This window comes from Leptospira mtsangambouensis (assembly GCF_004770475.1).
Classification (GTDB): Bacteria; Spirochaetota; Leptospiria; order Leptospirales; family Leptospiraceae; genus Leptospira_A; species Leptospira_A mtsangambouensis.
Genome location: NZ_RQHK01000002.1, coordinates 465,344 through 523,014, shown reverse-complemented (window position 1 = coordinate 523,014; position 57,671 = coordinate 465,344). Strand labels below are relative to the sequence as shown.

Sequence of the window (57,671 nt, the reverse complement as noted above, 5' to 3'; positions counted from 1 at the left end):
GGAGCAGTAAAATTCGATAAAAAATTCTTTCGGATGTGTTAAGTGTTTCTTTCATTCTAGGGTACCAATTTGGATTAGGCATTGTCCAAATCCTTTACAGGAATTGGGTTCTTGGTCATAACATTGCAAAATATCGCTATTATGAGTGGTGCATCCGTCCATACATTGGATCCTACCTGTGCGTTTCACATCAGGAGCCAAAGTGAGTTTTAGTTCTTCTTCTGTACAAGAGATAAAAACTTCACAAGCCGCTTGGCATTTTTTTTCGACAATATCTTGGCAGTTTGTTACCAATAGGACCAACGCAAAAGTTAAAATCCAATTACCTTGTTTCACTTCTTATTCCTTTTAACGCTAACATTCCACAAGCGCCATTGATGTCCCGACCAGGACTTCTGCGGTTGAGGATGGGAGCTGTTGTTTTAGCTTTGAGATGGGTGACAAAGTCTTTGACTTCATCATCTGTGGGTCTACGCCATCCAGTAAAATCAGTATTGAGAGGGATGACATTGATTTTGCATTTGTTCACAGAACGAGAAATTTTGGCGAGTCGTTCTGCATTGTCACGGCCCATATTCACTTCCGGGATCATAACATATTCAAAGGTAATGGCCCGGTCAAGTTCCTTAGTGAATCGTTTTGCTGATTCTATTAGTTTCTCTAACGGATGTTTGTCGTTTACATCCATGACAGATGAACGTGAGTTAGGATTTGGATGGTTGAGAGAAATCGCAAAATTGAAAGGTTCTTTGTTTTCAATAAACCGATTGATCCCTGTGGTGACACCGGCTGTGGAAATGGTAATTCGAAGTGCTCCAAGGCCAAATCCCTCTTGGTCTCGGAGGATATGGGCAGCTTTCATCACAGAAAAATAATTGTGCATGGGTTCCCCCATTCCCATAAAAACGATATTGGTGGCACGGTCGCCAACAAGTCGTTCCACTTGCAAAACTTGATCTAGGATTTGCCAAGTATGGAGATTACCCTTGTATTCCAAAAGTCCTGTTGCACAGAATTTACAATTGAGTGTACAACCAATTTGGGAAGAGATGCAGATGGTCTTTCGTCCCCCATCACCGGAGGGAATCCAAACTGCTTCGATTTCTTTGTTTTCACCTACATAAAAAGTGAATTTCCGAGTCCCATCTTCTTTGGAAGCAAGGTCTCGACCCGGTTCAATTTCAGGAAAGGAAGTATGTTGTTTTAGTTTTTCACGGACATCTTTGGATAAGGTAGTAAACTGATCCAAATTCGTGTAACGATTCTTATAAATGCCTGTATAAATTTGGGCGGCACGATATTTTTCCAAACCCAAAGAAACACAGATCTCTTCTAGTTCTTTTTTGGTTTTGCCTTTGAGAACTGGTATTTCCTCTTTCATTTGTTTGGAACATCCACCTTTAGCCAATCTTTTCGTTGCCCCCCGACGGGACAAGGATTTCCGGCAATTCTTTTAGACTTACCTTAGTTTCTTTCCTGAAACAAGTCGAATTTGAAATTTAAAAGAAACCTGTTCGAAAAATGGTTCGGTCAAATGGACATTGACTTACACACACTGATTCAAAAGCCTAGTATCTAGTGAGGGAAATTTACGAATGAATAGCGACGCCTTTATGGAATATGCCTTTATCGTCATGGTCGCACTGATAGGAATCGAAATCTTTGTTTCCTACATCAAAGGCAAACAATACTACCGGTTAAACGTTCTCATTGCCGATGTGAGCACAGGTGTGATCTTCGCATTGATTGGAGTGGTCATCCTACTTGGAGCTCTCTATGTTTACGACAAAGTAGAGACCAATTTTTCGCTCTCTGCCTTAGGTTACCATTTTTTTCCTTTGGAAAGTCCGTTTCAATTCTCCCCTAGTTTTTCAGTCAACTGGCCGGCTCTTGGTGCTTGGGCTTTTGCTGTTGTTTTTGCTGATTTCGTATATTACTGGTTCCATAGACATTGCCACGAAATCAATTTGTTTTGGGCCACACATGTCACCCACCACTCCACACAAGAAATGAATTTATCTGTAGCGTTTCGTGGAAATGGATTACAAAGAATTTTCGAATATATTTATTTTCTATCAATGGCCCTTCTTGGAATTCCTTGGGAGATGTTTTTACTCAGCCATAGAATTCTAAAAGTGTATCAGTTTGTGGTTCATACTCGTTTTGTGGGCAAACTAGGATTTTTAGAAGAGTTTATGGTGACACCGTCCAACCATAGAGTCCACCACGGGGTGCAAAAAAAATACATCGACCGTAACCACGGTGGTATCTTTATCATTTGGGATCGGATGTTTAAATCCTTTGAATGGGAAACGGAAGAACCAATCTATGGTTTGACAAAACCAGTTAATTCCTTCAATCCCATCACGGTCAACTTACACGTGTTCAAGGATATGTTTTTTCAAATTCTGGAGTGTAAATCTTTTGGTGATGTTTTTAAAACCATCTTTGGACCTCCAGGTTGGAAACCGAATTATCTCATTACAAGTGGCGACGAAGCTCCAGAGCCAACAAAAATTCTAAAATATGATCCCAAACCTCCCATGGGTGTGATGATCTATGTAGCACTCCAAGCCGCAGTTCTTATGGCTGTGGGTCTTGTGATTTGGAAAGTTGCCAAAATCAATTTGGAAAAAGACATGGTGACTCTTGGAATTTTATCTGTTGTGATCATCTTTAGTTTGTTTTCGATTGATCGAACCATGGAGATGAAACGATGGTCAAGAAGAACGGAAGTGGTAAGGAACGTATTGTTTATCTTTGCTTTTGTGGCGGCTTTAGTTTATTCCAATATTCCTAATATTGAAATTTTTGCCATCCCACTCATTGGCCTCTCGTTTGTATCCCTTGTTTGGATTGTCATCAAACGAAAGACCTTCTTTGACTTGAGTAATATTTCTAATACTTGGTATTAGTTTTTTATCTCTTTTAAAACGGACTCCGAAGGGAACAATTTGTTCGACTTCAGGAGTTCGTCTCCTAAATTTAAAAACGCCTTTGTTTTATCCCCATGTTTTTTGCATAAGTTAATGTCCTTATAACAAAGTCCCAAATCCACAAACGGGGACTTGATGGTTTTGGTTTCCCCTTGTCCACCAGACACAGACTGGTAATACAAAAAATCATCTTCAATCCATCCAAAGATATTTCCATAAGCAAAATAGGCAGAGGATCCATTTACTTTTCTTAAATCACGACCCATCACACTAAAGTATACTTCTCTTTCCATAAACCCAAGGATGGTGGGAATCAAATCCAGTTGGGAAGTGATGTCTTCTCTTAGCTCTGGTTTGATTTTTCCCGGAGCATAAATGAGTAGAGGAACATTTCTATCTTCATAGTAGTTGAGAAACCTATGGTGGCTATGGTCAGAAACAAAAAAGAAAACCGTATCCTTAAAGTAAGGTGCTTTTTTTGCTTTTTCCATATATTCGTTCAAAGCAAAATCCGCATAATGCAAAACATTTAAGTATTCGCTGTCTTGTGTACTGGATTCAAACAATCGAAACTTTTCATCGGGAACCTTATATGGATAATGAGTGGTTCCTGTATGAATCACAGAAACGATAGGTTTTTCCGGTTTTACATTCAGGAGGCGTTTGTGCATGGCATCGAGAGATGCTTCATCCAAATAACTCCAAGGCCCCGTTTTGTATTCGGGATTTTTTTCTAACTCATTCTTTCCGACTAGAGTATCAAACCCCCAATGGTACATGATACTTCCTTTGTTATTAAAACTAAGGTCAGTTCCTGTTACAAATAAAGTTTCATACCCGATGGTTTTGGCAATATTCCCAAGGCCTGAAAACCTGTTGAGAATTTGTGGTGTGCGAACCGCTGTTAGCCCCGGCCGATCCGGAATTCCACCCATCAGAGCCATAAGACCGTTTGTGGTCCTTCCCCCACTGGCAAAAAAATTTTTAAAGAACATTCCTTGGCGGATCAGTTGGTTGAAGTAAGGAGTGACAACTTTTCCATCCACTTTTCCTGTTCCAATGATATCAATGAACTTTCCTGTCCAACCTTCGAGAACCACAACAACTATATGTGGCAAAGGTTTTGCAGAAGTAACTGTTGTTTTACGAAGGAGTGGGTATTCTTCACTCACAAAGTTTGCGCCGGGATAAGCCACTTCTTTTTGGACAATGGCACTTGCCTCAGTTAACTTCATAAAATGACGGTCATCCACTTTGGTCATCTTTAAGTCTGTGATGACAGTAAACCCAGGATTTAGAACCAAATCATTGATAATGGTTTCTTTGGTAATGATGGCATCACTGGTTCGCAGAGGACTTGTTTGAACACCTCCACGAATTCCAAGAACAAGAAGTGCGAGCACCACAAGAAACTGGAGCCCTGCCCATTTGTAATGTAAATTTACATGGGAATAAGGAAACTTGGATTGGATTTTATAAATTCCAAACCCAATGGCGGAAATCACGAGAATCCCTAGTAAAAATAGGAAAGGATTTTGGGAAAAAGCAGATCCAACGAGTGGCAACATCTCAAACCCAAGATAAGCAAAGGCTTCGTATCCCAAATGTTTGTTTCCGTTTTCATAATAGATCAAATCTGCGATGAGAAGAAAAAGAAGCAGGATGATAAAAATAACAGGTAAGGTTCGCCAAACTGCCCTGTATATTTTATTACGATTAAAAAAATGCAAACTCGAATAAAGCAAACTGACGCCGAGTAACACACACAAGACGGAAATATCAAAACGCGCGCCTTTTAGGAAGGCTTTTAATAGTATCCAAGTTGATTTATCATGAATCCTGTAGGAATACATGGTAAAAAAAGCGACACGGTAGATGGTAAGAAATACGATTCCAAGGCCCGCAAGGAGCAAATGGAACCGAATGTAAAACGGCAATTTAGAAAATAGTTTTTTCATAAATAAAACTTAAAGAAACTTCCATAAAACTAAAAAAGATAAATCGATTGAAACACTGTCTAATCCAATGATTACGGTTTTACCATTTTGTAAATGGTTCCTGACTGGTAATCTGCCACAAAAATTTCTCCCTCATTGTCCCGACCAAAGGTAGGAATGAGTAAGTTCCATTTTCCAAGAGCAATCGTTTCTGTGACCTTTGTATTTTCTCCAGGTTTTGGAACTGGAATGGCCCAAATTTTTCCTTGGATAAAATCTCCAAACACATACATTCCCTTTAAATCCGGAATGGCTGATCCAGTATAAACATACCCACCAGTGATGGATTGTCCTTCGTCTCTACCATATTCATAAAATGGTGGTTCATAGAGGGCAGTATTACAGCCGTCAGTAAAACAATGAAAACCTTCTGTTTGGTTCCATCCATAGTTTTTACCGGATAAAATGATATCCACTTCTTCATAAGCATCTTGTCCCACATCTGCAACAAGCAAACGCCCATCAGGCGAAAAACTCATCCGCCAAGGATTTCGAATCCCGTAAGCAAAAGTCTCTGGAGCATAACCCGTTTTTCCCACAAAAGGATTGTCCGTAGGAATGGAATATGGTTTTTTTGAAGTTACATCTGGCGTAGGACTAATTCTTAAAATGGAACCAAGGAGAGTGTTTGGATTTTGTCCGTTGTTTTTGGGATCGGCTCTCCAACCGCCATCCCCAAGCCCTATGTACAAATGTCCATCGAGGCCAAAGGCCAATTGTCCTCCATTGTGATTGGGGTAAGGTTGTTCCACTTGCAATAACACTCGTTCGTTTGTTAATTTCATGGAATCAAAATCGGCAGGGTTTTCGACTACCCATTCGGAAACAATGGTGACATCTTTTCCTGCGACCGACTTAACATAATTTGTATATAACTTTGGTTGTTTGGGAAATTTAGGATGGAAGGTGAGGCCAAGTAAACCCTCTTCGCTGTCTGTGATCACAGGAAATTTTGCAAGCACTCGGCTTGTCTTTTTTTCCCTGTGGAAAAGAATCATATTTCCCGCCTTTTCAAGGGCAAATAAAAACGGACTGTCCCCCGGTGGGAACTGGATGTCTGTTGGCTCTTTTACTTTTACCACTTCTTGTAAGGAAATGGTCACTTGTTTGCGCTTTGCATCGACACCGATAAAAAGAGGTTTGGATCCGAGCACCTGGCCATCGGTTTCATACTTTTTATTGTAATTTTTTAAGATACTACGACCTATATCATCACAAGAGACAGACATAGACAAAAAAGAAAATAAGACAAAGGTTTGGATTTTCATAAACTTAGGTTCCCACAATAAGATAATTGGCTTGGATTTCTCTCCGCAATCAAAAAACTTAAACGAAAAAACTATGAAACTCTTTCGAATCCTTTCTGTTCCCCTTTTCCTCTACTTTGCTTATTTACAATTGAACGACCCAGATCCGTACCTTTGGTTTCCCATTTATGCGTTTGTGGCCTTGATTGCCCTTGCCAGTTTGTTTCGTCCAGTTCCCAAGTTTGTGGGATGGATTCTGATTCCGATGTATCTCGTTTTGTCAGGGTATTATTTTTCGCAAACTCCCTACTTTGGTATGGAAGTGGAAGAGGTGAGAGAATTTTTGGGATTACTGATTGCTAGTGCCGCCGTAGCGCTTCTTATTTTTAAGAAATTAAAACCATAGAGAATCAAACTGCCACCGGTAGTTCAACCATTGTGGCAGAAATGAAAGGAAATGGAAACAGGGAACTAGGAGAATAAGAAAGACCGAAATTTATGTTTCGGCAATCACCTTTCCATCTTCCAAAATCATTTTGATGAGTTTTGTCATTTCCACAGAATATTCGACATCTAAGTGTTTGGTGACCCCTTCACAAAATCCATTGATGATGAGTAACTTTGCATCATCTTCATTCATACCTCGGGATTGGAGATAAAACAGTTGGTCGTCATCAATTTTAGAGACAGTGGCTTCGTAATTCAATGTGCCCTCTTCTCCTGATACATCATTGTAAGGATAGGCATGAGACTGTGACCTATTGTCCATCATCAGCCCATCACATTTGATATGGCTATAAGATCCTTTGCTAGATGGTTCAAATTTAACTAGTCCACGATAGGAATTGATTCCTCCATCGAGGGCCACACCTTTCGCTAAAATATTGGAACGAGTGTTTTTCCCGACATGGATGATCCGAGCCCCTGTATCTTGCACTTGCCCACTTCCGGCAAAGGCCAAAGACAAAACATCACCGGTAGAATGATCCCCTTTTAAAATGATCCCTGGGTATTTGATGGTATTGGCACCAATGTTACAATCGGTCCAAGTGATGTGAGCTGCTTCTTCGCAGATCCCACGTTTCACAGTCCAATTGTACATATTCTTTTTCCAATTTTGAATGGTGGTATAAAAGATTTTAGAATTCTTTTTGGCAACAAGCTCTACTACTGCCGTGTGGAAGTTAGTTCCTTTGTCTTGGACAGAAGTACAACCTTCGCTGTATTCCAAATGTGCTCCTTCATCAGCAATGAGAAGTGTGCGTTCATATTGTCCAGAACTAGCTGCTGTTACTTTAAAATATGCCTGAAGAGGCATGGGAGTTTTGACTCCCTTAGGAATGTATGCAAAGGATCCACCGCTAAACACAGCCGAGTTTAATGCAGAAAACTTGTTATCACCAATGGTGACTACAGTTCCCAAATATTCTCGAACCAGTTCTGGATATTCCCTGATGGCGGTATCGATGTCACAGAAAAGGATCCCCAAATCAGTGAGTTCTTTTTTGACATTGGCATAAATGGTTTCGGAATCATTCATGGTTTCGATTCCGGCAAGGTATTTCCTTTCGTGTTCGGGAATTCCTAATTTTTCAAAACTACGTAGGATTTCGGGATCCACTTCGTCCCAAGATTTTTTCTTTTTTTGGTTGGATCCTACGTAATGTACATAGTCATCAATATTGATATGAAATTGCGGAATGAATCCCCAAGTCGGCATGGGTTTCTGTTCATAAACTTCAAAAGCCTTTAAACGAAATTCAGATAACCAACTTGGTTCATTTTTAATATGAGAAATTGATTCAACAACCTTACGAGTGAGTCCCTTTGGAAAATTATCAGGTTTGTAAAATTCTAAGGTAACCTTGTCTAAGTCGGATGTTGATTCCATTGTTTCTCCCTTCTCTACTTGTAGAGAATACTAAATTAATTTACAGAAGCGAAGTAAGCTTTGGATCCAGTAGGATCAGCTTTCATCGTTTTCTTTCCTTCGTCCCAATTCGCAGGGCAAACTTCACCATGTTTTTCCACAAATTGGAAAGCTTTGATCAGGCGAAGTGCTTCTTCAATGTTACGTCCTACAGGAAGGTCGTTAACAGTTGCTTGGCGAATGATTCCCGCTGGATCGATGATAAAAGTTCCGCGTAACGCAACTCCTGCATCAGGACCAGACTCGATGAGAACTCCAAAAGACTTTGCAATTTCTTTTGTTTTGTCAGCGATGAGTGGGTATTTGATCTCTCCAATACCACCTTCTTTTCTGGCAGTTTTTTTCCAAGCTAAGTGTGAAAATTCGCTATCAACAGAAACTCCCAAAACTTCAGCTCCGATCTTTTTAAAATCTTCGAGTTTTGCATCGTATTCAATAATTTCTGTCGGACAAACAAATGTAAAATCGAGCGGATAGAAAAACAGTACCACCCATTTTCCTTTGTAATCAGACAATTTGATTTCTTTAAAACTGTCCCCGATCACTGCAGTTGCTTTAAAATCTGGGGCATGTGATGTCACTTGTGGCATAAAGTCACTCCTTAGAATTATTCTAAGTACAATCCTTAGATTCTGTCTAGATGTTTTTGAACGAGCGACAGGTTTTCCAAACACCATTCTTCCTTGGCCAAAGTTTCTACAAACCTCCGGTCATGACTGACCACCACAAGAGCAGAACGGACCTTAGTGAAAGAAGATTCTAAAGCTTCCAAAGATTTGAGATCCAAATGGTTGGTGGGTTCGTCTAATAAAAGTACCTCTGGACTCTCTTCCAGATGCAATGCGAGGAAAAGTTTTTTCCCTTCTCCAGGACTTAGAGATTCTGATTCAGAAAATCGTTTTGGGTCGCTCCCAAGCCTATGAATTCCCGAAAGTACTTTCGCTTTTTTCTCATCCGTTAAGTTTTGAAATTCCAAAAGTAAAACAGCCAATTCCTTTTTTGAAAATTCCTGAGGAAGATACAAATAAGAAATTCCTTTCTCTTGGAAGGTTTGGACCAAATGCCGAAGGAGAGTTGACTTTCCCGATCCATTTGCCCCTGTGATGGCGATCTTTGCATCCGGAAGTATTTCCAAACGATTCGACAAAGTGAAAGACAAATGATCCAAATGAAGTTTCCTATCATCAAACCAATATAAGGTGTTTCGTTTCGAAAGAGAGGCCTTCCAAACAATTCCTAAATTTTCTTTTTCCGGAAGTGTTTCCCAAAATTCTTTTTCTCTTTCTAACGAATGTTCTGTTCTTCTTTCGATTTGATTTTTCAATCGCCCTGCTTGGCCATCTTTACCTGTCACTCTCGCTAAGTTCTTTTTTTGACGTCCATCATGGTCATGAAGATCAAGTCCCTTCTTTGATCTATGTTTATGAGAGAGACTTGCTTCTTCCCTTCTTCGTTTCAGTTCGACATCCAGTTTTTTACGTTCCGTTTTTGCGATTTCCCAATTGTGAATTCTTTCTTCAGCTTCTCTTTCCATTTCTTTTTTGCCTTCGGAATAATTTCCTGGCCGCTGTGAGAAGAACTTTTTTTCTAAAAATACACAAGAGGTAACAATCTCATCTAACAAAGACCTGTCGTGGCTAATGAGTATCCCAATACCTTTGTAATACAAAATGGCATTTCGAATGATTTGGTGAGTTTTGGAATCGAGATGATTTGTGGGTTCATCTAAAATCAATACATCCGAATTTTTTGACAAAGCCATTGCCAAAAGAATCCTTCGTTTTTCACCAAAACTAAGATACTCATATTCTTCTACCGATTGGATCGTAATGACAAGAAGGTTCTTCCAAAATCCTGACTCTTTGGTATCATCGTAAAGAAAATTCGTAAGTTCTTCTTCTGAAAGTTCGGTTCCTTGTGAGATCGAACAAACATACTCGTTTCCTAAAACGATCCCATTGTCGGGAAGGATCTCTTTTGTTATGATTTTGGCTAGAGTGGATTTCCCACTTCCGTTTTTTCCGACAATCCCAGTCCAACCTTTTGTGAAATGCAGGTTCAGATTTTGGAACAGAGGTTCCAACTGAGATTCGTATTGGTATGTTACATTTTGAATGGTAATATGATCGGACATGCGACAAGCTCCTGTATTTTCCAAGGGGAAATAGGTAAGCATGTCTCGTCCTAAAGAGATTAGGAGAGGTGTGGATTTAGTATTTTATTTTGCTTACCTATTTGATTTAAGCCGCAATCTCATCGGAGTGTACCTCTGCTACGTTTGTTAGACTGTGAAAAATGGAAAAGTTGTCAAGAGTTAGTTACCTTTGGCCATTAAGAATTTTTCCATAAACTCCGTAATGTCTCTAATGTTCCGATTGATCATTTTCCTTAACTCTGGTGGAATATTTTGTGATTTAATGACTCGGTAGTAGTTCAAAGCATTTTTTAACATCTTACGGCGTGCAAACTCTTGTGCTTTCATTAACATCGGTTTGTATTTATAATATGAGTATTCCATAATCGAATAATTCTTCGACAAACGGAATGCATGTGGGATCTTTCCAAAGTCATAAGTAAGTGTTAAAAAAGGAGCATCATCTGCTTCAGGAGGTTTTAGTTCCAAAACCCCATGGATGATTTTTTCTGGTTCGTCTTCTGTGGCTTTTTCAGCCATCTCGTCCAGAGGGATGGGAGATTCTTCATCAGCAATTTCCCCCAAATTCCCATCAACGATTTCAATTTCAGGTGCTTCTGCATCCTCAAAGGAAGGCCCTTCTCCTGGGATACCAGCCTCTTCCTTTTGTTTTCGATCTCGAAAGACTTCATCTGCATCCGGAAGACCAATCTTTAAATCTTCGCTTGTCAGAGGTCGATTCGTTAGCTCTACTTGGATTGGTAAATCCGTTTCGATGATGGTTTCTGATTTATTGGAATCAGTTTGTTCCTTGGGCTCAGGTTTTGGTTTAATTAATTGATCAGTTTGGGGATCAACAGGGTCGGGAAGTTCTAATTCTTGACGCAACGCATCTGTTGTTGTCTCCAACCAATTGGGCTCTTCCTCTAACGAACGTTCCTGGGGATGAAGAGGTGGTTCTTTTTCATCCCTACGCAAATCGTTCGGATCCGGAAGGCCAATTGGTTCCAAATCAGAAAAATCGGGAAGTTTTGATCCAGGTTGGTCAGGGAAGTATGGTTTTAGTAAATCATTGAGAGAAGCTTCCTCTCCTTTTGCCTCGAGATCCTTTGCTTTTTTTTCAATCTTCTTTAAAGCTTGGTTCTTTAAAAAATCTTCTCGTTCTTGGAAACGATCTTTTTTCCTACGATCTTCTCCCGAACGTCTATCTTTTCTTCCTGCAATATTGGTTCGTCGATCAGGATTTTTTCTTCTTTCTTCCCCTGACCTACGATCAACAAGTGGAAGGTCCTTAAATTGTTTCCAATCGTTAGAGAAAAAAGTATCTTCGGGAAGATCTAACTCTGATACATCTTTTTTAGAAATTTGATCAGCAAGCGCTTGTAAGTCGAGAGGTTGGTTGGGACCACCAGGATATCCAGGACTTCCCGATCCACCAGGTATACCCGGTGTCCCTTGTTGGTCTGAAGGAACATAGAATGGACCCACAATTCCAGAGCCGGGAGGTGCCATTGGAAAACCAGGGGCAGCACCTGCAAGTCCTCCAGTCGTCAAACCTTGGTTTAACGATTGTAAAAGTTGGTCCTGGTTTTGTGTTGTCTTGGGATCAAATCCAGGGCCACCAGGCGTTGATTGTAAAAACTGATAGACAATGGGATGAACAAGTTGGTTACCACCGGCAACGGTTTGGTTCACTTGAGGAGTCGATAGTGAATTCTCTTGTCCGCGTTTATCTCCTGCACCTGGTTTTTCTAATGAACTTGGTGGGAGCGGAGGTGGTGGCAATTGTGATGTCGGTTGCGGTAAAGGTTGGTTCCCTTGAGGAAAATTCGGCGGGGGTGTACTTTGTGCAAACTGAATGGCACGAGCAATGGATTCCGCAAATAGTTCCGAAACTTCTTTTAAGGCACCGACAAGATCACCTAGGTCTTTGTCGGCCTTCGGCCATTGGCCAGGTTTAGGTTCTTTTTTCTTTTGTTGCTCTTTCCCTGAAGGATCTGATTTTTCATCACCCTTACCTGGCTCTCCTCCCTTTCCCTGTGAAGGATTGTCTTCTAAAAACTCTTCTAGATCCTGGATGTTTTTTTTGATTTTTTCTTTGATCTCTTGGTCAGGGATTCGGTTCCCTGTCCTTTCAAAGATCTCAATGGCTTCTTCCACCTGCTCGGCTTCCACAAGTGCTTCCGCATTGAGAAGTGGCCTTCGGTGAAAACTATACTTCGAGTTTTTTGAAATGATATCATCAGCAGAGAAACTGATATCTGGAGTATCTCGTCTTGGTCTCTCACCAGAAGAAGAGGATGGAGTATCATCACCCCCGTCTTCACCAAAGTCACCTAACGGGAGATCACCGATGTCTTTGGGAGCTTTTTGTTTCTCTCGGCGTTTCCTTCCTGGTTTTGTATCTTTCCCACCACTGCCACCGCCATCTCCCCCAAAATTTTCCTCATCATCTGATTCTAAATCTGATAACCTTTCGGAAAGTGGTTTGGGTTTGGACTTAGGTTCTTTGGGATCTGTTTGAAAATTTAATTCTTCACCACGCCCGCCACGAGATGTCCTTTCTTGTTTTGAGGATTTTGGTCTGGATTCTTTTTTTGGTTCTTCTTCTAACGAAGTTTCTCTCTGTTGTTTCCGCCTTTTTTGGCGTGGACTCAAATCTCCTGATGGCCTGGTTCCCCCCTCGCTTCCAGCGATATCATTGAGGTCGGCACCAGTGCCAGAGAGACCGAGTAACATCATGAGGGTGGTTAACATAAAAGGGTTCTACTCTATATTTTCGAGGTTTACTATGCTGTAACTTAAGGTAGACTCAAAGAATATTCAATTTCTCAGCATTTTACGCAAGTCTTTAGGCCAAAATGACCGCAAGTTCTTTTTCTGCTTGACACAAGAGAAATTCTTGCGTTCCATGGTGGCATGAAATCCGTTGCGAAAAAAAATCTCAGCTTTGCCTCCTCACCGGACAATGCAGACGGGTTGCAGCTAAAAATCACTTTCGACGAAGACACAAAAACTGCCTTCGGTGATTACACCTGCCCCGAAAAATACCAGGGTTTACCGGATCAAATCCACCCAGGTATTATTTCTACCATCTTAGACGAAATCATGGTCAAGATCAACGAAGCGATGAATTTCGAAACCACTACAGGTGAATTGACGATTCGATTCTTACAACCTGCAAAGGTAAACGAACCACTCCACTTACGTGGTTGGTTTGTGAAAAAGAATAAAAAAATCATAGAAAACCGTGCTGAAATAGAAAATGAGATCGGCAAAATAGTGGCCCGCGGAAAAGGTAAATATATCGAAGCTGAAGACTGATTATGCCGATGTGGTGGAATTGGTAGACGCAGTGGATTCAAAATCCACCGATGGTAACATCATGCCGGTTCGATTCCGGCCATCGGTACCAACAGTAATTTAGTTCGAATTCTTCTCGCAAGCCTTTAGATAAAAATCCTCTTCGATTCTGTCTATGGCTTGTAAGACAAGGAAAATCTCCTCTTCTTTCATCTCATCAAAGATCTCTCTTCCATCTTTTAAAATGGAAACACCTAGAGAAATTCCTTTTCTATCTTCTTCTGTGTAAAGACCACCCTTCGATTCCATCTTCACAAGAATATCTTCCATAATGAGAATGATCTTTCGAATGAGTTCAGCATTCGAAAACACTTTGAAAAGTGCACCAATGTCCTTTCGAAATGCATCTGCTTTTTCTTTTTCTACCTTTGCGATTAAAAATTCCATCGCAAACTCGGAACCTAGTAATCCAATTTGATTTTCATGACGGTCAAGCTCCATCACAAGTTCCTCTTCAAATTGATGCGCCGTCACATAAGAATGTAAGGCAGCAAGTCCCGCTTTGAGTGCCATAGGAAAGTGTTTTCCAAATCGGAAGATAGACATTGCTAAGTTTCCAAGAATGCCCCAAATTTTTGTGGGATGGTTAACAAAGCCGGATAACGCATCAAAGGCGGAGTCCAATTCTTTTCGTTTGGAATACTCAGGATAAAGATATTCTAAAAAAAAATGTAGTAATTGGTCAATTTTAGTGCGCGGAATGGAACTAAATTCTGGAAAAAGTTTCAAATTTTCAGGAGAGTATCTTTTCTCTAGAGAAGATTGGTACATTAGGATCAACTCTTGAAAAAGGGGATGACCTAGAACTTTAGAAGATTCTTTTTTTGGTTTCATGGGAAAAACTGTTACTTATAAAACTTCATCAAAATAGTTCTCATATCGTTCCCAGTTTACTTTTTTACCTTTAGGATTGTATGGGAGTGAAGGGATTTTTTTGACATCCAGACCAACAAACAGAGAATAGATACCCACTGCCAAAGAAATAGCAGTTTCTTTTTTGTTTTGGGTCAAGTATTTGACATCACGACTACGGTTTACATATCCAATTTCAATGAAGGCACAAAGGGCATTGGTGTACGTTGGCAAACTATATGTAGAAATGTAAGGTTTTTGGATGGGACCAAGTTCTGGATAAGGAGAGTCCTTTTCTTTTAATAAAACAGGGAGTCCATACTGGACAAAACGCATTAGTTCCTTTGTCACAAAATGATTGTCGCCACCAAACCCTTCTCTTCCACCTTCCCTTCTCCACTCTTCTTTTTTTCCTTTTTCTCTTTCCCAAAACTTTCCCGTTTCAGAAAAGGTTTCATGGTCTGTTGCGTAGGGCCCTGGTTTTCCAATTTGTTTTTCCCAATTAGGTTCATCAGCGTAATGCCAACTAACCATATTTTGGCGGTAACCTTCAAATTTTGTAAGATCTGTATCCTTTCCATTTTTTTTAGGCCAATACCCATGAAAATAAATCCAGGTGTCAGCTATGGCATTTTCCAGTTTCGTCCAACCTGACTGAAATATTAACCATTCCGACCATGGACCATTTGTAAATCCGTTCGGTGAGTTTTTTTTATCTGAAATTTTTCTTAATTTTGAGAATGTTTTATAACCGGGAGTGAGAACAGCACCCATTCCACCCGTTTGTCCTTTACTAGCAGGATTTAAATGTAAAGACAAAACAAGTTGAGGTTTTAGTTCATTGATTTTAGATAGTCTACCTTTTCGCCTTACGCCTGTTTTTTGGTCCGGAAAATCATACAACCGATAGGCAGAATTGGGATCATCAGAGTTTGGGTCATCATCAAACGACGACTCACGAGTGAGTTTACTTTCCAAAATCACTCGTTGGAAATCTGATTTTTTAGAGAACCGTTTGAGATATTCTTCAAATTCTTTCCAACCTGCTTCTGTCTCAGTTAGTTTTAAAACTCGGTGGACTTCTTTTGCTAAGTCAAGAACTACCTTTCTTTCCGTAACATTCCCATGTTCGGTCCCTTGTTTGTATGTTTCTAAATAAGTTTGGGTGACACTATCATATTTGTCTCCATGTTGTGCCTTGGGATCTTTGGCAACCCCTCCATGGCCAGGATCTACTACGATCCGAAAGACAGGAACAGCTTCCAAGGAAAAGGAAAAAAATACAAAATAGAGAATTGATAAAGATTTTTGTAAGTTATGAGAAGACAAAAAGACCACGATGGTCATTCTCCGCTCACCGGGGAACGGAGAAAAGAAAAAGTTTATAAACTATTTTGCGTTTTGCGATTGGCTAAAGATTTGGTTTCTATTATCACTTAAGTCTTTTCCGTATTTATCGGAAATGACTTTTTTATCCGCTTCTGCTTCTTTGAAGTCAGAAAGGATTTTGATTCCATAATCTTTTGCAATTCGGTAATGTACGATGGCATCGTAAAACCTGTCATCCCGCGACATATCTGTAGCCAAACCCATTTGTCCATAAGCAATTCTCAATTTCTGTTGTGCTTCTGCAATCTCTCTGTATGGGATGATTGCTTTTGATCCTTCTCCAGAAGTTTCCACAAGTTGGGATTGTTCCTGGTTTGTAATTAAATCTGCACATTCAGCAAGAAGGTTTTGAGTTTTGGTATCGTAATTTTTTGAAAATTTTCCAAGAAGTGAGGATATATCTTTTTCCAAAGCGACCATTGCTTTTCCAGAGGCTATATAAGCACGTCGATAATAATAACGCAGAACCACTTGGTAATCTTTTTTGATTTTTTCAAAAGCGGTTTTTGAATCAGGAACTTCATCTCCGAAGTTAGCAGTAACAATCGTTAGAAGTTTTATAGCATTAATGACTCTATCTTTGTTATTTTCCGAAATGTTTTTGTACTGTTTGCGTTCTAAATTATTACCTTGGTCCAGTTTATCGAGTTCCTCGAAGGACTCTTTTCCTTTTTCTGGAGACCCTGACTCTTGGGCAAAAACTGAGAAACTAAAGATACAAAACAAAAGGAAGATGAAACTATTTTTTAACACGAAACTTGCTCTCCTTAAACCAAGGAGCAGAATACACAGAAAAGAGGAGGTTTGACTACTATTTTTTATCCTTTTGAAAAAAGAGTAATCCATCACCAACAGGATACAAAGTATAACCTAAAACTTGGGATTTCACCTCATTCCAAAGTGCCATCACCGCTAAATCAGAAGGTTTCTTTGGATCGGGAGAAAGGACCCTTCCATGCCATAACATATTATCGAATAAAAAATAAGACCCTGGTTTTGCTTCCTTCCAGAGAATTCGAAAGATTTCAGGGTAGGTAATTTTATCACAATCCACAAAAAAAAGATCTGAACCTACCCACTCCGAATATTCCTTTTCTAAATAATCCATCACAGAGTCCGTCACTCGTTTAACATGGATTTGTTCTAAAATTCCCATTTTTTCGGCATATCCATCCATCAGATCAGCTTGTTCTTTATGGCGATCCACAGTCACAAACATTGTCTCCGGTGAACCCACGGCCATCCAAAGAGTAGAATAACCGAGCCCAGTTCCTAATTCCAAAATTTGTTTGGGCCTGACAAGAGATACCAAATGAGATAAAACAGCACCGGTGGCAGCAGTGACAATGGGGATATTTTTTTCTTTGGCGTACGTTTCCATTTCAGCAAACACAGGGTTTGGTTTGTACACCAAACTCGAATCAATATAAGATTCAAGTTCTGGAATGTAAATGCTCGGCCTTGGTTTCATGATTTGGGTGGTAAAAAAAGAGAAACTCTATCTTTTAAAATAGGAGGAGTCTTTTTGCGGACAAGATCGTTTAACTCACGATAACTATATCGTTTGGAAGGATGGATGAGAACAATGGCTTCGTTTTCAAATGCAGAAGCATTGGCCACAATTTCATCGAAATGAGTATGACCCCATTCCCGAGCTCGGTCCACGTCTCTTTTTTCACAATAGTAAGTACATTCCATAAAGAGAATTTTACTTTTGCGAACATCTTCATTTTCTAAAACGTATTCTATTTTTGTGTCCCCTGAAAATGAAACAAGCGGGACTGAAATTTCTTCTGTGGGATCTTCACCCAAATCTTTTTTATTACGAATTTCTTCGGAACTTAGGCTCGTCCATTCTTTCTTTAATTTTCGTTTGGTTTCATATACAGTATAACCTTGTGAAGGAACCCGATGAAAACTTTGCCAAGGTTTAAAAAAATAACCAGGTTTTAATTCAACCCTATCACCAAAATCCAAACCGATCAGTTCACATTCATAATCAAAATCTTCAATTTCAGAATATAGTTTTAGAATTTGAGACATTTTGGGTTCCAAAGATTTTGGAAGATAAATTTTAGGAACGGGGAGTTTTCTTAAACTTCTTTGGGATACGTAATAAGGAATCCCACAGGAATGATCCAGGTGGGCATGAGATAACAATATCTTTCCTATATGAATTTTATCAGGATTGATAAATCCAAAATCAAACATAAAGTCAAGGGAAGGACAAATGATGGATGTCCGAATTCCACCTTCGGACAATCCTTCAAATTTAATTCCCTTGTATTCAAAACTAGCTGTTAACATCAATCTTCCGGTTGTATCACCTTTACTGCTTCCCCAAAAGATGACTCTAAAACCTTAGGGCCAACAATGGTGATGATCAATTTGTCTGATTGGAAATACAATTTACCCACTCGTTTTAAATCAGAAAGTGTCAAACGATCAATTTCTTTCCTAAAATTTTGTAAGTATCCGTCTGGCATTTTATGATCACGCCTTCGCACTTCGCTTGCAAGAGTCCTTTTATCATCTTCAAACTGAAATACAAACTGATTGATGATGGCGTTCTTTGCTCGAACCAGTTCGTCTTCTGTCAATGAATCTATGAGTTTGGGTTGGATGAGTTCTTGCATAAGGGATAAAACTTCTTTGACTGACTCTGTTTTTGTCATCGCAAAGAATTGAATGGTTCCGTAATTTTCTTGGAAATCCGTATTACTTCCAGCAGAATAAGCAAGACCCCGATTGTTACGAATTTCTCTCATATAATAGGAGTTAAATCCTCCGGCGCCAATGATATAATTCAAAACTTGGATGGCATAAAAATCTGGATGATTGTGTTCAGGCAGGACTCCGACCATCGAAATAAAACTTTGACTGACATCCTTCTCAACAAGTCGAATTTTATTCCCTGTCTTTTTAATGTTCTCAGAAAGAAACAAAGGTGTGATGGACTCAGAATTATTTTTTTCATTACTTTCAGGTAAGTTGGGGAAAAAACGTTCCCAAGATTTTAAGTCATAATCACCAGTCACAAGGAATCTACGTTTTGGTTCTTTTAAAATCTCTGACTGAAACTCAATGAGTTCATCCATTTTTAAAGATTCCAGTGCAGCGATTTGCATAGAGGTTCCCGCTATTGTGCCCAAAAACAAAGCCTCTTTTGCTTTCCTTGAACCGAGGGCAGTTGGATTGTCATTTCTACGTTTGATCTCTTCCGTGAGTTTCCCTTTGGTTGTGGTTACCAATGACTCATCTAAGTTAGGAGAATCAAAAAATGACTGTATGATAGGAAGCACTTCCTTCTCAGTCGATGTTAAATAAGCAAAACTAAATATTGTTTTTTCATAATCGATTGAAACAGAAAAGGATGCTCCATAAAACTCCAAAGTTTCTAGGAACTTTTCTTTTGGGTAAGTTTTTGATCCTGACAATTCCCAACTATCTTCCAAAAGTTTAGTGATCTCTACCGGTCGTTTGCCTAAATTTTTCCTGCCATGATACACGTAAATATCTGCATACACGATGGGAAACTCTGCATTTTTTAATGAAAAAATTTCAACACCTGATGGTTGTTTAACTGATTTGATTTCAGGAACTTCAAACACTAATGGTTTAAATTTTAAATCCCGAACAAAATCCCCCATTTCACGAGCAGAAAGATTAAAAAAACTAAAAACAATTAAAATTAAATAAATACGTTTCATTCTGATTTTTTCCTTACATCTTCCAATACACCGATCACAACCTTGTCTTTGGTTAAGTATGTTGGAATCAGAGATTGAAGGTCATTGGATGAAGTTTTCATAATGGAAGAATATTGGCGAAATAACCCATTCCAATCACCATATAACAATTGATAGTAACTTAAAAGATCAGCAATTGCTGAATTATCATCCAAAGTTTTGATAAAATCAGAAACCATTTGATTTTTGACCTTATCCAATTCCTCTTTTGGAACTCCAGATTCCTTTATTTTCGAAAGTTCATCCCAGATGATATTTTCGATGACATCCAGTTTGGCTCCCTCATTCGGTTTGATAAAAAACACAAAGTAATTTTTATATCGTTCACCTGGATCACCATTCACCGCTCTCACACTCAATACCAACTTCTCTTCTAATACAAGTCGTTTGTATAACCTAGATCCCGTTCCTGAAGTGAGGATAGTTGATAATACATCAAAGGATGAATTATCTTTATGTGGATAAGGTGGTTTAAGAAAACCCATCATCATTTGGCTTCCGGATGGATGGTAAACTTTGAATCGTTTTTCACCTGGAAAAGATTTTTCTTCCTGCTTTTGGATCGGCCTTGGTTTCCCTGGTTTTAGGTCAGAAAAATACTTACGGATGATGGACTCCGTTTCTTCAAAATCAAACTGACCTACAACAGAAATCACCATTCGGTCTGGAGTATAATGTTTTTGGAAAAATGCTTTGGTTTCTTCTATTTTTAAAAAAGGAAGGCCTGTAGAATAACCGATGATGGACTTACGATAAGGATGGCTCTCAAATGCCATAGAATAAAATTTCTCTCGTAAAACAGAACCTCCAATGTCGTCGGTTCGCATCCGACGTTCTTCAATCACAACATCTCTCTCAGTATAATATTCACGTAAGATTGGATGTTTCAAACGATCGGATTCAATTTTTGCCCAAACTTCGATTCGGTTATTGGGAAGTTGGATTTGATAGTTGGTAACATCTTGCGAAGTGTATGCGTTGAATCCTATTTCCCCATTTTGTTCATAAATATAAGAATCTTCGTTTTTTACAATGAACTCATCTTGCAATTGAATGAGATTTTTTAATCGGCGTTCTAAGGTTTCTTTTTCCTCTTCTAATGAACGGGGAATGGTTTCGCCACGAGTTGTCAGATCACGAATTTTTAATTTCAGATCATCAAGTTCTGTTCCCCAAACTTCGATTTGTTTTTGGTATTTTTCTTCTTTTTCGTAGTTTGTAGTACCGACAGTTTTTGTTCCTTTGAAAAGCATATGTTCCAAAAGGTGGGCGGTACCTGCTTCCTCAGGGGTTTCATCCACAGCTCCGACGAGAAATTTAATGTACAAAGCAACAGTAGGAGAAGTTCCTCTCTTCATCATCACAACAGTCAGTCCATTGTCCAAACGAATGGTTTTTATCTTGTCTCGAAACTGTGACTCAGAGGTTCCAAAAAATTGGTCCTGGGAAAAAAGGGGCAAAAATTGTAGGAAAAAACAAAGGAAAAAGATTCGTAATTTCGACATCATCTACTAGTCTTGAAGTTGGAAATGGTTCGTAAACTTCTAATTTTAACTCTCTTTTGTTCGTGTCGCCTCTTTACCATCGCCGATCCCAGTTATGTGGAACGAGCTCTCCAAAATGAAAGTGACGAAGGTTTTATCTCTCGAGAATTTTTTCAAATCAAAGTGGAAATTCCGGTAACGTATAAAGAAGTCTCTGGGATTGCCCGTCGGAATGATTGCAAACAAAGAGCTTTTGTGGAAAGAGAACGACTGGCTCTACCCTTCCTGATCCAAATCCAAAGACAAAAACACCAATTCGGTGAAAGCATTGATGAATACTCCAAAACTTTGGAAGGAAAGGACAGGCAAGCTCGGCTCATCGCCAATGCCCCTCAAACAACCACTGCTCTTGGCACTCAGACGGCAGCCAGTCCCACCACTACGACAACAACAAACCCGCAAACATCGACCCAACAAGGGCAAACCGCTACAAATACTACCCAAACGCAAAAAGAGAACACAATCGAAAGCATTCATAACTTTGCTTGGTTCTTTGATGGTCTTGTTCTTTATAAAGAAGATTATTCTGATCGCACAAAATGTGCTTTCCTATTCCGAAATATCCAACCTAAATTAATGGAACGTGTGGAGAAAACTCCGCTTTTAGAACCTAGGAAACTGTAAATGAACAAAACTTTATCAAGGATGATTCTATCTTTCTCAATTCTTGTTTTTGTTTGGAATTGTAAATCCAAAGAAACAAAAGAAGTCCCACAAACCAAAGATACTGAAAACGAAGTAATTTTAGAATTTACGAAAGCAAAGGAAGGATTTCTTTCTGAATCTTTATTCCAAGTTGCAGTATCTAGTGTTCTTCCCTCCGAATCAGAACGAACCGAAGAAGCAAAAACAATTGCCGAACAAAAGTCTCTGAACTTATTAAAAACCTATACAATCCCCAATCTTTCTGAGAAGGGAAGAAAAGAACTCCGCGATATTTCCAAGGAAGGTAAAATTGTGGATAAAAACGTTTCTGTTGGAGGTAGGTATTTTTTCTTATACCAAATTCAAAAATCCAACTTGAAACGCCTTGTAACCAAAGACTTAGAATAAAGTCCTAATGTTTGTTAAATGGAAAATGATTTGTTTACCTTAGCGGGAATACAAATATTTTTCACAAAGTTACAATAAAACAACTTCGCATCCAACTGTAACTTCCCTTTTCCTTCCACTTGGAAGGTTAAGGGTTTAACAAATTCAAAATATTCAGGTTTTTTGTGATGGATTGGCCCTTTTAGTTTTAGGTCTGCATTCAAAACTTTTAGTCCATCTGTGCCAGACAAATAGATACGGTGTGGTGCTTCCATCTGGAACCCAAAATCTTTTGGTAAAAACAATTCCAACTCATACTTCCCAACGGATTTCTGTTTGATCGAAATTTCTATTGGATGTGAATCCAAAGGATCGGCACTGAGTCCAGATCCTAAATGATTACTACCAACGAAAAACAAAGTTACCAAAAAAGAAAAGAGAACCAAAAAACGAATTTGTTTCATACAATGATTAGACTTATAAAACCTTTCGTAAAACCACACAGCGATTGGAATTTGTTCCTTTTTCGTTGTTAGAAACCTGCCAACAATTGGATAGTTTCGTGAAACTTTGGGTATGGACATATGTTTTATTCCAGACAAGACCAGTCCCTTCCGCCATCCGAACTACGTCTTCATCCAAATATAGAATGGAATTTCCTTTTTTGACTTCACCTACTTCCATTACCATATAAGAACCTTTTTTAAGAACCCTTGCTGATTCCTTTAAAGTCGAACGAATGAATGCATTCCAATCACTAAGATTGCTGAAGATACTTAGTTTTCTATCTTTCGATTTTTGAATGTCAAGAAACCAGTGACGTAGCCAGTTGTCACCTTCATAGTCCACCTTATCAAGAAAAGGCGGAGAAGTCACAATCAAATCGACTGATTCTGATTCTACGTTGGGAACCGAGTTCGCTGAATTCAGTGAGTACAAATTGTTTTTTGAAAATTCATGGTAAAACGGAGGAATGGGAAGTGCCAAATCCCGTTTCATTTTTTGATAAATCCGAGGTTTGATTGGCCGGTATTCAGGACTTTGCCCACGTTTGACATTGTTTTTTGCCTGTGCTTCCGGTGGAATGGACACTTGTGGAAAAGTATATACAGAAAAAAATCCAGTGCTATGCCCATGCAAACGAGATAACGCAATCAGTGAAATAAACTTCATCTCTACTGACAAATCTTCTGCCATATATTTTTTGAGATTTTTAATTTCTTTTAATGTTCTTGGATGAAAAAAAGGAAGTAAGTTTATATCAAAAGGTTCATCTTCTACTTCCTTATCCAAATCCAAAGAATTTAATTTTTTTTCCAAGTCTTCTAGTTTAGGAACATATTGTCTCGCACTCGCAAGAAAAATAGATAACGGATGAATATCATTATGAACTGCCACATGGCCTTCAATATTAGCTTGAATGGCCGTAGTTCCCCTTCCACCAAACGGATCGTAGACGACTCTATTTTTCTTTTTTAAGAATTCCTTCATAAAAAAAGAAGGAAGTTCCGGCTTAAATGATGCTCTATAACTTACGGTATGATGAATTGGATGTCCTTGGCGTTGTTTTGCTGTCCAAAACTCACCAAATACAATTTTATCGGAATCCTTTAATAGTCTGCCTGCTCCTGCCATCCTTTGCAAAAGCCTCCTCTCTCTTTATAGAAAGATCGGAGGAAAGGCGAATCTTAAATTGGATTTTTTATTGAAAGCTATGGGACATAGTCTTCATAATTTGGGAAGAAGGTTCGAATTTCTTTTAAAGGATTTGATCGTACTTTTATCTTTTCACCTGTTCTATCATCCAGATAACTTATGCTATGTGCATGCAAAATTTGTCGTTCTGCACCAAGTTCTTCTAATAAAGAAGGAGAAAGTCCCGATTGGACAAAATCCAAAAACATAGTCTCTCGTGGACCATACAATTTATCCCCAAGAATCGGATAACCGAGGTAAAGGAAACTCACTCGAATTTGATGGATTCTACCTGTTACAGGTCGTACAAGCACCAAACTTACGTTTTGTGAATCAGAAAATTCCAAGGGAATCAATTCAGTAGAAACAAATTTTGAATCGGAAAACTCTTCCAGAGAAAACTTCATTTTTTTTCGGATTGCTGAATCTGTATTTTTCCCAAGAAAACCATCCAGATACATTGGTTTCGGAAATTTTCCCCGAACCACAGCCAGGTATTCTTTTTTCACTTCTCTCTTTTCAAATTTCTTTTGGAGCCAAGTGCGACTCTCTTCAGATTTGGCAAAAATCACAATCCCTGAGGTCTCACGGTCCAACCTATGCACAGGGATCACTAGAGGATAGATTTCTTCCAGAAGGTTCAATAGAGTTCTTGTACGGTATCTTCCCGCTGGGTGCATGGGTAGGTTTCCCGGTTTATCGATAAAAAGGAATTCTTCGGTTTCTTTTAAAACCGTATAACCAGTATCTACTTCTGGCTCCTGGATCCGACCAGGGATGGGTTCGTAAACAACACTGTCCCCTTCCTGGAGCACAAGTTCTGCACTTGCCACATTTCCTTTGACTTGGATGCGGCCCATATCCAATAAATATTGCCATTCATCCTGACTATGGTATGGGAATTTCGTGGTAAGAAAAACAAGGACCGTTTTTCCCGTATATGGATAACGGATCAATGATTGGTAAGAAGACACTTTAAGATTCTGGACTTGGTTCTTCGGAAGTGAGTTCAGAATCCATGGCACCACCAAAAGGATCATCCGGTTCATCCACAGTGCCAATCACTGAACTTGTATCCTCTTTGATATCTTCTCCAGGATCAGCATTGGACTCTTGTGCTTCCATTGGTGTTTCAACTGCTGAAGTTTCGTCCTTTCCTACATTTAGAAAGGCTTCCAAAACCTCTACGTCTTTTTCTGTTAGGTTGTAGAACTGGCAACCAACCCGAAAATTTGTTTCTTGGTTACGGATGTTTTTGATGATTCCGCGGATGGTAACTCTTTTTCCACTTTCCAAATTTAAATCAAAAAGTATGGTTCCGTTTAGAGTGACAGATCTAGAAAAAGATCTGGATGGTGCATGGATAAAACTAATACCACCCATACTTAAATCCATTACCTGACAAACATCACGTGATTCTTGGAAAACTCCCGTGCTTATGATATCGCGACTCACTGCATTTGCAAATGTTTGAATTTGTTTATAAATTTCGAAGTCGAGTGGTTTTTCTGATAAAACTTGTACATAACCAAGATGTACATAACCTTTGTATTTGATTGGGACACAAATTTCCGAAGTATATGTGTCAGGAATTTTAGAACTATCGAAAATTCTTAAGTATTCATCAAAAGGAAAAAAGTCCGCAGAAGCAGTAGATTTCTCCTTACGATCGATTATAAAAATATCCTTATCGTAGTGGTGCATGAGTCGCAGTCGATTGTCCATACGACCAGCAAAGAAGATAGAGGATAAAGGAAATGCTTTTGTGAGTTTGGCTCGGTATGCAAGAAGGATTGCGTCTACTTTTTTATCATCAAATCCAATTGCTTTGGACACATCATTGACGTTGATGATATTGGAAACCACCATCCCTGATTGGATTTGGCTTGTATCAACCCTTGAGCTCTGTCTCGAAGCAGGAGTAATTTGTATTTTAACAGGCGTTAAGATCTCAATTCCATTTCCGTCACCACCAGCAACTAAAAAATGAGCCAAAAACTTACTACCGTTATGAACAACAGTAAGGATACGATCCCTACTTGGAAATTTTAGATTGGTGTTGATGATGAGAGCTTTATTTTTTAAGGCAATGATCTTTACTGGAAATTCTTTATCTGAATTGATAATGTATGCAGGAAGTTTACCGAATAAAGCGGTAATTACCTTTAAAATACCTTCGGGATCTTTGATTTCCTTATCCATAATCAACCGTGAAGTTTATGAAGCAACATCGTTCGCTTGATGTCCACCAAAGTTTTGGCTCCGGTAACACTCATGGATTGTTTTAGTTCTTCCGAATATTTTTGTAAAAGAAAACGAATCCCAGCTTCCTCACCACCAACAAGCGAAATGGCAACAGGCCTTCCGAGAAGGACAACATCGGCCCCTAAAGCCAACATTTTAAAAACATCCATTCCCGATCGAATGCCTCCATCCACTAACAAAGGAATTTTTCCTTTAACTGCTTCTGCAATTTTAGGTAGAACCCTTGCTGTTCCAGGCATTCCATCCAAAACCCTTCCTCCATGATTCGAAACCACGATGGCGGAAAATCCACCTTCCAATGCTAGTTTCGCATCTTCCGGGTTCATAATGCCTTTGAGGATAAATGGTAATTTTGTTTTTTCTTTTAGTTTGATCAAACGTTCCAAAGGCCTTGTGATACTTGATAAGTTCTTTTGAACCATTGTTTTAAAATTTACGGCATCAATGTCCATTCCCAAAGCGAACACTCCGTCCGCTTCAGCTTCTAAAAACCGGTCAAGTAACATGGATTCATCTTCTCTCGGTTTACAGATTAAAATTCCTTTTCCAGATGCCTTTTTTAAAGCTTCCAACATGATTTTATATTTTTCTGGAGAAGCACCATCACCAAGCCAAGCGAGACTTCCATTTTGAACAAAGGAACGAACCACAAGATTGGCATAATCTGCGTCTGTCATCACAAAGTTCATGTTGGTTCCCACCCCAGTCATGGGAGCGGCCATAATCGGTGTTTTTAAATCATAACCTAAAAACTGAGTTTGGATTTCAGGAAATACATGATCCCGAATGTAACCAGGTACTATCGAATATTCGGAAAGAGCAATGCTATTGTCATGGAAGGTTTCCATACGGCCCACTCCACCCATACCCGGAATCCCAGAGGCACAATTGCTACCGTCACATTGTTTACAAACCCAACAAATATCTTTTCCAAAACGAATTCTTGCTTGGTCACCTATTTCTTTTTCGGTAATCGAAAATTGTTCATCCACTTCAAATCGAATTGTTTGTTTTACCTTTTCAAAAACAAGATTCGCTTCTTTCAAATTATCAGCTACAATGATTACATGTCCCGACTTATCAATGTTATTCGTAGGTTCTTTAATGATATCGCCAGGTTTGGATTGGATAAAAACCTCAGACACACCGTCGATTTTTTTAGTTTCTTCTACTCCACCAATCGAAACTAGTTTTCCAGGTTTCGAAAGTAACGAACGTTCGATGGACACTCTTGACAATACAGGATCCAAATTATCAGGAGTTTCACCTAATGAAATCAATAGTGCAGCTCGGTTTAAATTCACCCCAGTGGATAAAGGATAAGTAAACGCCGACATAAAGCCACCAGAAAGCCTTGCTGCGATTTCTCCAATTTTGACTCCCTCTTTTGTAACCTTAATGTCTCCCTTACCTGCCCCAAGATGGATACCCAGAGCTCGCATCCCACCAGCCATCACCCGTTCCACTTCATCCAAAACTTCTTTGGACATCGCAGAAGGCATGTTATGTCCTACCTCAATAAAATAAGGTTCCCGTTCGATGATCCTGTCGGCAATCCCTGTCATTCGAATTTGGCCTTGGAAAGCCAATGCATCCACAGAAAGTTCAGGGCCTTCCATATATTCTTCTAAAATCAATTCACCTGTAGGACAAAACCTTTTGGCATGACGAAATGCTGTTGGAAGGTCATCTTTGTGATTTACCTTGATGACCCCGCGAGCTCCCATATTGTCAGCCGGTTTCATCACAAGAGGAAATGTCAGTGAATCCAGTGCATCTTTAGCATCTTGCAAAGACCAAACAGCTGCAAAACGAGGAATTGGCATTCCAAACTCTTTTAATCTTTGACGCATTTTCACTTTGTTTGATGCTGCTTCTGCATCTACAAATCGGATACCCGGAAGTTGTAATGCGGAAGCCACTGCAGCAACCGTCATACTCGCATCAGTTCCAGCAGTGATCACCCCATGAATTTGGGAGTTTTGCGCAAATTTTTTAGATTCCCGAACCATTCCTTCAACGTCCTTTGTGGACATGACAATGGCTTCATCCGCAATTTGAAATCCAATCGAAGAGGGATTCATATCCGCAACTACTGTATGGAGTCGCATAGTTTTTGCAGTTTGGATGATGGGGACCTGTAACAATCCCCCACCGATAATGAGTATAGTTTTGCCTTCTACCGATTTCAAATGGTAACGCTCTCTGCCTCTAAAACAAAATTTGTTTTTACCTTTCTTGTGATGGAACCTTTTTGAATGATCCCTCCAGCAAGGAGGTAATCACCGTTGGCTTCATAAAAGGTGGCCGACTGGCCCGGAGTTACACTTTTTACATCTTCTAAAAATTCAACTTTCCAGGTATCACCAAGAGCAGTCACCTTACAGTGAACAGGTGCACTTCTGTATCGGATTTGAACTCTCATTTCTTTTGATTCACCCACTTCCATAGGAGATAAGGCTTGGTAAGTAATTTCTTCTAAAATAAAAGATTCGGAAACAGTTTCCTCTTCTTCCCCAAGTACAACTGTTCCATCATCTTCAATGGATAAAACATAAAGTGGGTTTTTCCATGCGATCCCAAGACCCTTTCTTTGACCGATGGTAAATCCTTCTTTTCCTTGGTGTTTGCCAATGATTTGTCCAGATGCTAATTTAAAAAAACCAGGAGTAAATTCCATTCCCTTCTTCTTTAAAAAAGTTCTATAATCATTTTCTGGAATAAAACAAATTTCTTGTGATTCCGGTTTTTCGGCCACAGGCAGGCCCATTCGTTTTGCTATTTCACGAACCTGGACTTTGTCCATTTCACCAAGTGGGAAAACTGTATTTTTAATATTTTCTTGGGACAAACCGTACAAATAGTACGCTTGATTTTTTTTCATGTCCACTGCATTTCGAATTGCATAACGTCCATCTACTTCTATAACACGAGCATAATGACCAGTAGCAATTTTTTCGATTCCCAATGTTTTGGCTTGTTCAAAAAGAGCGCCAAACTTCACAAAGGTGTTACATTCTACACAAGGGTTTGGTGTCCTTCCATCTTTATAATCATTAATAAAACGGTCGATGACTCGTTCCCCAAACACCTTTTCCATTTTGATTACATAAAACGGAATGTTTAAAGAAAGACCAACATCGCGGGCATCACGAATGTCTTCCGGAGAACAACAGGATTTTTTAGTGGTATCACAGGCAGGGGCTTCGTATTCCCAAGTGCGTAGGTTGACCCCGATCACGTCGTAACCCGCTTCCATCAGAAGCCCTGCGGCCACAGCGCTATCTACCCCACCACTCATCGCTACTATGATTTTTTCTTTTTCTTTCACCTTAGTTTTTGGAATGAACAATTCCTACACGCCCCCGAAAGAAGTCCCAAAACAAGGGACGAGTCCGGAGGATGTCGAGTCCGATCACCCAAACCTCTTCCCTATCCTTGTCCCCTGGCAAATGGAAATTCTCAAGTGAAATTCCTTTGAGATATTGGACTTGTTTGTATTCTTCCCGAATCCCCGATAAAGTCACTAAATAGAAAGAAGATGCCGATTCCATATGGTTTGCCGTTTTGATTCTATTTCCTGCAAGAAATACCTTCTTTTCTCCAAGAAACAGGTCATTCGGGCCTTCGGGTAAAAGATTTAAGGAAGCTGCTGTGTCTATCTCTGCGAAGGATCTGCGTCCTTCTGGATATTCAAATTCTAGATAAAGATCCTTCCCTTTCTTTTTTGTATTCAGAAATTTAAAATCAGTAGAAAGATAAGCATCCGGATGTTCACAGAATGGGGAATCCTTGGGAAACCGTTTCAACTCTTCTCCAAACCAGAAAATACAATTCTCCGAAAAAAAATCGATTCCAAGAAGACCCGGAATGGACTTGGGTAAAATTCCTTTTATATTCTTTAGCGTAAAACTTTGTCCACCGAGGGTGAAAGTGGAACTTTCTTCTGTTCCGCCTGATTCATAAAAACTCAATTCAGATCCGGTATCCCATAAAAAAGAGTCATTACCCTTGTCCGATTTGATTCCCGAAAGAAGAAGGTGTGTTCCTGTATCGATGATTTTGATACTGGTATGAGGAGGTAAAGTTTTGGACTTAGGAAACTGGTATGAAACTGGAGTTTGGCGGGAAGGAATGGGACCTGGGAGACAGGCCCCAAAATAAATTAAAAATTGAACTACACTAACTTTTTGATACAACGAGAGTTTGTACATCTTGTATAGTCTACGATACAATCCCTGTATTCAATCCCCGTATTTTCATCCTTTGTCTTGTATTCAATAAAACAAGAGTATGGTTGGAAATCATACGAAGAAAGACCCAAAGCACGATTGCGAATGGATTCATAGACATCAGAAGGAACCGATGGGGAAAGGTCATTGAGTAAGTATGCCGGCTCTGCCATACTCTACCCATCGGCAAATTTCCTAATCTTTATAACAAATTGTGCGGTTTCTACCAGAATGTTTTGCCTGGTAGAGTGCTTTGTCTGCCCTTTCGATCAAATCCTTATTGTTTCGATCGGTCGGTCGGAAACTAGAAACCCCCACAGACAAAGTCACTTTTAGGTCCGACCCATCATTTGGATTTTTGACCACCATGGATTCAACAGCTTTACGGATTTCTTCACCCTTGGCCATAGCTTCTTCTTCTGAAGCTCCAGGCATTACCAAACAAAATTCTTCCCCACCATACCTAGCTGGGATATGGTGCCTTTGGCCTGCATTGATCAGTTGTTTTGCGACTTCAATGAGAACCACATCACCTGCTTGGTGTCCGTAAGTATCATTAAAACTTTTGAAATGGTCTACGTCTGTAAATAATAGACAAAGTTTAGTTCCTTTTTTACGACAACGTTCCATTTCTTCTTTGAGTTTGGTCTGGAAGTAGTGATGGATTTTTAATCCTGTCATCATATCAACTGTTGCCAGTTCATACAACCGAGCGTTATCCACAGCAATCCCTGCAAGGTTTGCAAGAGTGGTCATAAATTCTTTTTCATCTTCCAAAAACTCTTCGGAAGTCATCTTGTCCCCAAGAACAAGAAGTCCATTGACTTTGCCCTTAGCATTGAGTGGAACAAGGATCTCTGCTCCCATCTTACGAAGGTATGTAATATCAGGAATAGATTTCAAAGAATCCATTTGTAGGATTTGGTCCATGGTAATGGCTTTGGGTTTTTCTTCAAAATAATGAATGAGAGGGCTATCGATTTTTACTTCGTAGTTTTGTTCCTCGGTACTTAATTCAAATCCCTTGATGGATTGGGGCTCCAACTTAAAAAGTCCTAAGTCAATTTCAGGCTCTAAGTACATTGCGGCATGTAAAGTTTGCAACTGCGCCAAACAGATGTTAAGGATTGCATCAATTAAGTATTTATAGTCTAACGTGGAATTCAGGGCACGAGAGATTTCCAGTAGTTGTTTTTGGTCGTAGATTTTTTTTTCGTAATGCTCAAAAACGATATCAGTGTTTTCTTTAAAAGACAAAACGCACCGCCAGAATTCTGTATAAGATAGGAATCATTCGTCTTTTTTGACTACTGTAAAGTAAGATTTTGGCGGAAATCGATAAATTTACAATCAATAGAAAATAGCAAAGTTTTCATAATGTTTACGTTGACAATTTACCAATCTTTAAAATAATGGTTTTATACCGCGCGGTGGAGCAGCTGGTAGCTCGTTGGGCTCATAACCCAAAGGCCACAGGTTCGAATCCTGTCCGCGCAACCGTTATCATCCTTTCCCTAATTCCTTACTTCTCTCCGTCGCTCTGTGTATTGCATCTCGAACGGCGGTTGAGAATCCACCCCTTTCCAAAGCATCCAAACCATGAATGGTTGTTCCCCCGGGAGATGTCACCCAATTTCTCACTTCCATGGGGTGAAGGTTTGCATTTGCCCTTCGCAAATTCCTAAAATACACAAGAGTGCCTTCAATGGTTTCCATAGCCAAAGACAAGGATTCTTCATAACTCAAACCCTCCTGCAATCCACCCTCTGCCATTGCCTGCAAAAATGTGAGTACATAGGCAGGACCTGATCCTGAAAGTCCTGTGACTGCATCCATCAGTGATTCTTTGGCAACACGGATTCCTGTACCCATTCCATCAAACAATCGTTCTACGTGAGAAACAGAAGTGTCTTCACAAAAATACGCAAAGGCTCCTCGTTCAGAAACTAGAGGAAGATTGGGCATCACTCGTACAGAATTCGATCCTTTCGGTGCCGCCTCCGCCATTTGCGAATGAGAAATACCAGCAGCAATCGAAACAAAGGTAGCTGGCTTTGAAAATTCTTTTAAGACGGGAACAACTAAATTGGGTTTTACAGCGATCACAATCACATCCGTAACTTCGGAAATAGCAGAAAGGGTTCCCAGAAGATTCACTCCAGCCACGGGAGATTCTTTTACGTTGGGATCAAACCCGTATACCTTGGTACCTTTTCCTACAAGGGCAGTTGCAATGGCTCCCCCCATCTTTCCCAGGCCCACAACTCCAACAGCTTCAAATGGTTTCTTTTGCATAATCTCTCTCTCCAAAAATCTTTGAACCAACCCTTAAATAGTCGGCTCCTAATTCACAGGCGATTTCATAATCCCCGCTCATTCCCATAGATAACTTTTTATCCGGAAAATATGTATCACGTAATTCTGCTAAATCGGAGAAAACTTTTTTTGTTACAATTAAATCTCCGCTTGAAGGTCCCATCCCCATAAACCCTTTCCAAATACAAAATTCATTTTGGTAACCGATCATTGTTTCTCTCATGGAACGAAGAGTTTCAATACTAAGCCCATGTTTGGAATCCTCTCCTGTGAGATTGACTTGGATCAAATAACGTATCTGCTTTTTTTCTTTTTCTGCACGTTTGAGAAGTTCCGTTAAGGAAGAAATGGATCCAACCCCATGGGTAAAAGAGAATATTCCAAATAACTTTCGTAAGGTTCCTGATTGGACGGGACCAATATGGTGTAAATTGACTGATGTGGCTGCTTCTGGAAACTCTTCTCTTAGTTTTGTAAATTTGGAAATGGCTTCTGGAATGTAATTTTCGCCAAATTCACGAATCCCTTGCAAATAGGCCTCTTTCACCACTTCGTAAGGTTTGGTTTTGGATACGGCAATGAGAATGGGAGATTTGTTAGGGAACAAATCTTTAAGAGAAGATTGGATGGAGCGATAAGAAGAACCGTAATCGGACACGATTACTTAGCTAAGGCTTTTTCCAAAGACTCAATCCGACGTTCAATTTCTACAAATCGTTTTTCGTTTCGGTCATTTTGGCTAGAAAGTTTCTGTTCCACTGTCCGCATCCGAACTTCCATAGAAGAAGATCCAGATTCATCCGATGTTCTTTTTGTGGATTTTTGTGAATCGACTAACTTTTGTGATTTGGAACTTTGTTTTTTAGAAGTCGCAGAACGATTCCTTTGGTTTCGAAGAGAAGCCACTTGTTTTTCTTTTTTGGAAACTTTGGACTTCGCCTGTTTTGTCGGTTTTACCGAATCCTCTATGTCCACTTTCGGCTGTTTGGTTGTGGAAGTCGATTCCATAGTATCTGAGAGTGATTCTTCTTTTTTGGAAGTTTTCTTTGATTTTTTTGTTTCTTCTTTCGGAGAAAAGGATTCTTCGACTTGGTCCAACTTCTCTTGCAAACGAGAAGATGGATCTGCTTTTTCTTTGGACTTTGTGGAAGCTGCTACGGAAACAGAACGAGGTCTATCGGTCTCTGGTTCCATATCATCTAAACTCGGAAGTTCCGGGAGTTTGGATCTGTCCTCAGGAGTATCTTTTGTTTCAGATTTTGCAAAATTTTCTTTGGGTGCAGGAATCCCCGGGTTTTCTCTTTCGATTTCCCGGTCCACCATCTCTACCTCACGGTTTTTTCCGATGGTTTGGAGTTTTTGGTAAATTTCGTTTCTATAGATAAATGCGAAAATGAACGATGAAAGAAGTAGGACCACTAGAATGGCAGTTGTGAGTATTTTCAAATTGTCGCGGCGGCCCATGACGTGCGGATTCCTTTCCTTTGATAAGAACAGAGTACACGTTTTTGGGTTTTCGAAAAGTGAGAAATCATGAACTTTGCAAAAAAAATCACAATCGGTTTGGGTTTCCTACTCATGATTTCCGGTCTTTTGTCTCTTCCGAGGCCTCATGATCCCGATGAATTGGGCCGAGTCCAAATTTTAAAATCCGCTCTCTCCATCGATACAAGTTACCTTCTCTTTCTTGTGGAAGACTTTGAAGGAGAAAGGCCTTGGGATTTTTATCGTGTGGATTCCTTTTTGACCTTCACACAGTTTACAGCTTCCATTCCAAAATCAGAGGCATTTTTCCTAGAGACAAACATTCTCAAAGAGTCGGGTTATCCCAACTTACAAAACCAAACCAGTTTTCTTGTGCAAAGTTATGTAGAAAATCCAAGGCTTGACCATTGGGAAATTCGACCCAAAGAACCAATTCTTATGCCACTAGGTATGCCCATCCAAGGAATTCTTTGGGTGTATTCAGAAGGCCACCATATCAATTTGAGTATGGGGCTTTCTCAAAAAAAATCCAAAGATTTGTATTTTGATTTAGGGACTTTGAATTTTGTGGGATGGAGAAGATTAGAATTTACCATCAATCTTCCCAAGGAAAACACTAGGCTCATCCAATCCATGTCCTTTCCTATTTCTTTTGCCTCCTTTCGACTCAAAAGTTTAGCTTCACAAAAGAAAGGAGAGTTTCATTTATACTTTGACAATTTGAGTTTTGTCATTGATAAAAGAACTTTCATCTACCCTGGATCGGAAGTCAACGATACCTGGGGTAACAAACGTTAAATGGTATATTTTTTTTACAACATCCTTGTTTTCAAAATTGATTGGATTTTAAAATTTTTATCCTTATTTGTGAAACAAATAAGAGAAGAATTAGAAAAAAGAAATCGTTCTCTTCACCAAATTTTCTCCAAATCGGCAGATGGAAAATTTGTGATTTGGCTCCATTCAGCCAGTGTGGGTGAACTCGATCAGGCCAAAGCTCTAACAGAAACCATCCGAAAAAAAAATAAAAATGTTTTTATCATCCAATCGGTATTTTCTTCTTCTGTAAAAGAAACTTCCTTTCAAGATCCATTGGCCGATGTGTATTTTTATCTTCCTTTGGATAGAGCCCATGCCTACGACCAAATATTTTCTCATTTCCAACCCAAAGTTCTCTTTGTGATGGCTTGGGATACTTGGCCCAATCTTTTAAAAAAGGCAAACCAGATGGGAACAAAGTCCTATCTAACCTGTGCTAGTTTGTCTTCTGGTTCGTCTCGAAAAAACCCACTCATTCGTTCTTTAACCAAAGCTTCCTTTCGTTATCTTACGGGAATCTACCCAAGCCATGAACTAATGGCAAAAGAATTCGAAGGTCTCGTAACTGAAACAACCGATTTCCAAGTATTAGGTGATACAAGATTTGAATCTGTTTTGAACAAATTAGAAAACAAATCTCCAAACCCTACTTTTACCAATTTTCTTTTAGAACAAAAAGACTTTTTATCCAAAAACAAACCCGTCATTCTTGGTTCCACTTATGGAATTTGCGAAGAACATTTTATTAACTATTTAAAAAAACACAAAGATGAGTCTTTTTATTGGATTTTTCCTCATAAATGGGAAGAAACTCGAATGAAGGATTTCATTTCGAATTTGGAAAAATACGGACCTGTGGGAGTGTTTTCGAAAAGAAATCCGGGCGATTCTTTGCCCAAATTCCTTCTTTTTGATCTTATGGGAATTTTGGCATTTGCTTACCACTATGGAAGTTTTGCTTATGTGGGTGGCGCTTGGTTACACCGAGTTCATAATACCATAGAACCTGCTGCTCTTGGCCTTCCTGTCATCACTGGGCCAAAAATCTATAATGCACCTGAAGCGATCGTCATGCGAGAGTTAGGTGGACTCTTCCAAACCGAGACAGAATCTGATTTTATTGAAAAATTTCACTTACTCACAACGGACCAAACCTTAAGAGAAAAGATGGGAAATGGGAATCGAAACTTTGTTGTAGAAAACAGAGGTGCGTCGGATAAGATTTATAACCGAGTTTTCTCCAATGCCCAAAATTAAAATTGCCGCCGTTACATTGAATACGACTCCCCTCGATTTTTTGGGGAACTATGAGGCCATTAAAAAGGCAATAGACAGTCCAGAAGCAAAGGATGCAGACTGCATTCTTTTTCCTGAGCTTTCCATTTCTGGATACGGATGCGAGGATGCTTTTTATAAACCTTATGTTTGGACTCGTTCCGAAGAAATCATTGAAAAACTAAAAACTGTTTCGAAAAACCAAATCATCCTTGTTGGACTTCCTGTATTTGTAGGTTCCTTTTTGTATAATTGTATGGCAGTGCTTTTTGGTGGAAAGGTAATTGCTTTGATTCCTAAACTCAATTTAGCAAATACAGGTGTACACTATGAACGAAGATGGTTCCATTCCGAGTCAGAATTTTTAAATCAATCTATTTCCTTTGCTTCTGACGAAGTTCCTTTTGGGCATTTTATTTTCCATACGGCGCAATGGAAGTTTGGTGTGGAGATTTGCGAAGACAGTTGGTCCGTCCAAAAACCTTCATCCTTCTATTCTCTTCAGGGAATCGATGTTTTATTTTCTCCAGGTGCTTCCCATTTTGCTATCGGGAAACAAAAGATACGCAGGCAAATTTTTACAGAATCCAGTAGAAACCAGTGTAACCTCCAAGTGTTCACAAACCTTACTGGAAATGAATCAGGAAGGATCATCTTTGAGGGAGGAGCCATTTTTGCTTCTGCAGGAAACATAGTCAAAGAAGGCCCAAGGCTTTCCTTCTCACCTTTCCAAATAACATCTTATGATTTTGATCCAATGGAACTTCGTGCAGCCAAAGCGAGGTCATTTCGAAGTCCAAAACCCAATGAAGGGAATCGAGAGATTCCATCCATTCATCTAGAATCTTTGTATGATGAAAAAAATCAAAAAACCCATGGATTTTCAATTTTAGATAAAAGAAAAGAGATTCTTTCAGAGGAAGAATTGCCCTCTCTCCATCTCAGTGAGTATGAAGAGTTTACAAAAGCAGTTTGTCTTGGCCTTTATGATTATTTGCGAAAATCAAAAACAAAAGGATTCACTCTTTCTTTATCGGGAGGAGCCGACAGTGCCACCTGTGCTCTACTCGTCCATACAATGAAAGAAATCGCCAAACGAGAAAATGGCGATTCTATCTTTAGTTCCCTTGGAATTGATGAAAAACAACTTCTTGTAACCATTTACCAAAAAACAGAAAACAATTCTATTCTCACAGAGGAAATTGCAAAAACTCTAAGTGAAGAACTTGGTTATCGTTTTTATTCCATAAAAATTGATTCTGCCGTATCGACTTCTGTCCAATTGATTGAATCTGTTCTCGGAAAAACATTAAATTGGAAAGAACATGATTTAGCTTTGCAAAACATCCAAGCAAGGGTCCGGTCTCCTCTTGTTTGGTTACTTGCCAACCTGGAAGGACATTTATTAATATCAACGGGAAACCGAAGTGAAGCTGCTGTTGGATATACAACCATGGATGGTGATTCTTCCGGTTCCATTGCTCCACTAGCAGGAGTTAGTAAAGAATTTTTATTAGACTTTTTGGATGATATCCAAAATGGAAACAACCGTTTGATTTCACCAAAAGAATCCATTCGAGTTTTAAGAAATACAAAACCAACGGCAGAACTAAAACCTCTCTCGGAACACCAAGAAGATGAAAAAGACTTAATGCCTTATCCCATCTTACAGTCAATTGAAGAGAAACTTGTGTATCAAAGTTTATGGGAAGAAAATTGTTTTGAATTGTTAAAACAAGAATTCCCTTGGGAATCTGGAGAAACCCTATTAAGTTATATTAAAAAATTTAAAAGATTATTTATGGCCTCACAATGGAAACGAGAGAGGCTCCCTCCCTCTTTCCATTTGGATGTGTATGGCCTGGATCCAAAATCCAGTTACCGATACCCCATCCTATCAGGAGAAACTTAACCCGGCGGAGGAAGGCCCGCTTTTTCGAAAGCACCTGCTGCCTCTTTTTCCACCTGTTCGTTTTGGTATTGGATGTTTTTCAAGATCTCTTGGAATTTTTTATCCATCTCGGGATCATCTCCACCTTGAGATTCAATTAGGTAGTTAATGATTTCCAATCGATCCTTTCCTTGTTTTCGAACATGGTTATAATATAAGGCAACATCCGTCGAATTCGCATTTCCGCCAAACACAGAGTTTGTGGCTCGTGATAGTTTTTGATTAAATTCAGCTGCCTTTTTTTTCTCTTCGGCAGTGGTTCGTTTCGGAATCAAATCGTTATCTGGAAATTGTTCTCGCAGTTCCTCAAAAGCCTGCATGGCCTCTGGAGGATAGGGTTTACCTGTTTGTGGATTGATCGGAACTTCGCCCGATTCTGAACCTGCAAGATTCCCATCTTCTTCATAACGCATCCCACCAGCATTGTAGTAGTCGGAATCGAAGATAGAACCTGCTTCTTCCCCACGTACCCCCAAACGATTGGTTCCTTTCGGGTTGCTGCTTCCACCCCCAAATAGGGCTAGGGCCTGAGACCCTCTTTCTTTTTTACGACGAGCCTCTTCTTCATCCTCTCCACCCATAACGAGTAAGATGAGAAAAAAAAGCCCAATCAGTGCGATAGAGACAAAGAGTAATTTTTTTTGGATTCCCATAGATTGAATTCCTGAAAACTTGGAAGGGAAACGAGAAATAGAATGCGTTTTCCTTCTTTACATCCAATTTACTTAGTCGGCATATCTTTTCTCTCTTTTTTTCACTGCGGGATCAATACAGATACGCCCGTTGCTCCCTTTGTGTTTTTGGTTCCACCCAATGTGCCACAGATCCTTTCGGTTGTGGCGGTCAATAGCAACATTACCAACGATTACCAAACTGATTTTTACAATTATAATGCAGACCCAAGACCTGAGTTTATCTTACGTTATTTTGTGACCAACAGAGAACCGCAATTTTTGGGTTACAATCTCTACGTGACAACAGCCTTCCCGGGAATCATTCAAACCATCCAAGGAGAATGGCTGGAAGATGGGGTCCAACCTAGTTTTCCTCACCTTCCTTATGAAGCCTCCACTTCCTCAAGTAAGGTAGTGACCAAAAGGATTCGGTTTGCGGTTCCACCACCTGGGGCCGAATTCTTTCAAAAATGCCAAATTTACAATTTTACCATGCGGTCGATGCTTACGGGAGGGCTTATCTCCAACCCTTCTACGGCCGTGAGCACCTGTGCCATCCCCAACCGAGTGAATGATATCCAAACACTCTGTGCCACGGGAGCAGGTTGTAATACCTCCACCTGCGCCAATCCAACTTGCGCGACACCGAGTGCCTGTGCTCTAGGAACTGCCTGTAATCCCTGCACCAAAGGAAATAATGAACTTGGGTGCACTTGTCCTGCCGGCCAATCTCCCCCAGGATGCCAATACGTTGGCCCATAAGCGGGAGGTTGGTTCTCTCTATGTTGTGGCCACGCCCATCGGAAACTTGGGTGATATCACGCTACGAGCCTTGGAAATCTTTAAAGAAGTGGACCTAGTCCTTTGCGAATCAGCCAAAGAAACTCGTTCTCTATTTTCTAAATTAGAAATCACAACACCGGTCCTTGCCCTTTATAAAGATAGTTCGGAAACCCCATTTGCCAACGTCCTAGACCAACTCAAAGTCGGGAAATCAATGGCCCTGGTTTCGGATGCCGGAACTCCGGGGGTTTCGGATCCTGGTAGCCAGATGGTGCGCATTGCTCGGGAAAAGGGAATTCGGATTGTCCCGGTTCCAGGAGCTTCTGCCCTAACCGCTTTACTCTCTGTTTCTGGATTTCAGGTCAATCCCACATATTTTTTGGGGTTCCTCTCTGAAAAACCGAGTAAAAAACGCCGAGAATTAGAAAGAGCCTCTGAGATCGATGGACTTGTTGTTTTTTATGAATCGGTCCACAAACTCCCAAGGCTCTACCCAATGCTCGAAGAGCTCTTTCCGGAAACGGAAGTGCTTGTGGGAAGGGAGTTGACAAAGACCTTTGAAGAGGTACTTTACTATGCAAATCCTAAGGAATTGGCTAAAGATCCGCCAAACGCCAAAGGAGAGTTTGTTTTTCTCTTAAACCATCGAAAAAAAACACTTAAGGGAAATTCGGATTCCTCCGATATGTGATGTAGGAAGAGGACTAAATATATGAACGTCGACAAAGTAGGACGAGTTGGTGGTTACGGGTACGAACCAAAAAAAACTCAAGGGCCAAAAGAAACGGAAGCACAAGCTCCGGTAGATACAATCTCCATTTCTGACGCTGCCAAAAAAATTGCATCGGAAGCGAAGCTTCAAGCAGAAGTAAAACAAATCGCAAAACAAATCGTACAAGCTCCTCCTGAAGAAGATCGTACGGAAAAAATCAAAGCGATCAAAGAACGATTGAAAAACGGCGACTACGACAATCTCTCTACAGAGATGTTGGATAAAATCTCCGACCAAATCGCGTCAACTTTCCTCGGACAACAGTAAAAAGGACGGGTGGTGAGGGATCCTTTTTTATTGTCCTCTCCGAGGATTTCTCTAACTCCGCCGAATCATAATTAGGGGATCGTATGCCAGTTCTCCCCGAATGGATTAATTTTCAATTTCCACCTAAAATTCACTTCGAAATCGATTGTGGATACAAACTTGGATCTTTTGTCAAAAACATTGGGTCTAGAGTGGTTCTTATCACCACACAGAAAGAACTAGAAAACGCCGAAGAACTTTCCATCATCAAAACCAGTCTCGAAAAACACGCAGAAGGTGTGATCATCTATGATGACATCGTGGACCGAGTTCATTTTAAAGATTTAGATTCCTGTGCCCACTTCCTTAGAATTTCCAATGCTGATTGTGTAGTGGCTTATGGTTCCTTTGAATCGGTTAACGCAGGTAAGGCGGCATCTCTTCTTGCTACCAATGATCTTTTTGCAGAAGAACTCCTCATTGGAAAAAAACAACCTAAGAAAAAAGGCCTTCCTTTGATTGTGGTTCCTACAAAACCCCTACTCGGAAATGAATGTTCTCCTTTCTTTTCGATTGTGGATGATAAAGATAAAAATAGAAAGTACTTTGCTCATGAGTGGGCGTTTCCAGAACTCATTGTCTCCGATCCAAAAATTGGCGCAGGGATGTCTAGTTCGGAAACTGCCAAAACAGGAATCTCTATTTTATCAGCGGCTGTTGATAGTATTCTTTCTAAATATGCAAACGAGATCACTTCTTCCACTGCACTACGCTCCATCGAACTTATCTCCAAAAACATTGTACCTGCCATTCGAGAACCAAGAAACCTAGGACCGAAGAACTCCATTTATGCGGCAAGTTTACTTGCAGGAATTGCACAATCCACAAGTAGCCTTGGACTCTGTTATGCATTGTCACTAGCAGTGACAACGGTGACCAACTTAGATATCTTTCAAAGTATGTCGATCCTTCTCCCACATGTGATGGAATACAACCTCACCTCATCTGCTGGTAAGTATGTAATGATCGCAAGGGCTCTGGATGAAGACGTTACCAATATCTCCGTGATTGAAGCGGCCATCAAAGCTGTAGAAGGAATTCGTAAAATTTATTTAGAACTTCGCATTCCCCAAAGGTTGTCAGAATACGAAGTGAAAAAAATCGACCTTCCAGGGATTGCTACCTTGGCAGCAACTTATTCGTTTCTTGATTGTCTTCCTAGAGAACTTCCTAAAAATGAAATCGAAACCATCCTTGTGGCTGCGTTTTAGGTTCCCTTGATCCAACTAACGGAATTCGAAAAAAAACTTTTAGAAACCTTTGCCCTCAGTGATCGCGATGCGAGACGTTTGTTGCGAGTCATCCAAGACCTTTCGATTGTTGTGGGGATGGACCATGAAGAGATTTATGACTTCATGCGTTTTGGGGTAGAAAATGAGTTGGAAATTTTAAAAACAGATTATAATTGGGAACACTTTCGGATTCGAATTCAGAAAAAACTTAAAAAATCCCCACCCCTTTGATTTATAGACAAGGAAACAATTACCATTTTTTTTTAGCAAACGCCGACTCAGTTGCTCGGTTCCAATCTTCCATTTTTCCCTTCTACCCGATCCCCAAAAAAAAGATTCCAGAACTTCCTTCTGTGACTTCTGACCCGATTCTTTTTCCACAATTTTTATATGAACTACAATACAACAGGCAAACCTTTGTTTCCAAATCTGTGATCACACCAACTTACATGGGTAGTACGAAAGTACCCTGGGATGAGGAATCCAAACCAAAACCAGGGTTTTCTCCTTTAACCAAAACAATAGACGCTGTATGCAATTCTCCCTTGTTTTTATATAGAGGGAAACGGGATCAGTTCCAAGCGGCAAAGTATTTATCCCTCAGAGACATCATCCATCCAGAACTTTCGGAAGGCTTGGTGAGAGAAAAAATTGAGTCCTTGTATTTTGACGTCAAAAGTAAAACTTACCTTTTTCGATTAGTCTCCATTCTTTTTTCAGGAACCCCGAAAGAAGAAGAAACCATTGTATCTAATTTATTTCGCCATGAACCCGAATTTGCAAAATTCTTAAACAAACAGATGTTTACTGTAGAAATGATTCCCATGATTCATGGAAACTTTTTACAAGAGATTCTTCGTGAACATGATGAAAGGTATATCAAATACATCCTTCCCAGTCTTTCCAAACCAGTATTTGATATGATTCGGTCTTCCATTTCCAAAAATAAAATGAAACAGATTTTAGAGGGACCAACAAAAAAACCACCAGAAGGCGAAGATTTGATTTCTCTCATTGAGACGGAACTTTACAAACGATTTGCCAGAAATATTTATTATGAAGAAGGATCCATCTTTACATACCGGGAAAAGGGAGAAGGAGAACAAAAGGAAGAGGTTCTCTTTTCCAATGCAGAGAAGTTTCAATTTTTTATCGATGGAAGTTCGCTCCTTTTTTATGGAAGGACGGCCACAAAACTTTTTTTTAAAACAAATGATTGGATGGAGAGTTTACGATTTGATTTCTTTTTATCACGAAAAGAAATCGAAACAAAAGAATTTCACAGGCTTCCCCCCGACCTAATCATTGAAATTCCTTATTACCCAACTGGGATTTTTCTTATAGGTGGAGGGATCACCAAAGAGAGGAAACCATTCGAATTTTCTCTTCTTTGGTTTGATTACTAAAATTTAACCAGAACCTATTCCTTTTTCTCTGGACTCTAATCTTTCTTTGGGTCTACAATGAGACATGGACCAGGTTACCAAACCGATTCGAAACAGAAAACTTCTCCCATTTCTTCTGAGTAGTTTGTTATTTGCCAGTTACTACTTTGTATTTTTTTTAATTCCTTCACCACCAAACGAAGTAAGTCAATTACACAAATGGATTTTGGATTGGAAACTTTACCTTCAAATCGCCGATGAGATTTTAATCTTTGCGGTTCTTGCGTTAATTCCTTCTATTTATCGATTGGCAAATCCTTGGAGAAAAGAAGAATCCCCCACTGCTCTTTTTGCCTCTGGTTTGATTTTCCTTCTGGTTGTGCCAATGTTTGTCCTTGTCGATTTACTCATTGGCCGATTGGTTTATCCTGTGAATGTTTATCCTCTTGGAGAAGAGACAATTGTGTTCCTTCTTAGTTTGCAAGTGGGAACCATGCATATGATCTCACTTGTTTTGGCTCTAGCCATTCTTTTATACAGTATTTCGTTTCGGAAACGAAAAGAAGGGAGATTTGTTTTCGCTTTTGGAATCCTTACATTTGGATTCCAAATTCTTGCAAGTTACTCTTGGATTCTTTCGCCAGAGATTTTGTTGGTTTGCCAACTCAGTTTTCCCACTTGGTTGGCACTTATCCATTCCCATGCGCCAAACTAATTTCCCGTTTTCACCCGAGTTATGGCCCAATTCCATTTATCAATTTCTTCTTTTCTTTCAGACTCTTTCATCTTAGGCAGAAACTGAGTGGTTTTGGTTTCTTCTTTGCGAAGGCTAACAACCGATTTAAAAAATCCACGTTCGAGACCAGCAAGGTAAGCAGCACCAAGTACCGTTGTGTCAACATTCTGTGGACGAATGACTTTGGTTCCGAGAATGTCTGCTTGGAATTGCATAAGCCAAGCATTGGAAGTCGCTCCCCCATCCACACGTAAGAACTTCAAAGGTTTTCCCGTTTCTTTTTCCATTGCATTAGCAAGCTCATACGATTGTAAGGCGATGGCTTTGAGGGCTGCTCTTGTGATTTGTGCAGGAGTAGTGTCACGAGAGAGACCAAAGATGGCACCACGTGCTTCTTGGTCCCAATGCGGAGCTCCCAGTCCAGCAAATGCAGGGACAAAAACCAAATCATCTTTTGTTTTGATGGCCTTTACTAATTTTTCAGAATCCTTGGAGTATTCGAAAAATTCTAAGTTGTCACGAAGGAACTGAACCACTGCACCACCGATAAACACAGATCCTTCCAAACAATAGACAGTTTTTCCTTCAGGACCGAGTGCCAATGTGGTGATGAGTCCTTGGTTTGAAATTCTAAATTCATCCCCTACATTGAAGAGTAAAAAACATCCGGTTCCATAAGTGTTTTTTGCTTCTCCAGGTTCTGTACACAATTGGCCAAAGAGTGCCCCTTGTTGGTCTCCCACTAGGGAAGAAATCGGAATTCCATCGGGAAGAGATTTTACACTTGATGTGAATCCAAATAGATTTCGAGAGTTGAATGCTTTCGGAAGCATTGACATAGGCACTCGCAAAATTTCACAAAGTTCCTCATCCCATTCTTTGGTTTGGATATTAAAAAGCAGAGTTCTTGAGGCATTGGTATGATCTGTTTTATGTTCTTTGTGACCTGTGAGTTTGTATAAAAGCCAAGTGTCGATGGTTCCAAATAACAAATCACCCTTCTCTGCTCTGGCACGAGCTCCTTTTACGTTATCAAGAATCCATTGGATTTTGGTTCCCGAAAAATAAGCATCCAAAACAAGGCCTGTTTTGTTTCGAAAATTGGATTCGAGACTTTGTTTTTTTAAATCCTTACAAATATCTGAAGTTCTTCGGCATTGCCAGACAATGGCGTTATACACTGGTTTGCCGGTCTTTTTATCCCAAACCACTGATGTTTCTCTTTGGTTGGTGATTCCAATGGCAACAGCATCCTTTGGATTTAAGTTTCCATTTTTAATGGCTTGCCCAATGAGTTTTTGTGTTTTGGCCCAGATCTCTTCTGGATCATGTTCTACCCAACCTGGTTTTGGATAGTATTGTTTGAATTCTTGGTAAGCAGAAGAAATGACTTTTCCTTTATCGTTAAAACAAAACGTTCTGATTCCTGTAGTACCTGCATCAATTCCAATGATATAATTTTTTTTTGCCATCTTAAACCTCTATTTCCAAACCTTCATAAGCCATAATAATTTCTAATTTTCCATGGGGATCAAACATCTCTTTGTATTTGAGAGCTCGTAAGTATACTAAATCCAACTTTTCATCATCATAAGAAGGATCATGGTGGAACATGACAAGTTTTTTAACCTTCGCACGAAGGGCAATGTCAGTAGCAATGGATGCCGAACTATGACCCCAGTCGATTTTTTGAAGTGATTCTTCAAAAGTATATTGTGTATCAAAAACAAGAACGTCTGCATCCCTGAAATAATCAATATAGGTATCGATATTTTCCATTTCTTCCAAATTGAATTCTGCATCGGAAGCAAATATGATTGCCTTTCCCTCTTCCATAAACCGGTATGAAAAACTTCCACCTGGATGTCTTACAGCTTTGCTAAAAGCTTGGATATGGGGCCCGAGAGATATCGTTTCCCCTTCTTCAATATACTGAAAGGTTTTGTTGGCAGCGTAATGATCAAACGAAACTGGAAAATGAGTGAATACAAATTGGTGTTCCAATCTTTTTTCAGCATCGTTCATACAAGAAATAAATTCAAAATGATTGCCTGGTAAAAATAGAGGAACAAAAAAAGGAATTCCTTGGATATGATCCCAATGAGTATGAGTTAAGATCCAGTAGGCATGTCCTGTACCCTTTCCAAATTCGGAGGCCATCATTTGGTTGCCAAGTTCACGTAACCCCGTCCCCCCATCGATGATAATTAAATTTCCTTCTTTATCTCGAATTTCAACACAGGTCGTATTACCACCGTAAGTTGATGAAGAGGAAAAACTTAATGAATTTAGGAAACTATGGATACTTTGTTCGTTTTGAATGTCTGTGGGACTTGCCAAAGAAAGAATTTTTTCGATTTTGTGTTTAACACTTTCAGGCCGAATGGGTGAACCTATGGATCCGCGGACACCCCAAAACTTGATTTTCATTGCTCTTTTTCTAGAGTCCTTTTTTGAAAAATCAAACGTTTTTTGATTGTATTTGGTTCTTTCAGATGTTGTCTTAACTGAAGTTATGTTTCAGCATGAAATCAACCGAGAGAACGAGAAAGCCATAGTCCTTTTGAAAGGGTCCTTGTCCCTTCGAGACACTCCCAAACTGAAAGCGGACATCAAAACCTTGATTGATACAGAAGATGTCAAGGAACTCGTTTTGGATTTTAAAAACTTAAGTTATCTAGATTCCTCCGGGATCGGAATCCTACTCCATACTTACAGTTGGACTAAGGAAAAGAAAAAACAAGTTCGTATCATCCATCTTTCAGAGGAAGTAAAAACAATCTTTACCGTAGCCAACCTTCTGGATATTTTCCAACTCAAAGAATCAAACTAAATTTACACCCGATAGTCCTGGATGGTCTGGATGAGAAAAGAAACAATTCCAGAAAATACATAAAATCCAACTGCTCCATACATTACATAAGGCCATTGATAAAACCCGATGGTAAGTAACAAAAGTCCTAACCCCAGAATACTAATCCCTAATTTTTTCCAAGAGAAAAGTCCTCGGATGGCAACTTGTGGTTTGCTGTATCTTAATGTGGAAACCATAAGAAGTGCAGTGAATACAAAAAATACAACTGCGATCCACACAGGCACTTGGGACACGGAGAATACCAAAGGAAAAATTCCAATCACAACCCCAGCCACCGGAGAAGGAAGTCCGTTAAATGATTTGGGATCATGTGCCACATTAAAACGTGCCAACCTGTAAGCAGCACAAATGGGATAAAGTGCAGCGATGAACATTCCTAATGGAAAATAATCAGGTTTGTCAAAGATATCCAATTTGATATCGTAAAAGAACATTTTGTACGATAAAAATCCTGGTGCAATTCCAAAGGTTGTTAAGTCGGCAAGGCTATCTAGGTCAGCTCCCAATTCACTTGTACAATTTAAAGCACGAGCAGCCATTCCATCAAAACCATCGAATAACGCAGCTAAGATGATAAACACTCCTGCAAGTGAATAAAGTTCATGAGAATTTGCCTGAGATGGATTGGTCTCTGCCACAAGGAGCATAGAGACAAATCCTAAAGTTAAATTACCCAGCGTAAGTGTATTCGGAATCCAAGTTAATTTTAGTTTCATAATATTTGTTCAAAGTTTCGTTTTGGGCTTACCTTGAAGTCGAGCCCTACAAAAGATTTTTGTTTCCAAAGATGGTATCCAAGACATGCCACCATCGCTCCGTTATCTGTGCAGTAAATTTTTTTGCCAGGATAAAATAGGTCAAACCGAGACCTTTCCTTTTCTTTCTCCAAAATCTCCCGAAGGGTTCCGTTGGCAAGAACCCCACCCGCTGCCACCACTGTCCGAATTCCCGTTTTTTGAATGGCCTTTCGAATGTTCCGAGTGACAAGCTCAAAGGCAGTCTTTTGAAAGTAATAAGAAATTTTTTCAATAGGAGGGTCGGTTCTATTTGCCTTCAAAAAATATAAAACCGCTGTTTTTAGGCCACTATAGGAAAAACGAATCCGATCGTCTCCATCTTCCTTTAAAAGTTTTGGAAAGGGGTTTGGTTCCCCTTTTGTGGGTTGGTGGGCGTTGGCCTTAGCTTCCAAATAAGGACCACCAGGATAAGGTAGATTCAAAACTGCACTCACCTTATCAAAAGCTTCACCAAGCGAATCATCCTGGGTATCGGCAAGGATTTGCAGATCACCAAATCCTTTGTAGAGATAAATCGAAGAATTTCCACCCGAAAGAAGAACTCCAAGCCAAGGAAAGGGAGGGAGATCCCTTTCTAAACCGATCACAGCTAAGTGTGCTTCCAAGTGGTTTACTGCCACAATGGGAATTCCATAAACCAGAGAAATACAACGTGCCAGTTGTGCTCCTATCATTAGTGACCCAACTAACCCTGGATAGCTGGTAACAGCCACATATTCCAAATCCGAATAGGATATACCTGCTTCTTCCATGGAAACAGCAAGAAGGGAATTAATTTTTTCTAAATGAGCTCTGGAAGCAATTTCAGGAACCACTCCCCGGTAAGGGGAATGGGAATCAATTTGGCTATAAACTTTTAAGGAAAGTAATTCCTTTCCATCCCGAACAATGGCAATGGAGGTTTCATCACAACTGGATTCGATCCCTAACCCGTAGGCCATTATTTCAAAATACGAATGGCTTCCGCAAGTTGCGTGTCTAAATCCAATCGAGGTTTTGAATGGGAAGAACCAGCTCGCATTTCATTAAAGAGAAAGATCCGAGTGACGGAATCGGAAATGTTTAGATTTTCCTTTTTCAGAATCGCAGAAAAATCATTCAAAGCGGCTTCGTTATATTCTGTATGTGTTTCTAAAAATGGACGAATTAAATTTTTCTTATACAATTTTTCCAAAGCATACTTTTCATCTTCGCTTGCTGCAATGGGATTCACAACATAATCAGGAGTGATCCCTTTTCCATGAATGGAAATTCCAGAAGGTGTATAGTATTTTTGAATGGTGATGGCGACTGCAGTTCCTCCTGAAAGTGGAAAAATAGACTGCACACTTCCCTTACCAAAACTTTGGGTACCAACGACCACAGCACGTTTGTTATCTTTTAATGCACCTGCTAAAATTTCAGAAGCACTTGCCGATCCCCCGTTCACGAGTATTGCAATGGGAATCTCTAAAAACTTTTTTTCTTTTTTATCTGCTTTGTAACTTTTTACAAGAACTCCACCTCTACCTTTGACAGACACAATGTCAGACTCTGGTGGTAAAAACATGTCAGCAAGGTCAATGGCTAGATCCAAAAGGCCACCAGGATTCATTCTCAAATCGATGACTAGTTTTTTTGCACCTGCTTCTTTCATAGAAGTGACTGCGTTTGCAAATTCTTTCGCAGTGGTTTCTTTTCCCATAAACTGAACCAGTTTGATATAACCAGTTTCCGTTTCTGGAAGGTAATGTGACCTAACATAACGAATTTGAATGAGTTCTCGAACCAAATTGACAACAAATGGATCCTTGATTCCTTTTCTTTCAATCTTCATGGAAATAGAAGAACCAACTTCCCCACGCATCATACCAATTGATTCCGATAAAGAAACAGACTTCGTACTTTTACCGTTGATTTCTATGATTTTATCTTGGGGTTGGAGTCCTGCCTTCCAAGCAGGTGTGCCTTCGATGGGTGCTACAATGATAAATGCGTTTTCTTGGAAACTGATCTCAACCCCAATCCCTCCAAAACTACCTTTGGTTTCATTTTGTAATTCACCAAATTCATCTGTGTCCAAAAATCGTGTGTGCGGATCGCCTAAACTCTGTAAGGCTCCAAGAATGGCACCGGTGTAGATTTTTTTCTCTTCTTGTGGATCTACATAATCGTTTTCGATATAGGAAACGACTTCATGTAAAATCTGTAAGTATTTTTCTCCATCAGTGGATATAGCTTTTACTTTTTCAGTGCTAACAAAAAAAACAACCGCCACCAAACAGAAGGTAACGACAGCCCAAATCAGGCGTTCCGAAACTTTGATTTTATTCATTTCCATAAATTGACTCGTATAGGTCTTTGTTTTCTTTTTTTAACATTTCTTTTGCTTCAGGGATGGACAACCGATACACATCGCAAGCTTCCTCAAAGAGAGCCATATCAGTTGGTGTGGGTCGTTTGGTATCTGCCATTAATCCCGTTTGGATTCGGTTTTGGGCAAACCTTTCTAAAACACGTTTTAGATCATAAGCAGAGATATCTTGTTTTTTGGGAGCGCAAGAAAGGATAAGGGATAAAATGAGAAGACTGGGCAGAAAGAAGAGATGTTTCGACATCCCTTCTAAACTCATGCCCAACCAAGCTTTGGTCAATCAGTAAATACGATAAAGACCGATTAGTTTTCCAATTATCGTAGCCTTTTTGGTACGGATGGGTTTTAATTTTGCATTTCTTGGTTCGAGGCGAATCATATCTGTTTCTTTATAAAAGACCTTGAGGGTGGCCTCGTTTTCGATCATTGCGACAACGATTTCGCCGTTCCTTGCTGTATCTTTTTTCTGAATGATGGCGATATCCCCGTCGCTAATCCCTGCTTCCACCATAGAATCTCCTTTGACCCGAAGGGCAAAGGTTCCTGGTTTTTCAGCCATTCCATCGGGAACCGCAATGTATTCCTCAATGTTTTCTTCTGCCAGGATGGGAGAACCTGCAGCGACTTGCCCGAGGAGCGGAATCCCGGAAGCTCTGACGAGGAGCGCCTCTTCCGCATTTCCTTTCAAAAGTTCAATGGCACGACTTTGGTTTTTGGAAGTCCGAATATAACCTTTTTTTTCAATGGCCTTGAGATGGTCATAGGCACCTTTGGCAGTGATTCCAAATTGGTCGCCCATTTCACGAATGGTGGGAGGGAAGCCCTTCTCGCGAACTGTGTCCGAAATGAATTGAAGGACTTGTTCCTGTTTTTCCGTGAGATCTTTCATACTAAACAGATAACTAGGAAATGGGCGTTATGTCAACAAAAAACTAGGAGTTATAATTTTAAATATTCACTTTTTAAAACAAAACTTCCTTCTTCCACAATCGCCTCACCTGATTCGACACCATTTGTGATTTCAACCCAATGGTCATAGGTTTTACCAACCCCAACCTTTTTTGCAGAAAAGGATCCATCACTGTTACGAACAAAGATAAAATTTTCACCTTCAATTTTATGAATACAATCTGCAGGGATCACCTTTGCCTTGTTTACCGAAGATTCTACCATTGCACCCACAACAGTTGCAGTTACACTTTGTCCTGGGCGTAATCTTCCTTTTGAGTTTCTTACTTCCAAACGAATTTCTGCTGTTTTTTTAATGGGATCGATCACATCTCCCACATGGGAAACAACAGCTTTTAAAGAGTCATCCTTCGAACCAATCGGGATTACCTTTGCTTCATTTCCCATTCGAATGGATGCTAAATCTTTTTCATATACCTCTAAGTTGATCCAAAGAACACTTAAGTCCGCTACTGTAAAAAGATTATCTCGAGCATTTACCGCTTGGCCAATGATTGCTTCTCTTTCTGTAACAGTTCCAGAAATAGGAGTTCGAATGTATAAATTTTTAGAATTATATTTCCCAGCTTCTAAATTTGCAATTTCGACTTCGTTGAGACCAAGATTTTCAAGTGCGTTTCTAGATGTTTCCATTTCAGCTTTCACCGATTTGTAATCCATTAAGGACATTTCATATTCTTTAGCAGATGTTACCTTTCTTTCGTATAAGTCTTTGGCTCTATCCGCTTGTACTTTTAAAGCTTCAAGTCTTGCTCTTGCTTTTAGATAATTTGCTTCTGTGGTTCCCAGTTCCACTGATTGAATAGAGGCAAGAGCTGTACTTTTTTTTACATGTTCCCCTTCCTTCACAAACACCTGTACAATTCGTCCGCTAACGCGAGATCCAACCTTGGCCACACTGTTCATATCATAAGAAACAGTTCCTGGTAGTTGCAACTCTTCTTCCAATGCCTTTTCTTCTAGATACACAACAGAAAAAGGATGGTTCTTTTGAATTTCCTGAGAGATAACGAATTTTGACTTATCTTCGGTTAAGGCTTCTGTTTTTTTACCAGATCCAAAGAACTTGGTATATCCAAAGTAAGCCAAACTTCCAACGAGTACAAGTATACTCAAAGAGCGAATATTTTTAAAATTGAATTCAGTTTTCATATAAATTTAAAACTCCGAGCTATCCATCTTTCCGATAGAAGCTTTGTATCCTTCCAAAGCATTGTAATAGAGATAAATGATTTCATAATAACTACGAAGGACACTGAGATAGTTTTTCTCAGCTTCCAAAAAAGTTACTAAATTGGATGCACCTCGAATGTACGCAAGCCTTGACTTCTCCTGTACTTCTTTGTTTTTTTCCAAGAGCCCCATTTTTTGGTAATCCAAAAGTTGCGATTCCCGAGCCTGCAATTCTTTGATGGCTGCTGAAATTTCGGAAAGGATTTCGTTCCGTTTTGCATCCACATCAAATCCTAACTTTTTATAAGATTCTTCTGACTTTAAGATTTCCCCTTGTTTGCGATCAAATAAAGGAAGTGGAGTGGCGGCATAAATACCCGTAACATTTTCATTTCCTTTGTTTAAAAATTCAACCCCCAAGGTTAACGGCGGAATGATCTCTCGTTTTTTTAATTCGATATTCATTCGTTCCCTTTGTTGGCGAATTTTTAATGCCACCAAATCAGGTCTTTCTTCAATATCAAAATCGTTCAAATCAATCCCAAACTCGCGTGTGGAAATAAATTCTAATCTTCCTTTGATACTCAATGGCGAATTTAAATCTGATATCCCAATCAATACCCTTAAGTTTTTTACCACTTGGGCCCGAAGGATTCTCGCATTTCGGTATTCCCTTTCGATTTGAACCCGCTCCAAAGCCAAACGATCATATTCTAAAAAAGAAATATCTCCTTTTTCTGCTCTGAGTTTGGTTAAGTCCAAAAGATCTTGGTAATTTTCCAAAAACTCTTTTTGGTAATTGATTTGTTCCGTCACATAAAGATAGGTCCAAAAATTTTGCCTGAGTCGTAACCGAAACAAACGGTCAAAGTCACGAAAACTTGCAATCGTTGCCAAAAACTCTTGTTTGGCGACTTTTTCACGTTGAGGAATCACCCCACTCATATCAAATGGTTGGTTGTAAATGAGTGAAGTTTCTGGTTTTCCGGTTGCGGCATTGGCCGAAGCTCCCATAAATTGTTGCTGCATATTGATTATAGGATTATAATACAAACTAGCAGTAATGATATCACCACGAGCCATTCCAATGTTCTGTTTTTCACGCAAATAAAGAGGATTGCTTGTGACGGCAAAGGTTTCCAATTCCTCTAAGTTCCACTTTTCTTTGGAATCTTGGGCACGAGAATCTTCTCCTAAAAAAAACAATTCATCTTTAGAATGAAGTTCATACACCGCTTTTTCTTTTGGAAAAACAGTGTATGAATGAATTCCCAAAAGGAATACAACCAAAAACTTCGTTATCGATTTCATACAGTTACAAATTTCTTTATATAATCTTCGATTCCATACTGAATCACTTTGATGGCTTCATTTCGATCGTAAACTTCGGCAATTTCCACAGTTCCTGTAGATGGAGAGTTTGGATCTAGTTTGTAAGTTAAAAAGTAATGGTGGAGTTTGTTGATAAGAGCTTTCGGAACCTCAGAAATATCCTTGATCTGTCCGAACACTTCGTCCCCTTTTAAAACTGCGACGATTTTGTCATCAGCCTCTCCCTTATCAATCATCCGAAGTCCACCAATAGGAATCACAGTAAGAATCATATTTCCATGAGTGATGGGATTCACACTGAGAACACAAATGTCGATAGGATCACCATCTCCAATGATATCAGGTCTTCCCACCACATCCGAACAATGTTTCCCAGATGCTTCACCGGAATAAGTTCTGGGAATAAATCCATACAATGTCGGCGAACGGTTGCTATACTTCTGAGGTCTGTCTACACGGATAAAGCCGGAAGCTTTATCGATTTCATATTTGACTGTATCTTGCGGTGTGAGTTCGATAAATACATCCAACTCATCTGGAGCTTTTGGTCCAAGTTCCAATCCATGCCAAGGGTGTGCTACGTAATAATTAGGTTTCATTTAAGTCCTCTTTTTTTTAGATTTCTGATTTTGTTTATTTGTTTTGGAATCATCTTCCGTTTGTGATTCGTGAAAATCCGGTTCGTAATGATGCGAATGTCCATGGGAATCGTGGAGCTCTGTTGCTTTGTATTTTTTCATCTCTTCTACAAAGTATTCGTTCATCTTACGTTCTCTTTCCATCTGCCGAATTTCTTGCCTTTGTGCTAGTTTGACTAAAAATTCGAAAGCAATGGGAAGAAGAAAACGAGATAAGATGGTCGCCACAAGAACCCCACCCATTACCACCGTTGCCAGTGGTCTTTGCACTTCGGCACCCGCACTGGAAGCAATGGCCATTGGCAAAAATCCAATGATGGCCACAAGCTCTGTGGTTGCTACTGCACGAAGAGTGTATACAGCTGCTTCTACCACAGCTTTCGAAGGATCACGGGTGACTTTTAATTGGTCTTTGAGTGCTGATGCGTATACAACCCCGTTTAACACCGATATACCGGCAGCCGCAATGAATCCAACACCTGCTGGAATCGAAAAGGGAAGACCGCGGAGCACAAGGGAAAGGATACCACCGGAAAGTGATAAAGGCACTAAAATAAAAACTCCCAATGCATAGTACACACTTCCAAATGCGATAAATAACATTGCAAAAATAATGGCACCAGCAATGGGAATCACGATGGCGAGTCTGTTCTTCGCACGAGTGAAGTTTTCAAACTGGCCACCCCAATCCACATAATACCCTTGCGGCAATCCAGATTCAATCGACTCAGTCGCTGCTTGGACATCATTCACAAATCCAATCATATCTCGTCCACGAACGTTCACTTCCACAAGGATCCTTCGTTTTAGACCTTCGTGGTAAAGTGCGGCTGGACCTTCTGTCATCATAATATCTGTGACTTGTCCAAGAGGAACTGTTCCACCGAGTTCAGTCATTACGGGAACGTTTTCAATGACTCCAATGTCTGTTACGTCAGCATCCAATCGAACAATCAAATCAAATCGTTTGTAACCTTCGTAAACTTTTCCTGCATTGGCACCTACCCGAAGTGTTTCAATCGTAGTGAGAATTTCTTCTGCACGAACTCCATACCGGGCCATGTTTCCACGATTCATTTTGATTTCGAGAAGTGGTAAACCTAAAAGTTTTTGGACTCGTAAGTCAGCAGCTCCCTGGATTTTTTTGATTTTGGATGCATAATTATCTGCAATGGATTTGAGTGTTTTTAAATCATCACCATAAATTTTAATCACAATATCTGCTTTAGAACCGGATAACAATGCATTGACGCGGTTTTCAATCGGTTGTGATAAACTGATATAGGAAGAAGGAACACTGTTGTTCACCGAATTTTTCATGAGCTCCATTAGCTCTTCTCTATCATGTGCCGAAACCCATTCTTTTTTGGGTTTCAATTTCACCATCATCTCCCCTTCTTCCGAACCAATGGGTTCTGCGGCAGATTCACCACGGCCTTGCCTTGAAACCACACTCACTGCTTCTGGAAATTTCAATATCACCTTTTCCATTTCCAAATTCAAATCACGAGAGTGATTGATGGCAGTGGAAGGCAATCGTTTGATATCAATCGCAATTTCTCCTTCATCAATCCTTGGTAAAAATTCGGAACCAAGAGTGGAGGCGAGCATAAATGATAAGAGAACCACACCAATCCCCGCATAAGTAAATTGGCGTTTGAACTTCATCCCATAGGTCAGAACTTCCGCATATTTAGTTTGAAACTTTTCCCAAAAGGCAGACTCATGCAAAATTGGTTTTTTGTAAATATAGGACATGAGGGCTGGAAAAGTGGTGATGGAATAAAGAAGAGCAGCACCTAACGCAAAAGCTACGGTGATTGCCATTGGACGGAACATCCTACCTTCCACACCTTCCAGTGTCATAAGTGGTAAATAAACGAGTAAAATGATTCCCACACTAAATGCGGAGGCCCTGACCACTTTGATACAAGACTCCATGATCACTTCTTCCATTCCATCTTCCATGTCTTGGGCCGAAGTTTTCGAAAGTAGGAAACTTTTACGCAGTAAAAATCCATGGAGTGTGGATTCTAACATCACAATGGAACCATCCACAAGAAGACCAAAGTCAAGGGCACCAAGAGACATCAAGTTTCCCACAATTCCAAAGGCATTCATAAGGATTGTGGCCACCATCATGGAAACAGGAATCGCAAGTGCAACCGCGAAGGCACCCTTCACCGTTCCTAAGGTTAATATCAGACAAACAAGTACAATGATGGCAGCTTCCACCAAATTGGTAAACACAGTGGAAAGAGTTCGACCAATGAATTCAGACCGGTCATAATAAACTTCGATCTTCATCCCTTGGGGAAGACGAGATTCAATCTCTTTCATTTTTTCTTTGACTCGGCTCACAACTTGGAGGGAGTTACTACCGAGTAACATCATGGCAGTCCCACCCACAACTTCACGTTTGCCGTTCATGGTACTCAAACCAAAACGAAGGGCAGGTCCAGTTTCCACTCTTGCAATTTGACCCAGTGTCAAAGGAATCCCATCTCTTGAGGTTCGAACAGAAAGTCTAGCAATGTCATCAATGGATTTAAATTGGCTTTCTCCTCGAATCACAAATTGTTCTTCGCCTTTTTGGATGTACCCACCGCCAAGATTGACGTTGGCACCCTCTAGTGCTTCAGTGATAAGAGAAAGGGTTAAATTATGAGATAACAGACGTTTGGGGTCAATTTTAATTTGAAACTGTTTGGCATCTCCCCCCACTACGTTTACATCAATGATCCCTTTCACAGAACGAAGTTGTCTTGCCACTTCCCATTCCATTACCGTCCGGAGTTCTTCGGGAGAATGGCTTTCGGAAACTAGGGCAAACTCATAAATATCACCAAGACCTGTGGCAATTGGCGAAAGTTCCGGTCTTCCGTAAGATTTGGGGATAAAGTTCTCTGCTTGTTTGAGCCTTTCATTCACAAGTTGCCTTGCAAAATATATATCTGTTCCATCTTCAAAGATAACCGTTACAGAACTGACACCCGTCCTTGATATGGAACGAATCTCAGTAACTTTAGGCATCCCGTTAAACTCAAGTTCGATGGGATAAGTGATAAATTGTTCTACTTCTAAAGGAGAAAGACCAGGGACCGAAGTCACTGCCGATACCTGAACGTTTGTCACATCAGGAATGGCATCGATCGAAAGATGAAGCGCATTGTAAAAACCAACTATGGTAAGCGCTACTGTCAAAACGAGTACGGTCGCTCGTTTGTGAATGGAAAACTGAATGATTTTTTCTAACATAATTCCTAATTCAAATTGAATACACCACCAAAACCTGTACCGGTTTGGGGACTTATGACTAATCTACATGCAACGATTAAGCCAAAACAGGAGGTGGGAGGTAAAGAAAGTGAAATAAGATAAGAATTTCATGAAAAAAAGCAGGTTCTGTCGAAATTGCCGACCAACGAATGACTG

At 39.8% G+C, this 57,671-nt stretch carries 57 protein-coding genes and 2 tRNA genes (2 of these 59 running past the window's edge); 18 read left to right on the top strand and 41 right to left on the bottom strand.

Translation table 11 applies throughout. The features are described from left to right. The 3 genes in view from EHR01_RS02295 to rlmN are tightly spaced (each overlapping or abutting the next) and all read right to left on the bottom strand, a layout consistent with a single transcriptional unit that may run on beyond the window. A protein-coding gene (locus EHR01_RS02295) for an ArnT family glycosyltransferase (RefSeq protein ID WP_135692998.1) crosses the window boundary here: on the bottom strand, window positions 1–55 show its 5' portion. 1,652 nt of this gene lie to the left of the window's left edge; 55 of the gene's 1,707 nt are visible here — the first part of the coding sequence; the start codon lies at window positions 53–55; its stop codon lies beyond the left edge, outside the window. Continuing rightward, window positions 52–336: a Cys-rich protein gene (locus EHR01_RS02290; RefSeq protein WP_135692997.1), complete on the bottom strand. Its 285-nt coding sequence runs from the start codon at window positions 334–336 to the stop codon at window positions 52–54. The genes EHR01_RS02295 and EHR01_RS02290 overlap by 4 nt, the downstream gene beginning before the upstream one ends. Then, a complete protein-coding gene (rlmN, locus tag EHR01_RS02285; RefSeq protein WP_135692996.1) occupies window positions 323–1,381 on the bottom strand; it encodes a 23S rRNA (adenine(2503)-C(2))-methyltransferase RlmN in 1,059 nt (352 codons plus the stop codon). The genes EHR01_RS02290 and rlmN overlap by 14 nt, the downstream gene beginning before the upstream one ends. 214 nt (window positions 1,382–1,595) lie before the next feature. Here rlmN and EHR01_RS02280 point away from each other — a divergent pair, with 214 nt between their 5' ends. Then, window positions 1,596–2,915: a sterol desaturase family protein gene (locus EHR01_RS02280; RefSeq protein ID WP_135692995.1), complete on the top strand. Its 1,320-nt coding sequence runs from the start codon at window positions 1,596–1,598 to the stop codon at window positions 2,913–2,915. Here EHR01_RS02280 and EHR01_RS02275 read toward each other — a convergent pair. Together EHR01_RS02275 and EHR01_RS02270 are read right to left on the bottom strand one after the other, a co-directional pair. Beyond that, window positions 2,912–4,894 (bottom strand): LTA synthase family protein, encoded by a 1,983-nt coding sequence (locus EHR01_RS02275; protein ID WP_135692994.1) that lies wholly within the window; start codon window positions 4,892–4,894, stop codon window positions 2,912–2,914. The genes EHR01_RS02280 and EHR01_RS02275 overlap by 4 nt on opposite strands. Before the next feature lie 71 nt (window positions 4,895–4,965). Beyond that, window positions 4,966–6,201 (bottom strand): PQQ-dependent sugar dehydrogenase, encoded by a 1,236-nt coding sequence (locus tag EHR01_RS02270; protein ID WP_135692993.1) that lies wholly within the window; start codon window positions 6,199–6,201, stop codon window positions 4,966–4,968. 73 nt (window positions 6,202–6,274) lie between these two features. Between EHR01_RS02270 and EHR01_RS02265 the strand changes: the two genes are divergently transcribed. Further along, complete coding sequence (locus EHR01_RS02265; protein ID WP_135692992.1) at window positions 6,275–6,586, top strand: transmembrane 220 family protein; 312 nt, start codon at window positions 6,275–6,277, stop codon at window positions 6,584–6,586. Between the two features lie 90 nt (window positions 6,587–6,676). Here EHR01_RS02265 and sufB read toward each other — a convergent pair whose 3' ends face one another. The 4 genes from sufB to EHR01_RS02245 all read right to left on the bottom strand — a co-directional run bounded on the left by sufB (window position 6,677) and on the right by EHR01_RS02245 (window position 13,001). Continuing rightward, window positions 6,677–8,071 carry a Fe-S cluster assembly protein SufB gene (sufB, locus tag EHR01_RS02260; protein WP_135692991.1) on the bottom strand — a complete coding sequence of 465 codons (1,395 nt, stop codon included), beginning with the start codon at window positions 8,069–8,071 and terminating at the stop codon, window positions 6,677–6,679. A gap of 35 nt (window positions 8,072–8,106) precedes the next feature. Beyond that, entirely contained in the window at window positions 8,107–8,700 is a 594-nt protein-coding gene (locus EHR01_RS02255) for a peroxiredoxin (RefSeq protein WP_100790359.1), read from the bottom strand. Window positions 8,701–8,735: 35 nt separating this feature from the next. Then, a complete protein-coding gene (locus tag EHR01_RS02250) occupies window positions 8,736–10,244 on the bottom strand; it encodes an ATP-binding cassette domain-containing protein (protein WP_135692990.1) in 1,509 nt (502 codons plus the stop codon). A 180-nt stretch (window positions 10,245–10,424) separates the two neighbouring features. Further along, window positions 10,425–13,001: a hypothetical protein gene (locus tag EHR01_RS02245; RefSeq protein ID WP_135692989.1), complete on the bottom strand. Its 2,577-nt coding sequence runs from the start codon at window positions 12,999–13,001 to the stop codon at window positions 10,425–10,427. Window positions 13,002–13,163: 162 nt separating this feature from the next. Here EHR01_RS02245 and EHR01_RS02240 point away from each other — a divergent pair, with 162 nt between their 5' ends. Beyond that, on the top strand, window positions 13,164–13,568 hold the full coding sequence (locus EHR01_RS02240; protein WP_002973585.1) for a PaaI family thioesterase: 405 nt from the start codon (window positions 13,164–13,166) through the stop codon (window positions 13,566–13,568). A 4-nt stretch (window positions 13,569–13,572) separates the two neighbouring features. Further along, window positions 13,573–13,659: transfer RNA gene (locus tag EHR01_RS02235), tRNA-Leu, on the top strand. An 8-nt stretch (window positions 13,660–13,667) separates the two neighbouring features. On the opposite strand, the gene EHR01_RS02230 is transcribed toward EHR01_RS02235, so the two are convergent. From EHR01_RS02230 to EHR01_RS02200, 7 genes are read right to left on the bottom strand one after another with little or no spacing between them, the layout of a single operon-like run. Continuing rightward, entirely contained in the window at window positions 13,668–14,441 is a 774-nt protein-coding gene (locus tag EHR01_RS02230) for a hypothetical protein (protein ID WP_135692988.1), read from the bottom strand. Between the two features lie 15 nt (window positions 14,442–14,456). After that, complete coding sequence (locus EHR01_RS02225; RefSeq protein WP_135693875.1) at window positions 14,457–15,797, bottom strand: N-acetylmuramoyl-L-alanine amidase; 1,341 nt, start codon at window positions 15,795–15,797, stop codon at window positions 14,457–14,459. A 51-nt stretch (window positions 15,798–15,848) separates the two neighbouring features. Next, window positions 15,849–16,601, bottom strand: coding sequence for a hypothetical protein (locus EHR01_RS02220; protein ID WP_135692987.1), 753 nt, complete (start codon window positions 16,599–16,601; stop codon window positions 15,849–15,851). A 58-nt stretch (window positions 16,602–16,659) separates the two neighbouring features. Beyond that, complete coding sequence (locus tag EHR01_RS02215; protein ID WP_135692986.1) at window positions 16,660–17,319, bottom strand: O-methyltransferase; 660 nt, start codon at window positions 17,317–17,319, stop codon at window positions 16,660–16,662. Then, on the bottom strand, window positions 17,316–18,155 hold the full coding sequence (locus tag EHR01_RS02210; RefSeq protein ID WP_135692985.1) for an MBL fold metallo-hydrolase: 840 nt from the start codon (window positions 18,153–18,155) through the stop codon (window positions 17,316–17,318). Before EHR01_RS02210 ends, EHR01_RS02215 begins: the two co-directional genes overlap by 4 nt. Beyond that, on the bottom strand, window positions 18,155–19,558 hold the full coding sequence (locus EHR01_RS02205) for a M16 family metallopeptidase (RefSeq protein WP_135692984.1): 1,404 nt from the start codon (window positions 19,556–19,558) through the stop codon (window positions 18,155–18,157). Before EHR01_RS02205 ends, EHR01_RS02210 begins: the two co-directional genes overlap by 1 nt. Beyond that, window positions 19,555–21,105, bottom strand: coding sequence for a M16 family metallopeptidase (locus EHR01_RS02200; protein WP_135692983.1), 1,551 nt, complete (start codon window positions 21,103–21,105; stop codon window positions 19,555–19,557). The genes EHR01_RS02205 and EHR01_RS02200 overlap by 4 nt, the downstream gene beginning before the upstream one ends. Window positions 21,106–21,126: 21 nt before the next feature. Here EHR01_RS02200 and EHR01_RS02195 point away from each other — a divergent pair, with 21 nt between their 5' ends. Then, window positions 21,127–21,765 (top strand): hypothetical protein, encoded by a 639-nt coding sequence (locus EHR01_RS02195; protein ID WP_135692982.1) that lies wholly within the window; start codon window positions 21,127–21,129, stop codon window positions 21,763–21,765. After that, window positions 21,766–22,194, top strand: coding sequence for a lipoprotein (locus EHR01_RS02190; RefSeq protein WP_135692981.1), 429 nt, complete (start codon window positions 21,766–21,768; stop codon window positions 22,192–22,194). It abuts the gene before it with no gap. A 14-nt stretch (window positions 22,195–22,208) separates the two neighbouring features. Here EHR01_RS02190 and mpl17 read toward each other — a convergent pair whose 3' ends face one another. From mpl17 to EHR01_RS02145, 9 genes are all read right to left on the bottom strand, one after another. Beyond that, on the bottom strand, window positions 22,209–22,637 hold the full coding sequence (gene mpl17 / locus EHR01_RS02185; protein WP_135692980.1) for a cell surface protein MPL17: 429 nt from the start codon (window positions 22,635–22,637) through the stop codon (window positions 22,209–22,211). Between the two features lie 13 nt (window positions 22,638–22,650). Further along, window positions 22,651–23,808, bottom strand: coding sequence for a DNA methyltransferase (locus EHR01_RS02180; protein ID WP_135692979.1), 1,158 nt, complete (start codon window positions 23,806–23,808; stop codon window positions 22,651–22,653). Window positions 23,809–23,885: 77 nt separating this feature from the next. Next, complete coding sequence (locus EHR01_RS02175) at window positions 23,886–24,842, bottom strand: RluA family pseudouridine synthase (RefSeq protein ID WP_135692978.1); 957 nt, start codon at window positions 24,840–24,842, stop codon at window positions 23,886–23,888. 1 nt (window position 24,843) lies between these two features. Next, the gene (locus tag EHR01_RS02170) at window positions 24,844–26,070 is read right to left on the bottom strand and encodes a PilZ domain-containing protein (RefSeq protein WP_135692977.1); all 1,227 of its coding nucleotides are present in this window, start codon (window positions 26,068–26,070) and stop codon (window positions 24,844–24,846) included. Between the two features lie 2 nt (window positions 26,071–26,072). Continuing rightward, a complete protein-coding gene (locus tag EHR01_RS02165; RefSeq protein WP_135692976.1) occupies window positions 26,073–28,325 on the bottom strand; it encodes an alpha-hydroxy-acid oxidizing protein in 2,253 nt (750 codons plus the stop codon). Beyond that, window positions 28,322–29,464, bottom strand: coding sequence for a tRNA 2-thiouridine(34) synthase MnmA (gene mnmA / locus EHR01_RS02160; protein WP_135693874.1), 1,143 nt, complete (start codon window positions 29,462–29,464; stop codon window positions 28,322–28,324). Before mnmA ends, EHR01_RS02165 begins: the two co-directional genes overlap by 4 nt. A 1-nt stretch (window position 29,465) precedes the next feature. Next, window positions 29,466–30,347, bottom strand: a complete 882-nt coding sequence (locus EHR01_RS02155; RefSeq protein WP_135692975.1) for a hypothetical protein — start codon at window positions 30,345–30,347, stop codon at window positions 29,466–29,468. Beyond that, window positions 30,311–30,538, bottom strand: a complete 228-nt coding sequence (locus tag EHR01_RS02150) for a hypothetical protein (RefSeq protein WP_135692974.1) — start codon at window positions 30,536–30,538, stop codon at window positions 30,311–30,313. The genes EHR01_RS02155 and EHR01_RS02150 overlap by 37 nt, the downstream gene beginning before the upstream one ends. A 22-nt stretch (window positions 30,539–30,560) precedes the next feature. Further along, complete coding sequence (locus tag EHR01_RS02145) at window positions 30,561–31,622, bottom strand: sensor domain-containing diguanylate cyclase (protein ID WP_135692973.1); 1,062 nt, start codon at window positions 31,620–31,622, stop codon at window positions 30,561–30,563. 167 nt (window positions 31,623–31,789) lie between these two features. On the opposite strand from EHR01_RS02145, the gene EHR01_RS02140 reads away from it, so the two are divergent. Then, window positions 31,790–31,862, top strand: a tRNA-Met gene (locus EHR01_RS02140). A 6-nt stretch (window positions 31,863–31,868) separates the two neighbouring features. Here the strand turns inward: EHR01_RS02140 and EHR01_RS02135 are convergent. The 3 genes from EHR01_RS02135 to EHR01_RS02125 are packed head-to-tail and all read right to left on the bottom strand — an operon-like array spanning window position 31,869 to window position 34,145. After that, complete coding sequence (locus tag EHR01_RS02135; protein ID WP_135692972.1) at window positions 31,869–32,660, bottom strand: pyrroline-5-carboxylate reductase family protein; 792 nt, start codon at window positions 32,658–32,660, stop codon at window positions 31,869–31,871. Further along, window positions 32,641–33,339, bottom strand: coding sequence for a YggS family pyridoxal phosphate-dependent enzyme (locus tag EHR01_RS02130; RefSeq protein ID WP_135692971.1), 699 nt, complete (start codon window positions 33,337–33,339; stop codon window positions 32,641–32,643). The genes EHR01_RS02135 and EHR01_RS02130 overlap by 20 nt, the downstream gene beginning before the upstream one ends. A 2-nt stretch (window positions 33,340–33,341) precedes the next feature. Continuing rightward, window positions 33,342–34,145: a hypothetical protein gene (locus tag EHR01_RS02125; RefSeq protein WP_135692970.1), complete on the bottom strand. Its 804-nt coding sequence runs from the start codon at window positions 34,143–34,145 to the stop codon at window positions 33,342–33,344. Between the two features lie 69 nt (window positions 34,146–34,214). Between EHR01_RS02125 and EHR01_RS02120 the strand changes: the two genes are divergently transcribed. From EHR01_RS02120 to nadE, 3 genes are read left to right on the top strand one after another with little or no spacing between them, the layout of a single operon-like run. Beyond that, window positions 34,215–34,964 (top strand): flagellar filament outer layer protein FlaA, encoded by a 750-nt coding sequence (locus EHR01_RS02120; RefSeq protein WP_135692969.1) that lies wholly within the window; start codon window positions 34,215–34,217, stop codon window positions 34,962–34,964. Then, on the top strand, window positions 34,965–36,242 hold the full coding sequence (locus tag EHR01_RS02115) for a 3-deoxy-D-manno-octulosonic acid transferase (RefSeq protein WP_135692968.1): 1,278 nt from the start codon (window positions 34,965–34,967) through the stop codon (window positions 36,240–36,242). It begins immediately after the preceding gene. Continuing rightward, window positions 36,229–38,172, top strand: coding sequence for an NAD(+) synthase (nadE, locus tag EHR01_RS02110; RefSeq protein WP_135692967.1), 1,944 nt, complete (start codon window positions 36,229–36,231; stop codon window positions 38,170–38,172). The genes EHR01_RS02115 and nadE overlap by 14 nt, the downstream gene beginning before the upstream one ends. Here the strand turns inward: nadE and EHR01_RS02105 are convergent. Further along, entirely contained in the window at window positions 38,169–38,864 is a 696-nt protein-coding gene (locus EHR01_RS02105) for an LIC_20245 family lipoprotein (protein WP_135692966.1), read from the bottom strand. The genes nadE and EHR01_RS02105 overlap by 4 nt on opposite strands. Before the next feature lie 42 nt (window positions 38,865–38,906). On the opposite strand from EHR01_RS02105, the gene EHR01_RS02100 reads away from it, so the two are divergent. From EHR01_RS02100 to EHR01_RS02070, 7 genes are all read left to right on the top strand, one after another. Continuing rightward, on the top strand, window positions 38,907–39,647 hold the full coding sequence (locus EHR01_RS02100) for an LIC11073 family putative lipoprotein (RefSeq protein ID WP_135692965.1): 741 nt from the start codon (window positions 38,907–38,909) through the stop codon (window positions 39,645–39,647). Then, entirely contained in the window at window positions 39,637–40,359 is a 723-nt protein-coding gene (gene rsmI, locus EHR01_RS02095) for a 16S rRNA (cytidine(1402)-2'-O)-methyltransferase (RefSeq protein WP_135692964.1), read from the top strand. Before EHR01_RS02100 ends, rsmI begins: the two co-directional genes overlap by 11 nt. Window positions 40,360–40,380: 21 nt before the next feature. Next, window positions 40,381–40,707 (top strand): flagellar biosynthesis anti-sigma factor FlgM, encoded by a 327-nt coding sequence (locus EHR01_RS02090; RefSeq protein WP_135692963.1) that lies wholly within the window; start codon window positions 40,381–40,383, stop codon window positions 40,705–40,707. Between the two features lie 83 nt (window positions 40,708–40,790). Then, entirely contained in the window at window positions 40,791–41,957 is a 1,167-nt protein-coding gene (locus EHR01_RS02085) for an iron-containing alcohol dehydrogenase (protein WP_004789281.1), read from the top strand. Window positions 41,958–41,963: 6 nt separating this feature from the next. Continuing rightward, the gene (locus EHR01_RS02080; protein ID WP_020777849.1) at window positions 41,964–42,209 is read left to right on the top strand and encodes a hypothetical protein; all 246 of its coding nucleotides are present in this window, start codon (window positions 41,964–41,966) and stop codon (window positions 42,207–42,209) included. Beyond that, the gene (locus EHR01_RS02075; RefSeq protein WP_135692962.1) at window positions 42,206–43,384 is read left to right on the top strand and encodes a FliG C-terminal domain-containing protein; all 1,179 of its coding nucleotides are present in this window, start codon (window positions 42,206–42,208) and stop codon (window positions 43,382–43,384) included. The genes EHR01_RS02080 and EHR01_RS02075 overlap by 4 nt, the downstream gene beginning before the upstream one ends. A 64-nt stretch (window positions 43,385–43,448) precedes the next feature. Then, the gene (locus tag EHR01_RS02070; RefSeq protein WP_244309949.1) at window positions 43,449–44,078 is read left to right on the top strand and encodes a hypothetical protein; all 630 of its coding nucleotides are present in this window, start codon (window positions 43,449–43,451) and stop codon (window positions 44,076–44,078) included. On the opposite strand, the gene glpK is transcribed toward EHR01_RS02070, so the two are convergent. Next, window positions 44,075–45,571, bottom strand: coding sequence for a glycerol kinase GlpK (gene glpK, locus EHR01_RS02065; protein ID WP_135692960.1), 1,497 nt, complete (start codon window positions 45,569–45,571; stop codon window positions 44,075–44,077). The two genes, EHR01_RS02070 and glpK, sit on opposite strands and share 4 nt — an antisense overlap. Before the next feature lies 1 nt (window position 45,572). Then, window positions 45,573–46,529 (bottom strand): MBL fold metallo-hydrolase, encoded by a 957-nt coding sequence (locus EHR01_RS02060; protein ID WP_135692959.1) that lies wholly within the window; start codon window positions 46,527–46,529, stop codon window positions 45,573–45,575. A gap of 85 nt (window positions 46,530–46,614) precedes the next feature. Between EHR01_RS02060 and EHR01_RS02055 the strand changes: the two genes are divergently transcribed. Continuing rightward, the gene (locus EHR01_RS02055; protein ID WP_135692958.1) at window positions 46,615–46,932 is read left to right on the top strand and encodes an STAS domain-containing protein; all 318 of its coding nucleotides are present in this window, start codon (window positions 46,615–46,617) and stop codon (window positions 46,930–46,932) included. Window positions 46,933–46,934: 2 nt separating this feature from the next. Here EHR01_RS02055 and EHR01_RS02050 read toward each other — a convergent pair whose 3' ends face one another. The 10 genes from EHR01_RS02050 to EHR01_RS02005 form a co-directional block, all read right to left on the bottom strand. Then, window positions 46,935–47,690, bottom strand: a complete 756-nt coding sequence (locus EHR01_RS02050; RefSeq protein ID WP_135692957.1) for a CDP-alcohol phosphatidyltransferase family protein — start codon at window positions 47,688–47,690, stop codon at window positions 46,935–46,937. Next, complete coding sequence (gene tsaD / locus EHR01_RS02045; protein WP_135692956.1) at window positions 47,687–48,712, bottom strand: tRNA (adenosine(37)-N6)-threonylcarbamoyltransferase complex transferase subunit TsaD; 1,026 nt, start codon at window positions 48,710–48,712, stop codon at window positions 47,687–47,689. Before tsaD ends, EHR01_RS02050 begins: the two co-directional genes overlap by 4 nt. Beyond that, complete coding sequence (locus tag EHR01_RS02040; protein ID WP_208721735.1) at window positions 48,712–50,076, bottom strand: S41 family peptidase; 1,365 nt, start codon at window positions 50,074–50,076, stop codon at window positions 48,712–48,714. The genes tsaD and EHR01_RS02040 overlap by 1 nt, the downstream gene beginning before the upstream one ends. Window position 50,077: 1 nt before the next feature. Continuing rightward, on the bottom strand, window positions 50,078–50,368 hold the full coding sequence (locus EHR01_RS02035; protein WP_208721724.1) for an LA_1448 family UV-C exposure upregulated protein: 291 nt from the start codon (window positions 50,366–50,368) through the stop codon (window positions 50,078–50,080). A 36-nt stretch (window positions 50,369–50,404) separates the two neighbouring features. Beyond that, window positions 50,405–51,013, bottom strand: coding sequence for a transcriptional repressor LexA (gene lexA, locus EHR01_RS02030; protein WP_135692953.1), 609 nt, complete (start codon window positions 51,011–51,013; stop codon window positions 50,405–50,407). 50 nt (window positions 51,014–51,063) lie between these two features. Then, the gene (locus tag EHR01_RS02025; RefSeq protein ID WP_135692952.1) at window positions 51,064–52,245 is read right to left on the bottom strand and encodes an efflux RND transporter periplasmic adaptor subunit; all 1,182 of its coding nucleotides are present in this window, start codon (window positions 52,243–52,245) and stop codon (window positions 51,064–51,066) included. A gap of 6 nt (window positions 52,246–52,251) precedes the next feature. Beyond that, window positions 52,252–53,577 (bottom strand): TolC family protein, encoded by a 1,326-nt coding sequence (locus EHR01_RS02020; protein WP_135692951.1) that lies wholly within the window; start codon window positions 53,575–53,577, stop codon window positions 52,252–52,254. Continuing rightward, entirely contained in the window at window positions 53,574–54,197 is a 624-nt protein-coding gene (locus tag EHR01_RS02015; RefSeq protein WP_135692950.1) for an inorganic pyrophosphatase, read from the bottom strand. Before EHR01_RS02015 ends, EHR01_RS02020 begins: the two co-directional genes overlap by 4 nt. Continuing rightward, complete coding sequence (locus EHR01_RS02010; protein WP_135692949.1) at window positions 54,198–57,494, bottom strand: efflux RND transporter permease subunit; 3,297 nt, start codon at window positions 57,492–57,494, stop codon at window positions 54,198–54,200. Between the two features lie 76 nt (window positions 57,495–57,570). Then, window positions 57,571–57,671 carry the 3' portion of a hypothetical protein gene (locus EHR01_RS02005; RefSeq protein WP_135692948.1) on the bottom strand. Its footprint extends 226 nt past the window's final position, so only the last 101 of its 327 coding nucleotides appear in the window; the start codon falls outside the window, past its right edge — the gene reads right to left on this strand; the stop codon is at window positions 57,571–57,573.

What these genes read in the sequence shown, in the direction of transcription:
- EHR01_RS02085 (WP_004789281.1), top strand. Translation starts at nt 40,791, where the DNA reads ATGCCAGTTCTCCCCGAATGGATTAATTTTCAATTTCCACCTAAAATT.
- EHR01_RS02245 (WP_135692989.1), bottom strand. Translation starts at nt 13,001, where the DNA reads ATGTTAACCACCCTCATGATGTTACTCGGTCTCTCTGGCACTGGTGCC.
- EHR01_RS02025 (WP_135692952.1), bottom strand. Translation starts at nt 52,245, where the DNA reads ATGAAAACTGAATTCAATTTTAAAAATATTCGCTCTTTGAGTATACTT.
- EHR01_RS02250 (WP_135692990.1), bottom strand. Translation starts at nt 10,244, where the DNA reads ATGTCCGATCATATTACCATTCAAAATGTAACATACCAATACGAATCT.
- EHR01_RS02015 (WP_135692950.1), bottom strand. Translation starts at nt 54,197, where the DNA reads ATGAAACCTAATTATTACGTAGCACACCCTTGGCATGGATTGGAACTT.
- EHR01_RS02170 (WP_135692977.1), bottom strand. Translation starts at nt 26,070, where the DNA reads ATGGATAAGGAAATCAAAGATCCCGAAGGTATTTTAAAGGTAATTACC.
- EHR01_RS02210 (WP_135692985.1), bottom strand. Translation starts at nt 18,155, where the DNA reads ATGTTAACAGCTAGTTTTGAATACAAGGGAATTAAATTTGAAGGATTG.
- EHR01_RS02230 (WP_135692988.1), bottom strand. Translation starts at nt 14,441, where the DNA reads ATGAAACCAAAAAAAGAATCTTCTAAAGTTCTAGGTCATCCCCTTTTT.
- EHR01_RS02240 (WP_002973585.1), top strand. Translation starts at nt 13,164, where the DNA reads ATGAAATCCGTTGCGAAAAAAAATCTCAGCTTTGCCTCCTCACCGGAC.
- EHR01_RS02010 (WP_135692949.1), bottom strand. Translation starts at nt 57,494, where the DNA reads ATGTTAGAAAAAATCATTCAGTTTTCCATTCACAAACGAGCGACCGTA.
- EHR01_RS02020 (WP_135692951.1), bottom strand. Translation starts at nt 53,577, where the DNA reads ATGAAATCGATAACGAAGTTTTTGGTTGTATTCCTTTTGGGAATTCAT.
- nadE (WP_135692967.1), top strand. Translation starts at nt 36,229, where the DNA reads ATGCCCAAAATTAAAATTGCCGCCGTTACATTGAATACGACTCCCCTC.
- EHR01_RS02200 (WP_135692983.1), bottom strand. Translation starts at nt 21,105, where the DNA reads ATGATGTCGAAATTACGAATCTTTTTCCTTTGTTTTTTCCTACAATTT.
- EHR01_RS02195 (WP_135692982.1), top strand. Translation starts at nt 21,127, where the DNA reads ATGGTTCGTAAACTTCTAATTTTAACTCTCTTTTGTTCGTGTCGCCTC.
- mpl17 (WP_135692980.1), bottom strand. Translation starts at nt 22,637, where the DNA reads ATGAAACAAATTCGTTTTTTGGTTCTCTTTTCTTTTTTGGTAACTTTG.
- EHR01_RS02135 (WP_135692972.1), bottom strand. Translation starts at nt 32,660, where the DNA reads ATGCAAAAGAAACCATTTGAAGCTGTTGGAGTTGTGGGCCTGGGAAAG.
- tsaD (WP_135692956.1), bottom strand. Translation starts at nt 48,712, where the DNA reads ATGGCCTACGGGTTAGGGATCGAATCCAGTTGTGATGAAACCTCCATT.
- EHR01_RS02205 (WP_135692984.1), bottom strand. Translation starts at nt 19,558, where the DNA reads ATGAAACGTATTTATTTAATTTTAATTGTTTTTAGTTTTTTTAATCTT.
- EHR01_RS02050 (WP_135692957.1), bottom strand. Translation starts at nt 47,690, where the DNA reads ATGAAACTAAAATTAACTTGGATTCCGAATACACTTACGCTGGGTAAT.
- EHR01_RS02150 (WP_135692974.1), bottom strand. Translation starts at nt 30,538, where the DNA reads ATGGCAGAGCCGGCATACTTACTCAATGACCTTTCCCCATCGGTTCCT.
- EHR01_RS02105 (WP_135692966.1), bottom strand. Translation starts at nt 38,864, where the DNA reads ATGGGAATCCAAAAAAAATTACTCTTTGTCTCTATCGCACTGATTGGG.
- EHR01_RS02055 (WP_135692958.1), top strand. Translation starts at nt 46,615, where the DNA reads ATGTTTCAGCATGAAATCAACCGAGAGAACGAGAAAGCCATAGTCCTT.
- EHR01_RS02280 (WP_135692995.1), top strand. Translation starts at nt 1,596, where the DNA reads ATGAATAGCGACGCCTTTATGGAATATGCCTTTATCGTCATGGTCGCA.
- EHR01_RS02215 (WP_135692986.1), bottom strand. Translation starts at nt 17,319, where the DNA reads ATGAAACCAAGGCCGAGCATTTACATTCCAGAACTTGAATCTTATATT.
- EHR01_RS02275 (WP_135692994.1), bottom strand. Translation starts at nt 4,894, where the DNA reads ATGAAAAAACTATTTTCTAAATTGCCGTTTTACATTCGGTTCCATTTG.
- EHR01_RS02180 (WP_135692979.1), bottom strand. Translation starts at nt 23,808, where the DNA reads ATGGCAGGAGCAGGCAGACTATTAAAGGATTCCGATAAAATTGTATTT.
- EHR01_RS02125 (WP_135692970.1), bottom strand. Translation starts at nt 34,145, where the DNA reads ATGGGCCGCCGCGACAATTTGAAAATACTCACAACTGCCATTCTAGTG.
- EHR01_RS02035 (WP_208721724.1), bottom strand. Translation starts at nt 50,368, where the DNA reads ATGTCGAAACATCTCTTCTTTCTGCCCAGTCTTCTCATTTTATCCCTT.
- EHR01_RS02090 (WP_135692963.1), top strand. Translation starts at nt 40,381, where the DNA reads ATGAACGTCGACAAAGTAGGACGAGTTGGTGGTTACGGGTACGAACCA.
- EHR01_RS02190 (WP_135692981.1), top strand. Translation starts at nt 21,766, where the DNA reads ATGAACAAAACTTTATCAAGGATGATTCTATCTTTCTCAATTCTTGTT.
- EHR01_RS02155 (WP_135692975.1), bottom strand. Translation starts at nt 30,347, where the DNA reads ATGTACAAACTCTCGTTGTATCAAAAAGTTAGTGTAGTTCAATTTTTA.
- EHR01_RS02060 (WP_135692959.1), bottom strand. Translation starts at nt 46,529, where the DNA reads ATGAAAATCAAGTTTTGGGGTGTCCGCGGATCCATAGGTTCACCCATT.
- lexA (WP_135692953.1), bottom strand. Translation starts at nt 51,013, where the DNA reads ATGAAAGATCTCACGGAAAAACAGGAACAAGTCCTTCAATTCATTTCG.
- EHR01_RS02265 (WP_135692992.1), top strand. Translation starts at nt 6,275, where the DNA reads ATGAAACTCTTTCGAATCCTTTCTGTTCCCCTTTTCCTCTACTTTGCT.
- EHR01_RS02070 (WP_244309949.1), top strand. Translation starts at nt 43,449, where the DNA reads ATGGACCAGGTTACCAAACCGATTCGAAACAGAAAACTTCTCCCATTT.
- EHR01_RS02270 (WP_135692993.1), bottom strand. Translation starts at nt 6,201, where the DNA reads ATGAAAATCCAAACCTTTGTCTTATTTTCTTTTTTGTCTATGTCTGTC.
- EHR01_RS02115 (WP_135692968.1), top strand. Translation starts at nt 34,965, where the DNA reads ATGGTATATTTTTTTTACAACATCCTTGTTTTCAAAATTGATTGGATT.
- glpK (WP_135692960.1), bottom strand. Translation starts at nt 45,571, where the DNA reads ATGGCAAAAAAAAATTATATCATTGGAATTGATGCAGGTACTACAGGA.
- sufB (WP_135692991.1), bottom strand. Translation starts at nt 8,071, where the DNA reads ATGGAATCAACATCCGACTTAGACAAGGTTACCTTAGAATTTTACAAA.
- EHR01_RS02120 (WP_135692969.1), top strand. Translation starts at nt 34,215, where the DNA reads ATGAACTTTGCAAAAAAAATCACAATCGGTTTGGGTTTCCTACTCATG.
- EHR01_RS02255 (WP_100790359.1), bottom strand. Translation starts at nt 8,700, where the DNA reads ATGCCACAAGTGACATCACATGCCCCAGATTTTAAAGCAACTGCAGTG.
- EHR01_RS02100 (WP_135692965.1), top strand. Translation starts at nt 38,907, where the DNA reads ATGCGTTTTCCTTCTTTACATCCAATTTACTTAGTCGGCATATCTTTT.
- rlmN (WP_135692996.1), bottom strand. Translation starts at nt 1,381, where the DNA reads ATGAAAGAGGAAATACCAGTTCTCAAAGGCAAAACCAAAAAAGAACTA.